Here is a 57,671-nt window from a genome sequence, read left to right on the forward strand (position 1 = left end):
AACGGGGGAGGGCGACGAAGAACACTACTCGCTCACCTCGCACGCACTCGAGGCGCTGCTCCTGGTCGAGAGTCTGTCCCGCGATCGGGCTTTGATCAGCGAATCCCGTCTCACCACGATCGTCGACACGGTGCGTCACCGCGCCACGCAGGCCAACCCTGATCGGGAGGAGCGCATCCGTCGCCTCGACCGGGCGATCGCCGAGAACGCCGCCGAGCGCGACCGCCTCGCAGCCGGCGGCGAGATCGCGCCCGTCTCGAACGAGCAGATGCGTGAGGGCTACGCCGACCTGGTCGACCTGATCGGCCAGCTGCCCAGCGATTTCAAACGCGTCGAGGAATCCGTCGCCGCCATGCACCGGCAGATCGTCAACGATTTCCGCGGTGAGGAACGCCCGATCAGCGAGGTACTCGACGAGTACCTCGCCAAAACGGATGCCCTGATGACCTCGACCCCGGAAGGTCGCGCCTTCGAGGGGGCCTTCACCCTGCTGCGCAACGACGACCTGCTGCGGGAGCTGGGGGACGACCTGGAGACGATCCTGCTGCATCCGTTCGCCCTCGAACTCAGCGCCACCGACCGCCGCAGCTTCATGGGCACCGTGCGCCTGATCCGCAAGGGCATCGACGACGTGCTCACCCAGCGCAACGGGCTGACGACCACCCTGCGCGAGCACATCGTCAACCACGACGTGGTCAAGGACCGCGAACTCGAACGCCTGCTGCGCGAGATCAACAAGGAACTCGCGACCTGGATGCAGACCGCCGGGCCCCGCTCCACGGTCACCGCCGAACTCATGCCGGGAACCCTCGACGCCCCGCACCTCCGCGAACGCTTCTACGACCCGGGCGCCCACCGCGCGCCGCCCGAGCTGCAGGATGTCTCCGACGACGCCCCGCCGCCACCGAGTCTCGACGAGATGCGCACGCAGGGCGGCCCGCTGCTGGGGGAGCTGCGCGACGCGATCGTGACGGCCTTCAACCACGGCGACGCCGCATCCGTCGGTGACGCCTTCAACGATCTCGACGTCACCCTGCGCCGCCCGGTCGAGATTCTGGGGATGCTTCAGATCGCCACCCAGATCGATGCGGTCAGCCGGTCCCAGACGCTCGAACGATTCGAAACCGTGCGACCCGACGGCTCCACCCGCAGCTTCGAGGTGCCCCGAATCATGCTCAGCGACGACGAAACTGCGGCGCTGTCCGCCCTGAACTACGGATCCGACAATGACTGACGAGCCCACCGCCGAGCACCCCGACATCGATATGCCCAGCTTTTCCCTTTTCGAGGGCGACGAGGGCGGACTCACCGTGGAGCAGCGTCGCACCCTGGTGCTGCTGCTGAAGCACCGCTACATCTCCGCCGCGCTGCAGCCGGCCGAATGGCAGACGCTGCTGCGCTCCCAGAGCCTGCTCAAATCGCGCCTGAACGACATGTTCCTCGATCTGCACGTCGACCTGCACTACGAGGTGGCATTCAAACGGCAGGCGGTCGCCGAGGGCGGAGACCGGTTCCCGACCCTGCTGCACGACGTGTCCTACACGCGGGAGGAGACCATTCTGCTCGTGCTGCTGCGGCAGCGGTTCCGCAGCGAGCGTGCCAACGGCCACGACATCGTTATCGTGGACCGCGACAACCTGGTGGAGAACGTCGGCCATTTCCGGCCCGAACACGCCACCGACCGGTGGGGCGACGCCCGAAAGGCCACGGCCGCCGTCGACAGCCTCGCGAAGGCGCGGGTGCTGCTGAAGACCAGCGACCCCGACCGATTCCGCATCTCCGCCGTGATCGAGGTGCTGCTGCCGGTGGAACGGCTGAGCGAACTGCTGGAGTGGCTGGTCACCCAGAACGCTGATCCCGGCCCGGATGCCACCGATCTTGACGATCTGCCTCTCCTGTCCGAAGCCCTGCCGGAGGCCCTGTCATGAACGATTCCCCGCTCTTCTATGTCGACGGCCTCACCGAAGGCACCACGCAGTGGCGCGCCGAGTCGTTCCAGATGGTGAACTGGGGCGGCTTTCAGGGCCACCACGAGGTTGCGTTCGCGCCCAGCGCCACCCTGGTGTCCGGCGCGTCCGGAACCGGCAAGAGCAGCCTGCTCGACGCCTACCTCGCCCTGATGATGCCGTCGGACACCCCCTTCAACGGCGCCTCCAACGACGCCGGCTCCGGGCGGGCGCGCAGCGCCGACCAGCGCAGCCTGATGACCTACCTCAAGGGCAAGACTGACGCCAACCGGGAGGCCGGCACGGGGGAGCTGCAGGACCAGGTGCTCCGCGGTGCCCACGAGTCCACCTGGGGTGCCGTGTCGATGACCTTCATCGACGACAACCAGCGCCGTTTCACAGTGTTACGGGCCTACTTCGTGCCCCGTGGCGCCACCCGGTTCGCCGACATCACCATGAAGATGGCCACGATCGACGGATACCTCGACCTGCGCGACCTGGCCGACGTGACCGAGTCCCGGTTCGACAAGCGCGCCCTCAAATCCCGGTTCCCCGAACTGGATGTCTTCGACACCTATGCGGCGTTCGCCCAGACCCTGTACACCCGCCTGGGCATCGGCGCCAACGGCGAGGGCGGCAAGGCGCTCAGGCTGCTCGCACGCATCCAGGCCGGCCAGCAGGTCAAGACGGTCGACGGGCTCTACAAGTCGATGGTGCTTGAGGAACCGTCCACCTACGGGGCCGCCGACAAGGCCGTTGCCCACTTCGAAGACCTCGAACGGTCCTACGGCGCCATGGTCGCCGAGGCGCAGAAGGCCAAGGTGCTGGAACGCCTGCCCGTCCTGCACCGCGTCTACGAGACGGCGACCGATAAGGCCGACCTGATCGACACCTTCGGCGTGCACCGCTCCGGCGACACGCCGTTCGTGCTGTGGCAGCTCCGCACGGAGCAGAGCCTGCTCGAGGAAGCCGCCGACGTCAACCGGGTGCAGCGGCGCGACACCCAGCTTCGCTCCACGACGGCCCGGGATGCCGAGACCGCGTTGAAAGCGCGTGTCGCCGACCTGCAGCGCCAGCAGCGTGACAACGGCGGCGACGTGCTCGTCAGCCTGCAGAACGAGCTTGGCCAGCTCACCGACAAACGCGACGACGTGGCCGCCGAGCGCTCCAAGTTCGACGAGCGCATCCGGCCTCTCGGCCTCTCCATCGACTCCGGCGACGACTTCGATCGGGCCCGCGCCGCGGCCGACGGGTTCCTGTCCGGCTTTCCCACTGCCGAAATCGACCTCGAGAACAAGAGAAGCGCGCTGCAACGCACGGCCTATCCGGTCGAGGAGAACCTCCGCACCCTGGGGCAGGAGCACCAGTTCCTGTCCGGGCGGGCGAGTCTGGTTCCCCAGCACCTGCACAGCGCACGCCTGCTGATCGCCGAGGCGTCGGGCATCCCCGCCGAGGAACTGCCCTTTGTCGCCGAACTGATCGATCTGGCCCCCGGCGAGGACGCCTGGCGCCAGGCGGCCGAGGTCACCTTGGCCTCCGTCGTGCGCGTCCTGCTCGTCGACGAGACTCGTCTGCGCGCGCTCAGCCTGGCCATCGACCCGCTCCGCATCCCCGTGCGCATCCACTTCGACGGGGTGCCGCTGCGCTCGCACGAGCAGATCGACGGTGACCCGCGCTTCGTGTCGGGAAAGCTCGTCTTCAAGGACTCGCCCTTCAGTGGCTGGGTGCGGGACCGGGTACAGGCCGCGAACCTCGACGCGGAGTGCGTCGCCACGGCCGCCGACCTCGTCGGGGACGGCCCGAGGGTCACCCCGAGTGGGCAGACCCGCAACGGTTCCCGCGGCGCCCATGGCTGGAACAGCGACCAGAAGTCGATCATCGGCTTCTCCAGCCGCACCCGCCTGCACGACATCGACGAGGAGCTGGCCCGCCTGCGGCTGGAGGCCGACAGCCTGGCGCGTGAAGCCTTTGCGCACGGGGCGAGCCTCGCCGACCTCCGGGCCCGCAGGGCCGCACACCAGTTCATCGTCGACGCGGCCTGGCCGGCCATCGACGTGCAAGCCGCGGATGTCCGCATCACTGACAAGCGGGCCGAGCGCGAGCGCGTGCTCGCCGACAGTGACGTGCTGCGCGCCCTGAAAGACGAGGAAGAGCGTCTGGCCGCCGAACTGGAAACAGCCCAGAAGCTGAAGCACGCCACGGAGGTTGCCCTGCAGGCCCTCGTCGCCGAGCAGGGCCGCTTCGTGGACCGGCAGGATGCGGTGAGCAGCCGCCTCGACCGCATCGACGGTGATCCGGAAGCCGCGCTGTCCCTGTCGGAGGAACACGCCACCCACCTCGACGCCCAGTTCGCGGCTGTCGCCGACCAGCACGACCTCGACGCGTTCGACGGGGCCATCAGGCGGCTGCGCGAGCGCCTCACCGAGCAGTCCAGTCAGGACCGGGACAGCGCCGCGGGCGCCCGCAACACCCTGATCGGCATCTTCGAGACCTTTCAGAGCCGCTGGCCCGACCCGAACATCGGCGTCTCGCTCGATTCCTACCCGAGCTACCGGGACATCCTTGACGCCGTCTACACACTCGGCTTGCACGATCGGCGCCAGGAGTGGAAGCGCCGCCTCGCGCTCTGGAGCGGCCAGGACCTGGTTCCCCTGGTCGGGGCATTCACCTCCTCCATCGAGGAAATCGAAGATCGTCTCCGTCCCATCAACGAGATCCTCACCACACTGCCGTTCGGAGCCGGGCGCGACCGCCTCAAGATCGCGTTGCGTCGCCTCCACCGCGATGACGCCACCGCGTTTCGCACGGAACTCAAGGTGCTGTCCTCCGGATCCACGGATGCCTTCACCGACGAGCAGACCGAAAGCCGGTTCACCCGGTTGCAGGCGTTCATGAACCTGATCCGCAAGTCCGCCGACGGTCCGCGCCAGGAATCCCAGCGCGATCTGCTGCTCGACGTGCGCCGGCACGTGGAGATCACCGCCGTGCGCACCACCCCGGAGGGCGTGGAAGTCAGCACCTACTCGTCGCTCGGCGGCAAGAGCGGTGGCGAGTCCCAGGAACTGGTGGCGTTCGTCGTGGGAGCCGCCCTGCGGTTCCAGCTCGGCGACGAGAGTCGCACCCGCCCGCGTTTCGCGCCGGTCTTCCTCGATGAGGGCTTCGTGAAATCGGACTCCGAGTTCGCCGGCCGTGCCGTGTCGGCGTGGAAGGGGCTGGGCTTCCAGCTCATCATCGGTTCCCCGCTCGACAAGGTCACCGCGCTTGAGCCGCACATGGAGCTGGTGCTCTCGATGACCAAGAACAACAGCACCGGGTTCTCCTACATCACGCCGCTCTCGTCGCCGGTGCGCTCGCATTAAGCTCCGCGCAGGACCCTACCGCGACAGGGGGAGCCCTGATTTCGGCAGGCCTGCACAGTAAGATTTTGTAGCGTGGCCGCAATTAAGGTGATCGTCGACGAGGGGCTCAAGATCGCGCTTTCCGCCGTCCGAATGGCGGTGAAGAACGACATCATCGTGGGCGCTCTCGGTGATCACGCCGACTACGATCCGGAACGCTACGCGGCGACCGCCCGGCACGAGCTGCACCTGCTCACCCGGCAGAACGAGCAGTACGCCCGCCGGGTCAAGGACCTGCGCACAGAGCTGACCAGGTCACGGTGGACCTCCGATCTCACGGAAGACCAGCACCACGACATCATTCAGCTCAAACTGCGCCGACGCGTGCATGAGAAGCTCGCCGAGGCCCTCGAGGCCGTGGCCGCCGACGACGACAAGGTCGCGCGTCTCGTGCGGCGGGCCCAGCGGGCCGCCAGCGACGAGGTCAGTGACGCGGTGTCGTCACGCCTGATCAGGCTGAACATCGACTGGCATGACCCCGATTACGAGGCACGGCGGGAGGCCCGCACCGAGGTGTTTCTGCACATCGACCTCGCCCTTTTGAAGCTCAAGCACGACGCCGCGTCCGACCTGTCCGCCAGCGACTACTGACTCCGGACTCAGTTGCGGGTGAAGAGCCGCGCGAAGAAGCCGGGGGTCGGGGCGTCTTTCTCGTGTCCGCGGCACCGCTGTGCACCCGGAACGCCTCGCATCACCTGGTCGACGTGCTGGCCGCACCCGGCCCAGGTCGTTTTTCCACACTTCTTACACGTGACTTGACGGCACATCCGTTGAACCCTTTCGTTGAACTCGTCCGCCCAACATACCCCATGGGGTATCACTTATGCTGCACGGCGTGCCCGCCAGGCGCGCCACGCACCGGTCGACCACAGCGCCCACGCCACGAGCACCGGCTGGAAGAGCAGGCGGATGCCACGGGACAGGTCCGAATCCAGGCCGAACGAATCGGTGGCCGTGACGAACTGGGAGATGTTGCCGGGGAAGATTGCCAGGAAGAACAGGGCCACGACCCAACCCACCTGCACCTTGCGCCTGGCCAGCAGCAGCAGCGACAGGCCCAGAGCGATCTCGACCAGGCCCGACGCAACCACGACGAAATCTCCCTCGAGCGGCAACCAGGTGGGCACCTGGGCGAGGAACGCCTCACGGTTCCAGGCGAGGTGGCTGATCCCGGCGAAGAGCAGGAATGCCCCCAGAGCCAATCGGCCGATCAAGCGGGGGATCGAGGTGCGGGGGTACGGGTGCCGGTGGCAGCGTCAGCGGTCATGAATCGACTTTAGCCGCGATCTCGGCGTCCGTTCGGGCGTTGAAGATACCCCACATGATGTGCGTCGGGCCGCTGCCGTCCCTGCCGGGCGCCGCCGCGCGGCTGATCCAACGCTCGGCGGCCGCGGTGGCGCCGAGCGCGGTCAGAGACGGCGCGATCCGGGTCTTGCGAATCTTGCCGGCCATCACGCCGCCGTCCGGCGCAAGCCTCCAGCCGCGGCTGGAGGCGAGCACCTGCCCCACCTCTTCGTCGGTGAGCCACCGGGAAAAGCTACGGCTGGGCGGGTCAATGTCGGTGAGCTTCACGTTAGTGCCACCAGTTCGGCCTCCAGGCGTTCCACATCGACCCGGTGGCAGAGTTCCGTGGCCGGTGTCATCGCGGTGGCGCTGCCGGCGGCGACGGCGGCCCGGAACGCCCGGTCCACCGGGAACCCCTGCGCGATCCGCAGCACGAACGCACCGAGAAAGCTGTCGCCGGCCCCGACGGTGCTCTGCACCGTGACCTGCGGCACCCCCAGACGGATGATCCCGCTCGCCGAGGCGAGCACGGCTCCCGCTCCGCCGAGCGTCAGCGCGACGACTTCCGCGGACCCGCGGGCGACGAGCTCGGCGGCCGCGTCGATCTTGCTCTGTTCGGTGTCGAGGGTTGCGCCGACGAGCTCTCCCAGCTCACGCCCGCTCGGTTTGACCAGGTAGACCCCCTCGTCGAGCGCGGCCGCGAGAGCGGGACCGGACGTGTCCACGATGCAGCGGGCGTCGTGCCCGTGCGCCAGACGGGTGACCCGGGCGTAGAAATCATCCGGGACTCCCGGCGGCAGGCTGCCGCTGGCGACCACATAGCCGCCGACCGGAATCGACTCTCCGACGACCGCGAGACAGGCCCGCCACTCGGTTTCACTGAGCTCGGGGCCTTCCAGCACGAAACGGAACTGCTTGCCGGTGCCAGTCTCGTCGACGGTGAAGCTCTCGCGGGTGCTGCCATGGATCGGCACCGCGATGGTCGGGATGCGTTCGGCTTCGATCAGCCGGCGGAAGGCCTCCCCGGTAGGGCCGCCCGCGGTGTACACGGCCAGGGCCTGCCCGCCGAGACGTTGCACTACCCGAGCCACGTTCACGCCGCCGCCGCCCGGGTCGAGGCGGGACCGGCCGCAGCGCATCTTGTGCTCGCTGACCACGTGCTCGGTTGACGTGCTCACGTCGAGAGCGGGGTTGATGGTGAGGGTGAGAATCGGCCGCAGCAGGGCGGCCCTGGGGGAGTCCATGGTTCCAGCGTAGGAGACTTCCCCGCACGCCTCGTGCTGGCGCGGGGTTGAGCCGATAATCGGAGCATTCGCCCCATGACAGAAAGAGGCTCCACCATGACGACCCAACTCAATCCCTACCTGGGGTTCCGGGATACGACCCGGGAAGCGATGGAGTTCTACCGGACGGTGTTCGGCGGCGAGCTGACGCTGAGCACGTTCGCCGAGTTCGAGGCGAGCGACGACAAGGCTGAGCAGGACAAGATTATGCACGCCATGCTGACCACCGACGACGGCCTGGTGCTGATGGCTTCCGACACTCCGAACCGGATGGAGTACCGTCCGGGCACCAACTATTCCGTGTCGCTCAGCGGCGACGACGAACCGGTGCTGCGCGGCTACTGGGACAAGCTCGCGGCCGGGGGCACCGTCGTCATGCCGCTCGAGCCGTCGCCGTGGGGCGACAGCTTCGGCATGTGCGTCGATAGATTCGGCGTGAGCTGGATGGTCAACATCGCCGGCGCACCCGCATAGGTCGGTGGTGGGGGGTTCGCATTCGACGCCGCGCAGATGCAGCAGCTCCTGGTGCAGGGGGAGACCAGGTCTTCGACGCGCTCACAGCCAGGTCGAAGCCGGAGCCGGGTCTACCGAGGCCCGCCACTACGATGATGCTGTGAAGCCCTTCCTGCTGCTCGCCACCCGTTCTGAGGACGAAGCCGCCGATGACGAGTACGCCGGCTTCCTCGCGGCCGGCGATCTGGAACCCGACCAGCTCCACCGGGTGCGGCTCGAGGCTGCGCCGATGCCGCCGATCGACCTGAACGGATACTCGGGCATCATCGTGGGCGGCAGCCCCTTCAACGCGAGCGATTCCGCCGAGATCAAGTCGTCCGTGCAACGCCGCGTCGAGGCCGAGTTGGCCGCCCTCCTCGACCAGGTGCTGGCCCGGGACTTCCCCTTCCTCGGTGCCTGCTACGGTGTCGGACTGCTCACCAGCCATCTGAGCGGCAGGCTGGACCGCACCTGGTCCGAGGAGGCCGGGCCGACCTGGATCTCCCTCACCGAGGCAGGCGCAGCCGACCAGCTGTTCGCCGCGCTCGTGCCCACCTTCCAGGCTTTCGTCGGGCACAAGGAGGCCTGTTCAGAGCTGCCGCCCGGCGCCGTCCTGCTGGCGACCGGGCAGAACTGTCCCGTGCAGGCGTTCCGGGTCGGCAACAACGTCTACGCGACGCAATTCCATCCGGAACTGACCAATGCCGGCATCCTGACCCGCATCCGCATCTACCGCGAGTCCGGCTACTTCGATCCCGACGCCCTGGACGACGTCATCGCGGCGATCGACGCATCCATCGTCACCGAGCCGGCCAAGCTGATGAAGGCCTTCGTCTCGCGCTTCGGCAGGTAGAGCCGGCGGGGTCCGGCGCGGGTCCGGAACCGGTCCCGGATCTAGAGTGGTCCCATGGAACTCGAACCAACCGACCGTTCTGCGGCGGCGCTGCTGGAACTGGCACGATCACTCGGGGTTGACACCTCTTTCACCGGCTGGGACGGTGCTTCACGGGCGGTCGACTTCGGCACCCTGCGTAAGGTCCTGGGTGCCCTCGGCGTTCCCGCCGGCACGCCTGCCGAGGTTGATGCGGCCCTGACCGAGCAGAGCCTCGCGCCCTGGCGCCGGCTCCTGCCTCCCGTCGTGGTGCTCCGCGCGGGCGGCGAGGCCGAGGTGCCCGTGCACGCCGGCGCAGGTTCGACGGCCCTCGTCTGGATCGTCGCCGAGGACGGCACCCGGCACGAGGTGTTGCAGACCGGGCTCTGGGAGAAACCCCGCACCGTCGACGGTCGGCCGACGAGCCGGGCGATGTTCCAAATTCCGGCCGGCCTGCCTCTGGGCTGGCATACCCTGCACGCAGAGAGCGGAGACCACACGGCGCGCTGCGGCCTCGTCGTGACCCCGCCCCGGCTCGAGACCACCCGCAACCTGGCCGGGCATCGCGACTGGGGTTTGATGGCCCAGCTCTACTCGGCGCGCTCCTCCCGGAGCTGGGGGATCGGCGACTTCGCCGACCTTGCCGACCTGGCCGCCATCTCCGGCTCCCAGTACGGAGCCGACTTCGTCCTGGTCAATCCGCTGCACGCGTCCGAGCCCGCCCCGCCGGTCGAGCCCTCCCCCTACCTGCCGTCGAGCCGGCGCTTTTTCCACCCGCTGTACATTCGGGTCGAGGACGTGCCCGAATACGCCTACCTCGCCCCGGCGGCACGAGCCGTTGTCGAGTCCCTCGCTGACCGGCAGCACTCGGCCAACCTGGAGGCGGACCACCTCGACCGCGACTGCGCCTATGCCGCCAAACTGACCGCGCTGGAAGCCGTGCACGAGGTGCGGCCGAGCCCCTCCCGTGCCCACCGGTTCGAGGAATTCTGCGCCGAGCAGGGTCAGGGTCTGGTCGACTTCGCGCTCTGGTGCGCCCTGGCCGAGTTGTTCCCGGCGGATGCGCCGGAATGGTCGATCGAGCCGCGCGGCCCCCGCGGTCCCTTCGCCGCCGAGCACCGGAAGCAGCTCGCGGACCGCATAGAATTCCACAGCTGGCTCCAGTGGCTCTGCGACCAGCAGTTGGAGACCGCTCAACGCGCGGCGACGGATGCCGGGATGGCCATCGGCATCGTGCACGACCTCGCGGTCGGGGTGCAGTTCACCGGGTCCGACGCCTGGACCCTGCAGGGCGTTCTCGCCCCGGGCATGACCGTGGGCGCCCCGCCGGACATGTTCAACCAGCAGGGCCAGAACTGGTCGCAGCCGCCGTGGCACCCCGGCCGGCTGGCCGAGTCGGGCTACGTCGCCTACCGGGACATGCTCCGCAGTATCCTGCACCACGCCGGCGGCATCCGGGTGGACCACATTCTGGGTCTGTTCCGCCTGTGGTGGATCCCGGTCGGCGCCGGACCGGGAGAGGGCACCTACGTGCACTACGACCACGAGGCACTCATCGGCATCCTGGCCCTCGAGGCCCAGCGCGCCGGCGCCGTGGTGATCGGCGAAGACCTCGGCGTCTTCGAGCCCTGGGTGCGCGACTACCTCGCCGAACGCGGCATCTTCGGAACCTCGATCCTCTGGTTCGAACGAGACAACGGCGTGCCGCTGGCCCCCGAACGGTACCGCCAGGCCTGCCTGACCAGTGTGAACACCCACGATCTGCCTCCGACGGCCGGCTATCTCGCCGGCGACCACGTGGCCCTGCGCGAATCGCTCGGTCTGCTCGGGCGATCGGTCGAGGAAGAGCGCACCGCGGACCTTGCCGAGCAGTCCGCCATGCTGGCCGCGCTTCGTGAACGCGGCCTGCTGCCGCCGCTCGGCACCGAGCCAGCCCCGACCGTGCAGGAGACGGTTGAGGCGCTCTACGCGTACACCGCACTGACGCCCTCGTCGCTCCTTGGCGTGGCTCTGGTGGATGCGGTCGGCGAGCGCCGGACCCAGAACCAGCCCGGGACCTCGAACGAGTACCCGAACTGGCGCATCCCGCTGGCCGGCCCCGACGGAAAGTCCGTGCTCATCGACGACCTGCCCGGCAACGCCCGCTTCGCCGCCCTGGTGGACGCGATCCGCGCCACTCCCTGAAGCGCTTTATCACGCCGAGGAAGATCTTCGCGCTGTCGGCCCGAACGGCGCCGAGCTGCGGAACCTGCGGGACCTGCCGGCCCCGCGGCCGGGTGTCGTATTCCGTTTTGGGCATTTGAACCGAGGAAGATGGGACGGATGACCACCCCCCAGAGCACTACCGCCCTTCGAGGCGCGCGCGACCACCTTCTGCAGCTGCGAGACGATCATGCGCGCGCCCAGGCCGAGTTCGAGTGGCCGGATGTGGGGGCGAACTTCAACTGGGCCGTCGACTGGTTCGACGTCATCGCCGCTGGCAACGACAAGACCGCCCTGTGGATCGTGGAGGAAGATGGTCGCGAACTGACGGTGACCTTCAGTGAGATGTCGGCGCGCTCCGACCAGGTGGCCACCTGGCTGATCTCCCGGGGCGTCGGGCACGGCGACCACGTCATGCTGATGCTGGGCAACCAGGTCGAGCTCTGGGAGCTGATGCTCGCCATCATGAAAGTGGGCGCGGTCATCCTGCCCACGTCCACGGTGCTTGCGACCGGCGACCTGGCCGACCGGGTTCTGCGCGGCGGTGTGCAGCACGTCATCGCCAACGCCGGCGACGCCGCCAAGTTCGACGCGGTGCCCGGCGACTTCTCGCGCGTCTGCGTTGGTGCGGCCACCCCCGGCTGGGCCGACTACGCGGATGCCGCGCTCGTCGCGGCCGAGAAGCCCGCCGTGGTCGTGTCCTCCGACGACGCGTCCCTGATCTACTTCACCTCGGGCACCACCAGCAAGCCGAAGATGGTGGTGCACACCCAGACGTCCTATCCCGTGGGGCACCTGACCACCATGTACTGGATCGGACTCCGCCCGGACGACGTGCACCTGGCCATCAGCTCGCCCGGCTGGGGCAAGCACGCCTGGAGCAGCTTCTTCGCCCCGTGGATCGCCGAGGCCACCGTCTTCGTCTACAACTACGCCCGGTTCGACCCGTTCGCCCTCGCCGACCAGCTGCACCGCGCGAAAGTGACCACCTTCTGCGCCCCGCCGACCGTGTGGCGCATGCTGATCCAATCCGACGTCGGCGCCAAACCGGTAGGCCTGCGCGAGATCATCTCGGCCGGCGAGCCGCTCAACCCGGAGGTCATCCACCAGATCCAGCGTTCCTGGGGACTCACCATCCGGGATGGCTACGGCCAGACCGAGACCACGGCGATCGTGGGCAACGCCCCGGGTTCCGCACTTCTGGCCGGTTCGATGGGGATGCCCCTGCCGGGCGTCGCGATCACGCTGCTCGATCCCATCACCGGTGAGGAGAGCGACGAGGGCGAGATCTGCCTCGACCTGTCCCGCACCGCGGTCAACCTGATGGCCGGCTACCACGGGGATCCCGAACGCACGCGGGAGGCCGTGCGGGACGGTTACTTCCACACCGGTGATGTCGCCAGCCGCGACGCCGAAGGCTACATCACGTTCATCGGCCGCACCGACGACATCTTCAAGTCCTCCGACTACAAGGTCTCCCCGTTCGAGGTCGAGAGCGTGCTGCTGGAGCACCCGGCCGTGGCCGAGGCGGCCGTCGTGCCCGCGCCCGACGACACCCGGCTGAACATCGCCAAGGCCTACATCGCCCTGGCGGCGGGCTGGGAGTCCAACGGCGAAACGGCGCTCTCGGTGCTGCGCCACGCCCGCACCGGTCTGCCCCCGTACATGCGGGTGCGGCGGGTCGAGTTCTACGAGCTGCCCAAGACCAGTTCCGGCAAGATCCGCCGGGTCGAACTGCGCATGCGCGAGGATGCCGCGGCCGCCGAGAACACCCGGCTCCCCGGTGAGTGGCGCGACGACCAATTCCCCGAGCTCAAGCGCTGACCGGCCGTTCCGGCCGCTCACGGCAATCCGGCGGAGACCTCCAGGACGAGGCCGCGGATGGCCGCGAGCGGGATCGGCAGCCAGGAGGGTCGGTTGCGGGTCTCGTAGACGGCCTCGTAGAGGGCCTTGTCCAGCTCGAACGCGTCGAGCAGGGGCTCCTGACCGGCCAGGCTCTGGCCGGATCGCAGCGTGTAGCCGTCGAGGAACGCGTGCTGGCACGCCGCGGCCCACGCTTCGGCCGACGCCGTCTGGTCGCCGGGCGAGGACCGCTCCACCGTGCCGGCCACATAGGAGAAGGACCGCAGCATCCCGGCGATGTCCTTCAACGGCACATCCGGCTGGGTGCGATCGTCGAGGGGGCGCAGCGGTTCGCCCTCGAAATCCACCAGCACCCAGCCGCGGCCGGGGACCTCGAGGGCCTGGCCGAGGTGGAAATCGCCGTGGATGCGCTGCAGCCGGGGCCAGCAAGCCCTCTCCGCCCGCTCGAAGATCGCCTCGACGGCCGTATCGTAGCCGGTCAGGGCGGGCACCTCGGCGGCGGCGCTGCGATAGCGCTCGCGCATCCGGCCGAGTTCGGCGGCGATGACCGCGGGGGTGGCGTCGTGAGTGGGCATCACGGCGGCCAGGTCGGCGTGCACGGCTGCCGTCGCCACGCCCAGCGCCCGCGCCTGTTCGCTAAAGTCCTCCCCGGCCCCGGCCGAGGCCAGGGCGGCCCGCCAGGCATCCGGGGCGCCCGGCAGGAACTCCTGGGCGAAGACGAGATGGCCCGTGAGGGTGACCCGCGGTTGCTCCGGCTCGGTCCACTCGCCGACCACGCAGCCCACCGGTTCCGGCACGAAGTGTGAGCCGGCCCGGGCCAGGGCCGATTGCACGGACACGTCTGGATTCTCGCCGGGATGCAGCATCCGGAACACCTTGCAGATGACGGGACGAGCCGGGCGCCCGGCGGCGTCGACGCAGTCCAGGATGATCGAGGTGTTCGACTGTTCTCCGCGCAGCAGACGGCCGGCGACAACCCGGGCCGGCCGTTCGGCGGGATCTGCGCTCGAGTGGAGTTCGCCGCGAGCCCGCGCGCCGAGGTTTTCGGGCTCAGGTGAGGAGGCCTGGCGCAGGATGAAACCCAGCAGAGCGCGCCCGTAGGCCGGGTCGGCGGTGCCGTCGTAGACCGCGCTGCCGTCGGCGAGGGTGACGATGAGGCCCTGCCCGCCTGCGGGGAGGGGAGTGGTCCGCTGGGTCAGGGGCAACTGGTAGAGGGTGCGGGTCGGGGCTGCGGCATCGAAGACGAGCTCAGTGCGGATGTCCACCTCGGCTTCCTCGCTCGGAAGCACCCAGCGCCCGATGCTGACCAGTCTCGGCACACGGCCCTTGTCGGCGAACCATCGCTGCGTCGCCACCCAGTGGTTGAGGTAATCCGGAAGTGGGATTGCGCGACCGTCGACAGTCATGGCCTCAGCGTACGCCCGCGCCGACGGGAGCCGACAGCAGGGACACCACGACGGTGCCACCCTTCGTCGACTGCTCGCCGATCGGCTCGAAGCCGAGCCGGGAGTGGAACGCCAGCGACCGAGGGTTCGGAGGTGCGATGTTCACTTCGCAGAAGACCTGGCCGACCTCGGCCGCGCGGGCCGCCGCGAAAATCGCGGTGTAGAGCAGGGCGCCGAGACCCTGGTTGCGGGCCTGGTCCGACACCACGATGCGGTCCACGTAGAGGAAGGACTCCGACCGGGCGGAGAACCATCGGTAGTTCTCGCTCGCGTAGTCGGCGTCGACCCCGAACAGCACGGCGAAGCCGAGCACCTCTCCCGGCGCGTCGTCGTGCACGACCGCGAGGGCGTGGCTGCTGGCCGCGAGCAGGGCGAAGAGGCTCGCCTCGTCATGGGCGTTGACGGCAGGCACAGCGGCGTTGTTGAGTCCGAGCACCGGTGCGGCGTCGGCGGGAAGGAGATGGCGGAGCGAATAGGGCATGGGATGACGATAATCCAGGTGCCGCCTACTCGGTGACGCGCCGGCGCATCCCGTTCGCCACCAGGGCCAGGCAAAGCGCGCAGACCACGAACAGAATGCTCAGAAGCACCGGGTAACCGGCCACGGCATTGAGCCAGGCGAAGGCGACCGGCAGCAGGAAGCCGATGTAGGTGAGGCTGTAGTAGACCCCGGTGATACCCGCCAGGTCGGCCGCCGTGGAGATCTTCTGGATCTCCACGAGCCCGGCCACGATGCTCACACCGTAGGCGGCGCCGAGCACGACGGCCGTGAGGAACGCGAGCACCGGGGACAGCACGATCGCCGTGGCCACGCTGAGACCCACTCCCAGCAGCATCACGGACATCCCGACCATGAGTGCACGCCCATCGGTGACCCGGTTGATCCGAGCCACCTGCGGTTGCACGAGCGCGCCGGTGCCGAGGGTCACAACCGTGAGCAGGGTCGCGTAGGCGAGGTTGAGGCTGCCGAGTTGGTCCTGGACCAGAGTGGGCATGATCGCGTAGGCGATGCCGGCGGCGCCGAAGACCCAGGGAGCTGACGGAATGATCACGCGCACGAAGCGGCGGTGTCCGGCCAGCGGGACCGCCAGGTCCTGCCAGAAGGGCCGGTGTGCCCGGTAGCGCGGCACGGTCTCCGGGGCCCTCAGCAGGCGGGGGAGCACAAGCAGGCTGAGCACGATGTGCACGACATAAGGGGAGAGGGTCGGCATCGGCCCCCACTGCGCGAGCACTCCGGCCACCCCGGCCCCGAGCCCGAACCCGACCGTGAGGGTGAGTGAAGGCCGCCGTGCCCCTGCCGTGCGGCCGGCCTGGTTGTCGAACGGCGGGCTGGACAGTTCCTTGAGCCACGCGGTTCCCACCGCCATCGCCACGGCGACGCTCAGCCCCGCCAGCAGGCGCCCGGCGGAGAGCATGATCCCGCTTGAGAATCCCAGACCCAGCAGGATGCTGGCGAGAATTCCCAGGACGACGCCTGCCAGGGTCAAGGGTTTGCGCCCGTAGCGGTCCGAGAGTGCGCCGGCGAGCAGCAGCCCGGGGACCAGGCCCACCACGTAGAAGCCGAGGAAGAGGTCGGTCATGACGATGGAATAGTGGCCGAGCGATTCATACATGTGCAGGAGGGGCGTGAAGTGGTTCCCACCCCAAGCCATGACGAACAGGGCAGGAGCGGCGAGCTGCCAGGCGGGAACGGTACGGCGGAAAGTCATGGGTCTTTTCTGAAAAGCAGGTGCGGGAAGGTGGGGGACGGTCAGGGCGCCAGCTGCGCGTGATGACCGTCTTCGACGTGCTGGCGCAGAGCGACCTCGTAGGCGAGGGTGTCGCCGCCGCGCAGGTGGTGGGCAAGGATTCGGTGTTCGGCCACCAGACGGTCGAGGTTGCGCGGGTCGCGCAGGGCTGCCCGGTGCACGAGGCGCTCAAGCCTGGGGCCGAGCCGGGTGTAGATCCCGTCGATGACCCGGTTATGCGTCTCGTCGACGATGCGGGCATGGAACCGGTGGTCGGCCCGGGCGAACGTGAGCAGGTCGCCGGCCAGGGCGGCGTCGGACTGGACCCGAATAAGGTCCTGCAACTCGGCGTCGACGCCCGGGATGTCGTCCGGCCGCTCGCTGAGCAGGGTCACCGCCGTGTTCTCCAGCATGACGCGCACCTGTAGCAGCTCGGCCGTCTCCGTGTCGCCCAGGGCTGTGACGACCGCGCCCTTCTTGGGGAAGAGCGTCAGGAGCCCGTGAGCCTGGAGTTCGAGGAAGGCCTCCCGCACGGGGGTGCGGCTGGTGGAGAGGGCCTCGGCAATTTCGCCCTCGGTGATCAGCGAGCTTGCGGCCAAGGTGCCGGAGATGATGGCGTCGGCGACGGTCGTGTAGATCCTGTCGACGGCGGAGGGGGCCGCGGCGGGGGGCCTGGCGGCTCCGCGGGACATCGGGAGGAAGCTCATGGCTCAACCTTAGTCACACATGCACCTATCTATAAATGCATCAATGGATGCAATCTTATAAATTTCGCGTTCGGGTGGGTCTGACGGGAGTATTGTTGGAAAAGAGGGCAAGTCACACGGTGCATCGTTGCATTAGCCGGAGCCTCGTGGTCCTGCTCTCTCGGCCCGACTGCGGGAGAGACACTTTCGCGGAGGGTGTCTCGATCCCACGAGGAGAGCAATCTACATGACAATCACTGAAGGTGTTCGCAGCGGAACGGATGATGCCGGTCGGACTGACTTCGCCTCCGGCCCCTGGCAGGATTCGATCGATCTGCGCGACTTCATCCAGCGCAATTACACCCCCTACCTGGGCGACTCGAGCTTCCTTGTCGGAGCGACCGCACGCACCACGGGGATCTGGGCCAAGCTGTCCGAGATGTTCCCCGAGGAACGCCGTAAAGGCGTCTACGACGTCGACGCCACCACGCCGTCGTCCATTACGGCCCACGCTCCGGGCTACATCGACCAGGCAAACGAGGTAATCGTCGGACTGCAGACGGATGCTCCGCTCAAGCGTGCCATTATGCCTTTCGGCGGGTGGCGCATGGTTGCCACCTCGCTCGAGACCTACGGCTACCCCGTGTCTCCCGAACTTGAAAAAGTCTTCACCGATTACCGCAAGACCCACAACACCGCCGTCTTCGACGTCTACCCTCCCGGGGTCCGTCGTGCACGAAACAGCCACCTGATCACCGGACTGCCCGACGCCTACGGCCGCGGCCGTATCATCGGCGACTACCGCCGTGTCGCCCTCTACGGCGTCGATGCCCTCATCTCGGGCAAGAAGAACGACCGCGCCGAGCTCGACATGGAGCCCTCGACCGAGGACATCATTCGCGCCCGCGAGGAAAACTCGGAGCAGATCCGGGCCCTCAAGGAACTCATCCAGATGGCGGCCTCCTACGGCTCCGACATCTCCAAGCCGGCCACCACCGCGCGCGAAGCCGTGCAATGGCTCTACTTCGCCTACCTCGGCGCCGTCAAGGAACAAAACGGTGCTGCAATGTCGTTCGGCCGCAACGCGGCCTTCCTCGACACCTACATCGAGCGCGAACTCGTCGCCGGCACCCTGACCGAAGAGGGCGCCCAGGAGCTGATCGACGACCTCGTCATCAAGCTGCGCATCGTGCGCTTCCTGCGCACCCCCGAATACGACGAGATCTTCGCCGGCGACCCGACCTGGGTCACCGAGTCGCTCGCCGGCATCGGTGAAGACGGCCGCCCGCTCGTCACCAAGACCACGTTCCGTTTCCTGCAGACGCTCTACAACATCGGCGCAGCGCCCGAGCCGAACCTCACCGTTCTCTGGAGCGACGCTCTGCCCGAGGGCTTCAAGCGTTTCTGTGCGCAGGTGTCGATCGACACCTCGGCCATCCAGTTCGAGTCCGACGAGATCATCCGCGCCGAGATGGGTGACGACGCCGCGATCGCCTGCTGCGTCTCGCCCATGCGCGTCGGCAAGCAGATGCAGTTCTTCGGTGCACGCGTCAACGCCGTCAAGGCGCTGCTGTACTCGATCAACGGTGGAAAAGACGAGGTGTCCGGCAAGCAGGTTGCCCCGGCCACCACGCCGAACGCCGACGAGGTGCTTTCCTACGACACCGTCTTCCCGGCCTACCTGGAAACGCTCGAGTGGCTCGCCGAGACCTACGTCACGGCTTTGAACTGTATTCACTACATGCACGACAAGTACGCCTACGAGCGTCTCGAAATGGCGCTGCACGACAAGGAGATCATCCGCACGATGGCTTGCGGAATCGCCGGCCTGAGTGTGGTCGCCGACTCCCTGTCGGCCATCAAGTACGCCACGGTCCGCCCGGTGCGCGACGAGACCGGCCTGGTCGTCGACTACACGATCGAGGGCGAGTTCCCCCAGTTCGGCAACGATGACGACCGCGTCGACACCATCGCCGTCGACGTGATGGAGCGGTTCATGAAAATGATCCGCAAGCACCCGACCTACCGCGACGCCATCCACACCCAGTCGATCCTGACGATCACGTCCAACGTGGTCTACGGCAAGGCCACCGGCAACACGCCGGATGGTCGCCGCAAGGGCGAGTCGTTCGCTCCGGGTGCCAACCCGATGAACGGCCGCGACACCCACGGGATGCTCGCGTCGGCGCTCAGCGTCGCCAAGCTTCCCTACAGTGAAGCGCAGGACGGCATCTCGCTGACCAACACGGTGGTTCCCAGTGGTCTCGGCCACACCAAGGAAGAGCAGATCACCAGCCTGGTCGGCCTCATCGACGCGTTCACGTCGGCAACCGGTTACCACATCAACGTGAACGTGCTCAACCGCGACACTCTCGAAGACGCCATGGCGCACCCGGAGAACTACCCGCAGCTGACGATTCGCGTGTCCGGCTACGCGGTGAACTTCGTCCGCCTGACCCGCGAGCAGCAGATGGATGTCATCAGCCGCACGTTCCACTCGCACTGATCACTGATATCAACGCGGCGACGCTGAGTAGGACGAGACAATGCCAGCAGTAAACCTCGGTCTGCCCAGCGCCGGCGCGGCGATCGCCCTGGTGGACGGTTCATCCGTAAGCAGTGAACAAGCCGAACTGGCTGAACTCCACCACCTCGAAATGGAGGCGATTCACAACGGATCGGTCGCCAGTGTCCACTCGTGGGAACTGGTCACCGCCGTTGACGGTCCCGGCACGCGAATGACACTCTTCCTTTCCGGGTGTCTGCTGCGCTGCCAGTACTGCCACAACCCGGACACCTGGAAGATGAAGGATGGGTTGCTCACCACGCTGGACGACCTCGTCGCCAGGGTCAAGCGCTATAAGGGCGTCTTCGACTCGACCGGCGGAGGGCTGACCATCTCCGGTGGCGAACCGCTCATGCAGCCTGCCTTTGTGACTCGACTCTTCGAGGAGTGCCACAAGCTCGGCGTGCACACCACCCTGGACACCTCCGGGTTCCTGGGCAAGAGCGCGTCGGACACGCTGCTGGACAACCTCGACCTCGTGCTGCTCGACGTCAAGTCCGGCATCCCCGAGACGTACAAAGAGGTGACCGGCCGAGACCTCGCTCCGACGATCGCATTCGGTGACCGCCTGAGCGAGCGGAACATTCCCGTCTGGGCGCGTTTCGTTCTCGTCCCGGGTCTGACCGACGCCGTCGACAACGTCGACGCCGCCGCCGAGATCGTGTCGCGCTGGCCGAACGTGCAGCGCGTCGAGGTTCTGCCCTTCCACCAGATGGGGGAGGACAAATGGGACCGGCTGAACATTCCATACCCGCTGCACGGCTCTCATCCTCCGGATGAGGCACTGCTGGTGCGGGTGAGGGCCCAGTTCGAGGCGCGGGGCTTGACGGTCTTCTAGACGCGAATCAGACTCGAACCAGATGAGGCGTGGCATCTCTAGCGGTGCCACGCCTTTTCTGCGCAGTAAGCCAGAGGATGCCTCCTGCCAACCGCAGAAAAGCCGGAGTGGTTCGACTGATCGGCATTTGCGGGCTCGGTGGCGGACTCGCATTTCTGCTCATCGGAGGGCTGGGCCTCGTGGTTTCGATCACCGTGTTCGAGAGTCTGCCGGGCTACCCGGACATAGAACCGCTCTCCCAGAAGAGCAACACCTACGCCGCCCAGAACGACGGCACGTCCGTGCTGCTGGCCTCTTTCTACGATCAGAACCGCATCGAGGTCGACTGGGACGAGATCAGCCCCTACGCCCGGGATACCGTCATCGCCGCCACCCCCGCCCGCGAGATCAAGAAAATGCGCCTCGCAATCGGGGCGGAGAAGAAATTCCCCCAGAACGACATCCTGCACCAGTACCTCAACATCACCGGTTTCGGCGGCACCGTCTACGGCAACGAGGCCGCGGCGAACTACTACTTCGGCACGACGGCCGCAGAGCTCACCCTGCCGCAGGCCGCGAGCCTGGTGGAGATCGTGGACAACCCGGCCAAGTTCCGCCTCGACAATCCCGGCAGTGAGACCAACGGCTACCCAGTCAACAAGGCAAGCCGGGACTACATCCTGCGCGAGATGGTCGAGCAGGTGAAGATCACCGCAGCGGAATTCCAGGCTGCCGTGGCCACGCCGGTTCAACCGGCCATCCAGGGCACGTTCAACGACAGTTGTCGGGGGCCGCAGAACTATGATCTTCAGAACCGAAACCCGAGAAACGACGCCGGGGAGAGCGGCGGAAACTCCAGCGCGCTCGAGTCCACCCTCGGCTCGATCAATACGGGCTTCATCGGGATGGCGAAGAAACTGGACCTGTGCGGCATCCTTCAGACGGCCGCGGCTTTCGGAGTGCATCGCGCCGACGGCAGCCCGCTCGTGCAGACCGCGGCGGCCGTGATCGGAACGAATGAGGTGGCTCCGCTGACCATGGCCGGTGCCTTCGCGGGCATGGTCTACGCGGCGCGTCGGGTGATGACCGACAACACGGCAGCTCGACGGACAATTCCGACGACTAGGAGATTCCGGAACCGGAACCGGAACCGGAACCGGTGACGGTGACGGCGATGAGCGCTTCGTTGTGCCTGAGGAAGCCCGGCTTCCAGGGTGGGTCGAAGCGGGCGAAATAGGGTCGGCCTGCGAGCAGGAGACCCTCGCGGCTCACCGCGTCGACGAGGAGGGTGCCGTTCTGCGCGAACCTTTCCTCGCTCCAGCCGCCGTTGAAGCGGCGGGCGGCGACCGTGCGCTCGGGGACCTCCTTCGTGCTGACCTGCGCGTCGCGGGGCACGGGCACCTCCGCGGGCGGCATCCCGTCGGGGAGGACGAAGCTGACGGTGTGGCTCTGCGGGGTCGTGGTCTCCTGGATCACGGGCGCGGTCATCGCGAGGCGTGTCGAGGTCTGGTTGTTGCCGCTGATGTATTGGAAGAGCGGCCCGAAGCCGCGGTTGCCGGCCGCGGAGAAGTCCCCGGCCACCTCCACCTGCACCAGCACGGTGCGGGGATAGTGACGCAGTTCGAAGTCGGCGTACTGACGAAGCACGTCGTAGCGCTGTTTCTCGGTCATGGACACCAGTGTAAGCGCGGGTCAGGCGGTGCGTCGGGGCCATAGATGGTGCACATTCGTGGTCGCCATGGCCGCCAGGTCCTCGGCCAGTTCGTCGGCCAGGTCGTGGGCGCGGTCGGCGTTCCGGGCGGCCGCCTCGCCCGCGTGACGCAGCTTGACCCGGCGGGCGACATCCGTGAGATCCCACAGGTTCTCGCCCGTGACGGAGACGCCCTTCGCGCCGGACCGACGGGTGCGGCCGCGCACCAGCAGTTGGCCGGTGTGGAACACCGGGCCGCCGATGCGCTCCTGGGCGTCGTGGAAGAACACGACGTTCGAGACCGGTCCGGTGCCGTCGTCGAGGCTGACGAAGACCACCCGGCGCCCGTTTCGCATCGGCGGCGTGTTCGTGGCTCGGCGCACCCCGGCCAGGAGCACCTCGGTGCCGCCGGGCAGGTTGATCAGCTCGGAGGCCGGCGTAACGCCCAGCTCCGTGAACAGCGGGTAGAACCGGGCCATCTGGTGCCCGGACACCGCCAGGCCCAGATCCCTGAGTTCGAGGTCGGTCTGGCTGCGGCCGCGCAGCTCGAGCGAGGTCACCGCGTTGAACCGGGACCCCTCGTATTCGAGCACCGGCAGAGGCACGTCGAAGGCGAGCTGGTCGTCGTGGATGGTGACCGCTGTGCCGCGGAGAGACTGGATGTGGGCGAGCAGCTCGTGCCGACGGGTGCGGTCGTACCCGATGAAGCTGTCGAGCGCTCCCACCCGGGCGAGCGCCTCGAACGTGCTGCGCCGCGGGCGCACCCGGTCCCGGAAGTCCTGCAGCGAGGTGAACGGCTGGTGGCGCACGATGCGGGCGCGTTCGGCGGCCGTGCAGCCGGAGAGTTCCGGCAGGGCGAGACGGATGCCGCGCCGGCCGCCGTCGGACTGCTCGCCGTCGATCTGCTCCACCCGGTAGTCGAGGGCGCTGTGTTGCACGTCCAGGCCCAGTACCGGCACGCCGAGCAGCCGAGCCTCGGCCACGATCAGGTCTTTCGGCCACATACCGGGGGCGTGGGTGAGGAGTCCGGCCAGGAACACCGCGGGGTGGTGGGTCTTGAGCCAGGCGGACTGGTAGGTGGGCAGGGCGAACGCCGCCCCGTGCGCCTTGGCGAAACCGAAACTGCCGAACCCGGCGAGCACCGTCCAGGCGCGGTCGATCACGGCGGGGGTGAACCCGCGCTCGAGGGCACGCATCCGCACGTACTCCTCGATCCGGGCAAGCTGCTCCGGTTTGCCAAGGTGGCGGCGGAAGACATCCGCTCGGCCGAGCCCGCAGCCGGTGAGTTCGTCGAACAGTCGCATCACCTGCTCGTGGAAGATCACCACACCCTGGGTCTCCCGGAGGAACGGCTCGAACCGAGGGTGGATGTAGTCGGGCATCACCTCCCCATGCCGGGCCTGAAGGTATTTCAGGGGCATGTTGTTCTGCATCGGCCCGGGCCGGAACAGGGAGATCTCCACGGTGAGGTCGTTGAACACCTCGGGCTGCAGCTTGCCGACCAGCTCCATCTGGCCGGGAGATTCGATCTGGAAGATGCCGAGGGTGCGAGTGGAGCGGATCAGTTCGAAGGTGTCCGGGTCGTTCAGTGGGATTCGGTCGAGGTCAATGGTCTCGCCCGACAATCGGTGATGTTCCTCGACGGCGTGGGCCATGGCCGACTGCATGCGCACACCGAGGATGTCCAGCTTGATCAGGCCCATCGGGTCCATGTCGTGCTTGTCGAACTGGGACATGGGCAGCCCCATGCCGGACGCCTGCACCGGGGTGCGGTCGAGCAGGGAGGCGTCGGAGAGGATGACGCCGCAGGGGTGCACGGAGATGTGCCGGGGAAGCCGGTCGAGTTTGGCGGTCAGGTCGACCAGCAGGTCGAGCTGCGAGGAGGCGCGCACCTCGGCGGCCAACGGCTCGAGCTCGGGCTTCTCGGCCAGGGCGCGGCGGAAGTCGCGCGCGTTGAAGCGCCACATCTGCTTGGCCACCGCGGCCACCTGCTCGTGATTCATGCCGAGGGCCAGGCCGGCGTCGCGCACGGCCCCGCGGCCGCGGTAGGCGTTCGTCATGGACATCAGCGACACCCGATCGCTGCCGAAGGTGTCGAAGAGCGTGCGATAGACGTCGTGCCTTCTGGCGGACTCGACGTCGAGGTCGATGTCGGGCAGGGTCTGCCGCTCGGGGGAGAGGAACCGCTCCCAGAGCAGCCCGTTGGAGATGGGCTCGACGGAGGAGGTGTGCAGGGCGTAGTTGAGCACCGAGCCCACCCCGGACCCGCGTGCCTGGATGCGGATGCCCATCTCCCGGATGATGTCCGCCACCCGGGCGACGGTGAGGAAGTAGCCGGCGAAACCGAGGTGCTCCACCGTCTTCAGCTCGTGCACGAGACGTGCGTGCGCAGCATCCGCCAGCGACCGGCCCGCCGGCGACGTGACGGGGTAGCGGTCGTCGATGCCGGCCCGGGCCCGGGCGTGCAGCTCGGTCAGCGGGTCGCCGCTGACGCCGATGATGCGTGCCTCCGGCATGCGCGGGCGACCCAGGCCGATGTCGGAGTCCGGGTCGAGGCTGCACCGCTCGGCAAGCTGCTCGGTGTCGCGGAACAGTCGGTCGACGGCGCCGTCGTCGTGCAGCCCGGCGTCGACGACCATGCGCGCCACCTGCCTCATGGCGACTTCGGGTTTCAGCCAGGCCTGGCCGTTGGTCTGCAGCTGCTCCAGGTTCGCCAGCGCCGTCAGGGTGCGGGCCGCGTCGGCCAGGTCGGCGGTGACGGCCTCGTCGGGGGTTCCGTAGCGCACGGCGTTGGTGAGCACGGCGGGCAGCGCGGCGTGCTCGAAGAGGGCGAGCATGCGGGTGGCCGGCGTCACGCTGCCGGGAGTCCCCGGCGCCGCCAGATGGCAGACGATTTCACCCACCACCGACTGCGGCGGCAGGGCGCGCAGCCACGCGGTGAGGCAGGCCCCGGCCGCGTCGGTGTCGCGGCGCTCGACCGATTGGCCCACATCGGAGGTAGGGCCGAGCAGCACGGTGAGGCAGCGCAGTCCGGCCAGCTCGGCGAGGTGCGAGCGGGCGATGCTGGGGCGCCCCGACGCGCTGTGCGCGGCGCTGTTGTGGGCGGCGCTGACCGCGCGGCAGAGGGCCGCATAGCCACGACCGTTCATATCACCATGGGCGAGCACCACGATCCGGCCCAACGGATGCCCGTCGTCGTCGTGCACCGCGAGGTCGGCGCCCAGCCCCGGCCGGATACCCGCGGCCGCGCAGGCGCGCACGTGCTTGACCGCGCCGTAGAGACCGTCCCGGTCGGTGAGGGCCAGGAAGGAGCCGTTCTGCGCCTGCGTCTGCTCCACCAGCGCCTGGGGGAGTGTGACCCCGAAGTGCGTGGAGTAGGCGCTCGCGACGTGGAGGTGTGCGAACATGTGTGTACTCCTCTGGCGGGCAGGTCGACGGGTGATAGATAGAACAAATGTTCGATGTAGGGAGTGTACGTCACACGGCCGACACGCGCTACCGGCAGTCTGGCTAGGCTTGGTGGCTCAGCCGTCGTTCGCCTCGTTTGGAGATCCCCATGACCACGCCCACTTCGTCCTGGACGGACTATCTCGGCCGGGCCGCCATCCGCTCCGGTCAGGCCCTGCTGGTCCTCGCCCTGCTGGTGGTGGCCATCTACGGGATCACGCAGCTCAAGCTGGTCTTCACCCCGCTCCTGATCGCCCTGATCGTGGCGTCGGCGCTGCGCCCCTTCATGCGGTTCCTGCTGGCCCGCGGGGCGAACGAATCCCTTGCTGCGGCGATCACCCTGATCTTGAGCGTCGCGGTCTTCGGTGGCGTCGTCACCCTCGTGGTGTTCGGCATCCGCGGCGAGTGGGACACCCTCTTCACCTCGGCCAGCGAGGGGCTCGACAGCCTGCAGGAACTGCTCACCAGCGGCACGCTGCCGATCGATTCCGCTCAGATCGATTCGGTGCGCGAATCGGTCATCGACTTCGCCACCAGCAGCCAGTTCGGGTCCGGGGCCCTGGTCGGGGTCTCCGTGGCCGCCGAGATCGTGGCCGGCGTGGTGCTCGGCCTCGTCGTGCTCTTCTATTTCCTGAAGGACGGCCCCCGCATTTGGAGCTTCCTCATCCAGCCGCTCGCCGGCAAGCGGCACGAGCGGGCCGTACGCGTCGGCGTGAGCAGCGTCGAGGTATTCGGCAACTACGTGCGCGGCACGGCGATCGTCGCGTTCGTCGACGCCCTGTTCATCGGGATCGGACTGTGGATCCTGCAGGTTCCGCTGGCGCTGCCGCTCGCCGTCATCGTCTTCGTCGGCGCGTTCATCCCCATCGTCGGGGCGACGGCCGCCGGCATCCTGGCCGCACTGGTGGCCCTCGTCACGAACGACCTGACCACCGCCATCATCGTGGTCACGATCGTGGTCGCAGTCAACCAGCTCGAGGGCAACTTCCTGTCCCCGGTGGTGCTCGGCAAGTCACTGCGCCTGCACGGCCTCGTGATCCTGCTGGCACTGACGGCCGGCACGATCCTGGGCGGCATCGTCGGCGCGGTCATCTCGGTGCCGATCGCCGCCGTGGGCTGGGCCGTCATCAAGGCCTGGAACGCTCCCACGCCGCCAGTTCCGGTCGCGTCGGTTCCGGTGCCGCCGGTCGCGCCGGTTGAATCGGCCCCGCCTGCCCCGCCGCTCGGGGCGGCCGGCGCGACACCCTAGCCGATGCGCGCCAGGTTCGGTGTTGAACCAATTCGACGGAGATTCTCGTTCACAACTGCCTTTTCGGAGTTTTCAGGGCCGATTCGGGCAGAATCTCCGTCGAATTCGTTCGGGCGAGCGGTGATCAGCTGAAGGCGGAGATGCCGGTCACGGCCCGGCCGACCAACAGCGCGTTGATCTCGTAGCTGCCCTCGTAGGAGTAGATCGCCTCGGCGTCGGCGAAGATCTTGGCCATCTCGTACCGGGTGCTGATGCCGTTGCCGCCGAGCAGACCGCGGCCCAGGGCCACCGTTTCGCGCATCCGGGTCGTGCAGGTCGCCTTCGCGAGGGCCGCCTGGTCCATCGTGAGCCGCCCGCTCTCCTGCAGTCGCGCCATCTGCACCATCAGCGACAGCGACAAGGTGGCGTTGCCGATCATGCGGGAGAGCTGCTCCTGCACCAGCTGGAAGGATGCGATGGGCATGCCGAACTGGCGCCGCTCCAGCGCATAGGCGCGGGCCACGTCGAAGGCGGCGAGCTGCTGGCCGACCGCCTGCCACGACACCCAGATCCGCGAGTTCCGGAGCAGCACGTTCGTGTCCTGAAAGCTCCGGCTGCCCGGCAGCCAGTTCGTGTACGGGATCCGCACCTCCGTGAGGGTGATGTCGGCGTTCTGCACGATCCGCACCGCGATCTTGTTCTCGATCGGGGTGGCCGTGAACCCGGGCCGCTCCGTCTCGACGATGAATCCTTTGATCTGCCCGTCCGCGGTGTCCCGGGCCCAGACCAGCACGTAGTCGGCCATGGCGCCGTTGCCGATCCAGCGTTTGGTGCCGTTGAGCACCCACTCGTCGCCGCTGCGGGTGGCCGTGGTCTCCATCATGCGGGAGATGTCGGAGCCGTGTTCCGGTTCCGTCAGGGCGAAGGCCCCGATCTTATCCAGGGCCAGGAGGCCCGGCAGCAGACGTTCCCGCTGCTCGGGTGAGCCGAGCTCGTCGATGGCGGCGGCGAACAGCTCGTGGTGCACGCCGTAGAACGTGGAGATCGAGGTGTCGGCCCGGGTCAGCTCCATCTGCAGCAGACCGGTGAGCAGATGGCTGGTCGCGGCAGCACCGGTCGCGGCGAGGTTCTGCGCGGCGAGGCGGGGCAGCAGCTCGAACGGGAACGCGGCGCGGTTCCAGTAGTCCACGGCGAGAGGGCGCACCTCGGCCTGATAGAACGATCGCGCCGCGGCCAGCCGCGCGCGCTCACCCGGGGTGAGCAGATCGGTGACGAAGATCAGGTCGGCGTCGACGTAGGGCACCTCGCCCAGCCCGGGCCCCATTCCGAGCCCCAGCTCCTGCTCGCCGAGCGGCGCGAAGAACGCGGCGACGGATGCCTCCGTCACCTCGCCGAGGCCGGCCGGCGACCACCGGGGGCTGTGGTCCTTGTCGATCACCTGGGCCCGGATGCCCTCCTGCAGCTCGCTCCGCTGCAGGAAACGGAGCGTCACCCGGTACTCCTGATCGAGCGCCTCGTCGAGGCTCGGGAGCCGCCGGGCCCGGCGCAGCGAGGCCAGGGTGACCGCGAGTGCGGTCGGCGACCTCGTGAGGATGAGGGCGGCGGCGTCGCGGGCGGCTTCCACCGGGGAACGCCGCAGGGCGGCGACGATCTCGCCCACGTCATCGGACGCGTAGCACTCGTCGATCCAGTGCCGCTGGGCGAGGAGGACGGAGGGCGGGGGAGTCTCGGCCAGGGCGCGCACCGCCTCGGCCGCGTCGGTCTCGGCCAGGGTGCGGACCAGGGCAGGGAGCCGGTCGCTCGGCACGAAGTGGTCGGCCAGGCCCAGTGCGATGGCGTCGGACCCGGAGACCAGGGCGGCGGTCAGGGCGAGGTGGGTGCCGAGCTCACCGGGGGCATGGGACAACAGCCAGCTTCCGCCGACGTCGGGTACGAAGCCGATCGCGGTCTCCGGCATCCCCAGCCGCGTGCGCTCGGTCACGATCCGGGTGTTCGCATGGCCGGAGACGCCGACCCCGCCGCCGAGCACGACGCCGTCCATCACGGCCAGGTACGGTTTGGCGAACCGGTGGATCTGCGCGTTCAGATGGTACTCGTCGGCGAAGAACCGGGCGGCCTCGGCGTCAGCGTCCGCTCGATCGTCCGCGCCCGCGTCCGCGTCCGCACTGCGGTAGATCGCCACGATGTCGCCCCCGGCGCAGAGGCCCCGGTCGCCGCTACCGGTCAGCAGAACGGTCTCGACCTGACCGTCGACGGCCCAGTCGGTCAGCACCGCGGACATCCGTCGGATCATCGCGTGGGTCAGGGCGTTCAGGGCCGCCGGGCGGTTCAGGATGATCTGGGCGAGCCGCCCGTCGCGGCGCAGCAGAATGTCCGGCCGGTCATCCATGAGCTCGAGCATGGACCCCACGCTACCGGCACAGACTCAGATCGTTCGGAAGCGACTCCGCAGCGACTCAGAAGCGGGCGAGCTGCTCCGCCTTGTTGGCGTCGAATTCGGCGTCGGTGACGGTCCCCGTGGCGCGCCGGCCCGGGCGATGGCCATGGCGAGTTTGATCGTGAGCACGTTCGCGTTGACGTCGCGGGCGCGGCCTCGCTGGCGGCCCGGCTCGACGTGGACCTGGAACGGATGCGCAGCAACCTCGACCTCACCGACGGCCTGGTGTTCAGCGAACGGGTGACCACCCTGCTCGCGGAGGTCCTCGGCAAGGCCGCCGCGTTCGCCCTCGTGCAGCGCGCGTCGGAGGAGTGCTACCGCACCAACCGCCCGCTGCGGGTGGTGCTCTCCGCCCTGATCACCGCCGGGGGACATCCCGAGGAGCTCCGATCGCGGGCCTGGTCCGCGTTCGATGACGACCTCAGCCTCAGGCAGACGGACGCCGGAATCGACCGGGTGCTCGCCCGGTACCTCGAATCCACCGCGAGCAAGGGGACCTCACTATGACCCAGCCCATTATCCGCGGCACGGTCACGCCGGCACCGGCACCGGCCTCAGCCCCGCCGCCCGGCAACCGGTCACCGTCGCTGAGGTCGCCGACGTTGTGATCACCCTGGTCGACTTGGTCGGCGGGGGAGCCTTCCACTACGCCGGGGTGTCGTTCGGCGGCGCTGTCGGACTCGAACTGGCCCTGCACCACCCCGGAGACGGCGGATTTCCAGGACTTCATCACCCGCTATGTCTGGGGGGAGATCTGGACCAGGCCCGGCCGCGATCGGCGCACCCGCAGCTTCCTGACCCTGGCCTGCCTGGTGACCGGCGGCCACGAACATGAACTGGGCATGCACGTGCGCGCGGCCCTGACCCAGGGGCTGACCCGCGCGGAGATCAGCGAGGCCATCCTGCACACCGCGATCTACGCGGGGGTGCCGGCGGCGAATTCCGCTCTGGCGGTGGCACGCGATACCTTCAAGACGATCGACATCGGCACCACGAACTGAAGCTGAAGGACCACTCCATGGACAAGACGTACTCCTCCGCCGCGGCTGCCGTCGCCGACATCCCGGATGGGGCCTCCCTCGCCGTCGGCGGCTTCGGCCTGGTCGGCGTCCCGATCCTGCTGATCCGGGCGCTCCTGGCCCAGGGCAGCACCGACCTCCGGGTCGCATCCAACAACTGCGGCGTCGACGGCTGGGGGCTCGGCGAACTGCTGCGGGAAGGGCGGATCAGCCGGGTGATCGCCTCCTATATCGGCGAGAACAAGGACTTCGCCCGCCGCTATCTCGGCGGTGACATCGAGGTGGAACTGACCCCGCAGGGCACCCTGGCCGAGCGGCTCCGGGCCGGCGGCAGCGGAATCCCCGCCTTCTACACCGCCAGCGGCGTCGGCACCATGGTCGCCGAGGGCGGGCTGCCCTGGCGCTACGGGCCGGATGGGTCGGTGACGGTGTCGTCGCCGCCCAAGGAGACCCGCACCTTCGCGTCGCTCCGCGGCGGGGAGAAGGAGTACGTGCTCGAGGAGGCCATCGTCACCGACTTCGCCCTCGTTCGCGCGGCGAAGGGCGACCGGCACGGCAACCTCGTGTTCGAGAAGTCGGCCCGCAATTTCAACCCGGTCGCCGGCATGGCCGGCCGCATCACCATCGCCGAGGTCGACGAGCTGGTCGAGCCGGGGGAGCTCGATCCGGATGCCATCCACCTCGCCGGTATCTACGTGCACCGCATCGTGGCGCTCTCCGGCGCCGAGGCCGCCGACCTGCCGATCGAGAAGACCACCACCCGGCCGCGGCCCGTCGCATCCGTCGTATCCGTCGCATCCGTCGCAAAGGACAGCTGATCATGCCGTTGACCCGCAATGAAATGGCCGCGCGCGCCGCGCAGGAGCTCACCCCCGACAGCTATGTCAACCTCGGGATCGGGCTGCCCACGCTGATCCCCAACTTCCTGCCGGAGGGGGTGGACGTCATCCTGCATTCCGAGAACGGGGTGCTCGGGGTGGGACCGTACCCGTGGGAGGGCGAGGAGGACCCGAAGCTGATCAACGCCGGCAAGGAGACCATCACGGTCAACCCCGGTGCCAGCTACTTCGACTCCGCGCAGAGCTTCGGCATGATCCGCGGCGGAATGATCGATGTGGCCGTGCTTGGCGCGATGCAGGTCTCCGCCACCGGCGACATCGCCAACTGGGCCGTGCCCGGCAAGATGATCAAGGGTATGGGCGGTGCGATGGATCTCGTGCACGGCGCCGACACCGTGATCGTCGTGATGGAGCACACTGCGAAGAACGGCGACTTCAAGATTGTGAACGAGTGCGGCCTGCCGCTGACCGGCAAGCGCGTCGTGACCCGCATCATCACCGACCTGGCCGTGATCGACGTGACGCCGGAGGGTCTTCTGCTGCGCGAGATCGCGCCGGGACTCACCGTGGCCGAGGTGCAGGCCGCCACCGAGGTGCCGCTGCTCGTGCCGGGGACGCCGACCGTCATCCACACGCTCCTCTCCGCTCCGAACACGGTGGCCGCATCGTGAGAGACGTCGTCATCTACGAACCGCTACGCACCCCGATCGGCCGGTTCGGCGGCGTCTTCAGGGCGGTCGCGCCGGCCGACCTGACGCGGCCGTGATCACGGCGCTGATCGAACGCACCGGAATCGACGGGGCCGTGGTCGACGACGTGATCCTCGGCCAGGGCTATCCCACCGTGGAGGCCGCCTCCGTGGCGCGCGTCGCCGCACTGAACGCCGGCCTGCCCGTGACGGTCGGCGGCGTGCAGGTGGACCGGCGATGCGGCTCAGGGCTACAGGCCATCCTCGACGCGGCTATGCAGGTGCAGACCGGTGTCAGCGACGTCGTCGTCGCCGGCGGGGTCGAATCGATGAGCCAGGCTCCGTTCCACACCGTCGACTCCCGCTTCGGTGTGGGCGGCGGCGCCGGAATCCTGCTCACGGACGCGCTCAGCCGCGGCCGCGAGACCGCCGGCGGGCGCCGCTACCCGGTACCCGGCGGCATGCTCGAAACCGCCGAGAACCTGCGCCGCGAGTACGGCATGGGCCGCACCGAACAGGACGACCTGGCTCTCCGGTCGCAGGCGCGGGCATGCGTCGCCGTGGCCGAGGGCCGGTTCGACGACGAGATTGTGCCGGTCACGGTGCCGGGCCGCACGGGCCCCGTCGTGGCCTCCGCCGACGAAACTCCGCCGACGAAACTCCGCGGGCCGACAGTAGCCTGACGGCTCTGGCCGGCCTCCGCCCGATCCTGCTGGAGACGGACGCCGACGCCACCGTCACCGCCGGAAACGCCAGCGGCCAGGGGCTCGCCGCCATCTTCGAGCGGGTGTAGGGAGCCTGTCTCGCGCACGGGTTAGGCGCCCGGGCCCCGATAGGGCAAGCTGGTGGAGAGCATTGGGGGATGCCATCACCAAGCCCACCACCCGTCGTCGTGCGCTGCTCGCACTCGGCGTCGCCGCAGCCGTCGTGCTGAGCGGCTGCACCGCGGGCCGGAACAGCGTCGACCAGAACAGCACGCCGATCGCGGCGGACATCGCCGGGCAGCTGGACGCGGCCGTGGGCGAGGCGATGGCGCTATCGGGTTCCTCCGGCGCTCTGGTCGGGGTCTGGTCCGCCGCCGGCGAATGGACCGTCGCGCACGGCACGACGGAAATCGGCGGTTCCGCCCCGATGACCGGCGGGATGCACTTCCGCATCGGCACCAACACCACGGCCATGACCTGCACGGTGCTGCTCCGGTTGGTCGACGAGGGAACCGTGACGCTCGACGACCCGGTCTCCACCTACCTGCCCCGCCTCGTCGGTGTGGCGGGCGTGACGCTCGGCCAGCTCTGCCAGGGCACTTCGGGGCTTGGGTCCTACAGTCCCGTTCTGGCCGGGGAGTTCGTGCACAACCCCCTGCGCACCTGGCCGGCGATGGAACTCGTCTCCCAGGGGCTGGCCACGCCCCGAACCGGTGCTCCGGGCAGCGTGTGGGGTCCCTCAAACACCGGAATTGTGCTGCTCGGGATGGCGCTCGAGCGGGCCACGGGCCGGCAGTGGGCGGCGCTCTACGATGAGTACATCTTCCATCCGCTCGGTCTGCACGACACCTCATATCCTCACGCCGGCGATGTGGACCTCCCCGCACCACACTCGCACGGCTACGCCGCCGCGGTGGGCGCCGACGGTCCGGTGTGCACGGCCATCACCGACAACACCCTGCTCTCCAATTCGATGAGCGGCGTGGCGGGCGGTGTCGTTTCGACGCTGGCCGACATGAGGACCTGGGCAGGCGCTCTCGCCGCGGGTGGTCTCTTGTCCGAGTCGTCGGCGAGCGCCCAGTGGGACACCGTGAACGAAGACGTGACGACGCCGTCGTGGCAGCGCTACGGCCTCGGCGCGGAGCAGGTCGGGCCCCTCCGCGGGCGCACCGGATCGATCCCCGGATTCATCTCGGCGACCCTGGCGGATCCGGACCAGACCATGACCGTGGTGGTCATGCTGAACAACTCGAGCGCGGGTGACCAGTTCGCCCTGACACTGGCCCGTCAGCTGGCCGCCATCATCGCCGAGGCGCCGGCTGGACGCGGGAACGAACCGTCGGTTGCGCTGCCCTGGACGGTTGCGCAGACCCGAGCCGAACTGGCTGCCGAGGCGGCCTGCCCGACTGTGGCAGAGATCGTCGGTTAGCTGAGTGGGCCGTAACCGTTCGGTGGTGTCGCTCGCCGGGCCCGCCGCGCGCCGCGGAACGGGGATGACCCTCGGTCGAGGTCGCGGGAGCCCGTGTACAGGCAGGCCACGCAGCGTGTGCGGTGGATCAGCTCGAGACCCCTGGCAGCCACCACGAGAATACGACCCGCGAGAGGGGCCGAACGGGACTCCGGGGCTGCTCAGCGGGCCTCGGCCTCAGATTTTTTAGCCCTCGATGCTCCGGGAACAGTGGAGTACGTTTCTCGTTCCGCTTCCGCGCGTAATCTGAATGTGTGAATTCAGCAGGAACGACTGACCGAAGCGGCGTGAATGAGAACGACGCGAACCCTGGCGAGGGTGCCGTCAACCAGGTGGCCACGGCGCCGCTCGACCTGGCCGCGCACGTTGCTGCCGTGTCGACCGGATCCTGCGGGGCCGTCGTGACCTTCATCGGCCAGGTGCGCGACCACGACCCCGACGCCGCCGGGCAGGTGACCGGCCTCGATTACAGCGCGCATCCGGATGCCGGTCGCATCCTGTCCGAGATCGTCGCCCGGTACTCCCGCGAGTACCCGCAGGTGAACCTGTCGGTCAGCCACCGCATCGGCCACCTCGACGTCGGTGACCTGGCCCTGGTCGCGGCCGCGGCAAGCGCCCACCGCGCCGTCGCATTCGAAGCCTGCGAACGCCTGGTGGAGACCGTCAAGCTCGAGGTGCCGATCTGGAAGAAGCAGTACGAGGTCGACGGGTCCACCGCCTGGGTGGGCCTGACCTGACCGGACCCGACGTGACCTGACGTGATCCGACCTGGTCTGATTCTGGAATAATTAACCGGACGTGTATCCTGTTTATTAGCGGCCGGCTCGGTCGTTCCACCGAGGAGGATTCATCCTATGACCGCCGAACCCATCACCCTGAGCAGCGCACACACCTGCAACTGCAACCATGACGACGCCGAGACCATCGTGCTCGACGGTCGCACCATCCCGCACGCGGTTCGCCACGCGGCCATTTTCGGCGCCCTGGAGGCCATCCAGCTCGGCTTCTCGCTGGACCTGATCGCCCCGCACGACCCGCTGCCCCTGCTGGCGCAGCTCGAGCAGGCACGCCCGGGAGCGTTCACCGTGTCGTACGTGGAGCGTGGCCCGGACGCCTGGCGCATCCGCTTCACCCGCGCCGCCTAGTCTCCCGAGATTCGACACCACCGTGCACGGCAACGGGCGACTGGCGTTTCTGCTGCTCGGCGGCCTCTCTCTGCTGGCCGGGCTCGACGGTGCGCTGCTCCTGTTGGGTTTCCCGGCGCCGGTCGTGACCGCACGCCTGGCGGATGTGCACGGACCCCTGATGGTCTTCGGGTTCGTGGGCACCGTCGTCGTGCTCGAACGGGCCGTCGCCGTGCGCCGGAACTGGGCCTACCTGTCGCCGGGGCTGCTGGGCCTCGGCGGCCTGTCACTCGTGTCGCCGCTTCCCCTGGTGGTCGGCCAGCTTGCCCTCGTGGCCGGGTCGGCCGTGTTGCTGGCCATCTACCGGGCGATCTGGCTCCGGCAGCCGTCGACGTCCGCCGCGGTGCAGGCACTCGGTGCCCTGCTCGGTCTCACGGCAACCGTGCTGTGGCTCGGCGGCGTGCCCGTGCCTGTCCTGGTGCCCGCGATGACGCTCTACCTGGTGCTCACGATCGCCGGTGAGCGGCTCGAACTCGCGCGCATCTCGCCCTCCGTCGACCACCGGGCCGAAATGCGGATGCTGGCCGCCGGCCTGTTCCTGACCCTCGGCACGGTCGTCGCTCTCGTCTGGCCCGGGGTAGGCTATCCGGTTCTCGGGCTCGGGCTGCTCGGTCTCGTCGCCTGGCTGTTCCGGCACGACGTGGCGACCCGGCTCATCCGCAGCACCGGCCTGCCCCGGTACATGGCCGCGTGCCTGCTGGCCGGCTACGGCTGGCTGCTCGTGGTGGGCGCCAGCTGGATCATCGTCGGCCCGAGCTTCTCCGGTCCCGGCTATGACGCCGTGCTGCACGCCGTCTTCCTCGGGTTCGTGATGTCGATGATCATGGCGCACGCCCCGACCATCCTGCCGGCCGTGCTGCGCCGGCCGCTGCCGTACCGGCCAGTGCTCTACCTGCCGGTGCTGCTGCTGCACGTCTCCCTGCTGGTGCGCATCCTGCTCGGTGACGCGCGCGACCTGCCGGCACTGGTGCAGTGGGGCGGCGTGGCCAACATCGTGGCCGTGCTCCTGTTCGTGCTGCTGGCCGTGATCTCGGTGGTGCGCGGCGTGCCGCGGCGCCAGCCAAACACCAAACTGAAAGTCACACCATGAACCGTCGACTGTGGCACCTCATCACCGGGCTCCTGACTCCGGCGTGGCTCCTTCTCACTCTCATCGCCGTGCTCATCCACCGCTTCATCCCTGTCGCGCCGTGGCTCATGGTGCACCTCCTGTTCCTGGGCGCCGTGAGCACCGCGATCCTGGTCTGGAGCCAGCACTTCGCCGACACCCTGCTCCGGCATCCGGCCCCCGGCGGCCGCGTCTCGCTCGGGGCGAGGCTCGGCGCGCACACCCTCGGAGCGGTGCTCGTGATCACCGGCATCGTCGGCGGCTGGTGGCCGGTCGTGCTTGCCGGCGGCATCCTGGTCGGCACGAATGCCCTCGCCCACGCCCTGCTGCTGTTCCGGCAGTCGCGGGGAGCGCTGCCGGGACGGTTCGCACCGCTCGTGCGCTACTACATTGCGGCCGGAATCGCGTTGGCCATCGGTGTGACCCTGGGCGTGCTGATGGCCCGAACCGATATCGATGGTGAGTCCGCGGAGCGGATGTACATCGCCCATATCGGGTTCAACCTGCTCGGCTGGGTCGGCCTGACCGTGATTAGCACGGTGGCCCTGCTCTGGCCGACTGTGCTGCACGCCCGGGTGCAGACGACGCGCGCCTCGGCCCGCGGAACCCTGCCTCTGTTCCTGGCCGGCCTCGCGGTGCTCGGGATCGGCCTGCTGATCGACCAGCGCCTGGTCGCCGCCGCGGGTGTTCTGCTCTACCTGGTCAGCCTCGGCCTGGTGCTGGTTGAGGCCCTGCGCCTGGCCAGGCAGTCCCCGGCCGTCACCTTCGCCGGTTGGAGCATCGGTGCCGCCCTCACCTGGTTCTTCGCCTGCGTGCTCGGGTTCGGCCTGATCGTGACGTTCGCACCGAGCTGGGTAGCCGCGACCGACCGGCTCGGGCAGCTCGTGCCCGTGTTCGCGGTCGGTTTCGCCGCGCAGATCCTGCTCGGAGCCCTCAGCTACCTGGTGCCGGTCGTGCTCGGCGGCGGACCCTCGGTCTCGAAGGCCACGGCCGCCCTGCTCGATCGTGGTGCCCTGTTCCGGGTCGTCGTCGTCAACGTCGGCCTGGTCCTCTATCTGATGCCGGTGCCCAGCCTGGTGAAGGTCACGGTCTCGCTGCTCGTCGTCGGCACGCTCGCCTCCTTCCTGGTCCTGATGCCGCGGGCGCTGCGGCAGAACCGCCGGCTCCGCCAGGCGACGGATGCGACGGCCCCGCCCGCCCCGCAGATTGCCGCGGCCCCGCCGCGCCGCACAGGTGCGACCATCACGGCCGTCGGCGCCCTGCTTCTGGCCGTATCCCTGGGGATCGCCATGGACCCGGCCGCCGCCGGAATCGCGAGCGGCGGGGCATCCGCCGACAGGGTGTCGACCGGCCACACGACCACGGTCGACGTCGTCATGAAGAACACGCGCTTCAGCCCGGACACCGTCGAGGTGCCCGTCGGCGACACCCTGGTGATCAACCTGACCAACGACGACGAGATGGTGCACAACCTCGTGCTCGCCACCGGCGTGGTCTCCGGTTCCGTCGCTCCCGGCACCAGCCGGCAGGTCGACGCCGGCATCGTGGGCGCCGACGTCGAGGGCTGGTGCTCCATCGCCGGCCACAAGGTCCTGGGCATGGTGCTCACGGTCGTGGCCGTCGGAGCCGAGCCTCAGTCCGGCGACGACTCCCCAACGATGGACCACGGCTCTGCGCCCGCCGGCGGCGCGTCCAGCGCGGCAGACGATCTCGATTTGATGCGTGAGCCCGACGCCGATTTCGTCGCCCGCGACCCGGCGCTGGGGGCGGCGGAGGCGGAGACCGTGCACACGTTGACCATGCGGGTGGAAGACGTGGAGACCGAGGTGTCTCCCGGCGTCACCCAGACCCTGTGGACGTTCAACGGCACAGCCCCCGGCCCGACCCTGCACGGCAAGGTCGGCGACGTCTTCGACATCACCTTCGTCAACGACGGGTCGATCGAGCACTCCATCGACTTCCACGCGGGTGCCCTCGCACCCGATCGGCCCATGCGCAGCATCAATCCGGGGGAGAGCCTGACCTATCGTTTCACCGCGACCCGCTCGGGGATCTGGCTCTACCACTGCGGCACGATGCCCATGTCGGTGCACATGGCGAACGGCATGTTCGGCGCCGTGATCATTGATCCACCCGGGCTTTCAGCGGTCGATCGGGAATACGTCCTGGTGCAGTCCGAGCTCTACCTCGGTGCGCAGGGCGGGGAGGCCGACGCCGACAAGGTGGCGGCGCAGTTCCCCGACCTGGTGGTCTTCAACGGCATCGCCAACCAGTACGGTGCCCGCCCGCTGACGGCGAAGGCTGGCGAGAAGGTGCGCATCTGGGTGCTGGACGCGGGCCCCAACGTGGGCAGCTCCTTCCACGTCGTGGGCGGCCAGTTCGACACCGTTTTCAAGGAGGGCGACTACCTGCTGCGTGATGGCGGCAGCACCGGCACGGGCGGCTCCCAGGTGCTCGACCTGGCCGTGGCCCAGGGTGGCTTCGTCGAGTTGACCTTCCCGGAGGCCGGCAGCTACCCCTTCGTCAGCCACATCATGTCTGATGCCGAGAAAGGCGCCCGCGGCGTCGTCCTGGTCAGTCCGTGATCTTTGTCCGAGTTTCCCCAAAAATGATTGTGTGCGGCGTGTCGCCGGTCAGGTGGAAGAAATGGGCGGCCCGTCGCCTCAGTCTGCTGTGTGAGGGTATTACACCGTTGGACAGGGTTTTTATTGTGGAATATCGTCACTGCGAGTTTGGTGAAGTGATTAGAAATGTCACTCATACTTTTAATCCTGTGGTAGCTTTCAACCACCCCGCGTGACCTATCCGGGGGAGGAACCGTGACAGGTGGCAGCACCTGCTTCCGCGCCCTTGAATCACGCAACATGGAAAGGGGCCCACCGTGGTCCGATTGAGAGCCGGTGCAGGAAAACTGCGATCGGAGTTGATGGTTTCCAAAGGATGGTTGCAGGGCGTAGCCCTGGTAATGGTCTTCGGTTTCGCCGTGATGGGCTTCCTGGCCTTGAGGACCTATACGGACTCGATGCCCCAGCCCAAGCAGGTCGTCGACTCGCAGGGTGAGGTTGTCTTCACGACGGCCGACATCACCGCGGGCCAGCAGACCTTCGTGCGGCGCGGCCTGCAGCAGTATGGCTCGATCCTGGGTCACGGCGGCTACCTCGGACCGGACTATACGGCCGACTACCTGCGGCGCTCCTCGACCGAGGTGCTCGAGGCCCTGACCGCGTCCGGTGTGCAGGACCCACAGGGTGCCCTCGTCGAGATGATGCGGACCAACCGCTACGACAAGGCCACCGGCGACCTCGAATTCACCGATCTGCAGATCGAGGCCTTCGACACGCTCAAGCAGCACTACGCCGATTTCTTCGGTTCCCCGACCACCCAATACGGTCTGATCCCGAATGCCATCACGGACTCGGCGGACATCCACGACCTGACCGCCTTCTTCGCCTGGACGTCCTGGGCAGCCTCTGCTGAGCGGCCCGGTCACAACTACTCGTACACGAACAACTGGCCGGCCGAGCCGCTCGTGGATAACGTTCCGACCGCCGACATCATCGTGTGGAGCGGCCTCTCGCTCGTGGCCCTGATGGTCGCCCTCGGCGCCCTCTTCGGCCTCTACGGCCGGTGGAGCAAGAGGATGGGCTGGCAGCACGGGGAAGAAACCCCGGCACTGTCCTTCCGACAGCCGGGGGAGGTGGCGGTGACACCCGCCCAGACCGCCACGGCCTGGTTCTTCTTCGTGGTGGCTTTGATGTTCCTGGCCCAGGCCTTCCTGGGTGCCGCCATCGAGCACTACCGGGTCGACCTGTCGAGCTTCTTCGGGGTCGACCTGGCTCAGCTGCTGCCGTTCAACCTCGCCCGAACCTGGCATGTGCAGCTCTCGCTGTTGTGGACGGCCACTTCGTTCCTGGCCGCAGGCATCTTCCTCGCCCCGTATATCTCCGGGCGTGAACCCAAACGTCAGCACTGGTTGGCCTACGGCTTGCTCGGCGCCCTCGCCCTGGTCATCGTCGGATCGTTCGTGGGTGAAGCCTTGAGCATCTTCGGCGTCGAGGCCGCGAAGGGCTCGCCGTTCTGGGACATGCAGTGGGAGTACATCGACCTGCCCAAGGTGTGGCAGGGCATGCTCGTCGTCGGACTCTTCCTCTGGATCGCGATCATCTACCGCGGCATCCGGGCGCGTCTGAAGTCTGAGCACCGCTTCAACCTGCCGTGGCTCTTCTTCTACGCCGGTCTCGCGATCCCCGCGTTCTACGCCGTCGGAATGCTCGCCGGCACCGAGGTTCACCTGAGCGTCGCCGAGTTCTGGCGCTTCTGGGTGGTGCACCTCTGGGTTGAGGACTTCCTGGAACTGTTCACGACCGTGATGGTGGCCTACATCTTCGTCATGCTCGGGGTTGTGCACCGCAAGATCGCGATGCAGATCATCCTGCTCGACGTCATCCTGTATTCCGCCGGTGGCATCCTCGGCACCATGCACCACCTGTACTTCTCCGGAACCCCCGTCGAGCACATGGCGCTGGGAGCCTTCTTCTCCGCCCTGGAAGTCATCCCGTTGACCTTCCTGACGATCGAGGCCTGGAGCTTCCTTCAACTCGGTGCCCGGCAGGAGTCGCGTAGTTCGGCTCCGTTCCCGCACCGCTGGGCCGTGATGTTCCTTGTCGCGGTCGGCTTCTGGAACTTCCTGGGTGCCGGCGTCTTCGGATTCCTGATCAACCTGCCGATCGTCTCGTACTACGAGATCGGTACCGCGCTGACGGCCAACCACGCCCACGCGGCGATGATGGGCGTGTACGGAATGATGGGCGTCGGTCTGTCGCTCTTCGCCCTGCGCTACCTGATCCCGGCCGAGCGCTGGCCGGACAAGCTCGCCAAGATCTCGTTCTGGTGCCTCAACATCGGCCTGGCCTGGATGACGTTCGCAACGCTGCTGCCGCTCGGCGTCATTCAGCTCTGGCACTCCATCAACGACGGTTACTTCGAAGCCCGCAGCCTCAACTTCATCAACGAGCCCGGCAACGCCGTTCTCGAATGGCTGCGGATGCCCGGTGACATCGTCTTCATCGTCGGAGGCGTGATGCCGTTCGTCTGGATCACCTGGCTTGGGGTTCGCTACCGCATCAAGGCAACCACCCACGACGTGCCGATGGAGGCTTTGTTCGTCGAGGCGGTCCCCACCGGCGCGACGGTCACCGGCGGCGCGGAGCCGACATCCGGATATTCCTCGGACTACCGCTCCACCGGCACCGGAGAGCTCGGTGGGGACCGCCCGGGCGGCGGCGTGTGATGGCGTCCATCAATCCGGAGGTCTGGTTCGCGCTTGTCTACGGCGGCTTCCTGCTGGCCGTAGCACACGTGCTGGACCTCCTGGCGAGACGCACCGGGGCGAAAACCACCGCCATGAGTTCGAGCGGGTTCGAGTACCACGAAAACCACGACGCCTGGAAGTGCCAGGAGGACCAGTGGCTCTGGCCGATCTCCTTCGATCCGGATAACCGGGTGACGCGATACCAGGCCAGCCCCACGGTCTGCAACCCCTGCCCGGTCAAGGACACCTGCACCACCTCGGATGCGGGCCGGCAGCTCGCGCGAAACATCGACCCCTGGCCCAGTTCGGAGGCAGAACGGTTCCATCGCGGGATCGCCTGCTCCGTCGTCGTGCTCGGGCTCATCTGGCCGCTGGCGTCCATGTTCCAGAACCGCACGGGCGTGGAATTGCTGATCCTGGGGTCAGCCTCGGCCGTCATCGCCGCCGGCAGTTGGCCGTTGTGGTCGCACCTGCGTCGCACGCCCGCTCGCTTTCCCGAGCATCTCAAGGTCGTAGGGCTCGACGAAAGCGTCGCGGCCCGCGCCGCCACGGCGGCGGTCGAGGCGCAGCGGCGCAGCGGCTACGGCAGCATCAGAAAAACGGGCCCGCGGCCGGTTCAAATCGAACCGTACGCGAGCGCCCGGGCGTCGGAGCAAACCGACGCCGATCCGGAAACGATGAAAGGAAACACAGTGAGCGCCTCATTCTCAGCCCGTTGGGCTGAACTGGAGACGGAGGCCGACCCGGGTCGTTCCGGCCCCGCCGTGGGCTGGAGCCGGAGGGGCAACTCGTGATGGCCTGGCAGATCGCGGCCCTGATCGTGGTGGCGCTGCTGCTCGTCTGGCTGGCAGCTTCCTTCAAGGTGCTGCAGGAATACGAGCGCGGCGTGGCGTTCCGATTCGGCCGGCTGGGCCCGGTGCGGGACCCGGGTGTGCAGATGGTGTTCCCCGGACTGGACAAGATGGTGCGGGTCGACCTCCGGATCGTGACCCTCACGATCCCGCCGCAGGACGTCATCACCAAGGACAACGTTCCGGCCCGGGTCAACGCCGTCGTCCTATTCCAGGTCACCGACCCGGTCCGTTCGGTGATGGCGGTCGAGAACCACGCCATCGCCACCTCCCAGATGTCGCAAACAACGCTGCGCTCGGTCGTGGGCCGCGCCGACCTCGACACCCTGCTCGCCCACCGGGCCGACCTGAACGAAGACCTCGCCCGCAACATCAATGCGCAAACCGAACCCTGGGGCGTGCAGGTGAAGGTCGTCGAAATCAAGGATGTCGAGATTCCGCAGGCGATGCAGCGTGCCATGGCCCGTGAAGCCGAAGCCGAGCGGGATCGCCGGGCGAAGATCATCAACGCCCACGGTGAACTGCAGGCGTCGGAGGAGCTGGGCCAGGCGGCGGAAATCCTGAGCCGCAATCCCGCGTCGCTTCAGCTGCGCTACCTGCAGACCCTGCTCGAGCTGGGCGCCGACCAGAAATCGACTGTGGTCTTCCCGCTTCCGATGGACATTCTCGGTCCGTTCCTCAACGGCAAGGTCACCCAGCAGGTGGCCCAGCCGAGCGCCGCACCCCCCGGTGCGGACACGGTTCCCCTGCCGGACCCGGCGGGGGCCGCCGCGGCCTTCGCCGCCGCCGTTGCGACCGCCGTTGCGGCTGCCGCAGCACAGACAACGGAGGTTTCTTCCTAATGGCCGACATCGTTTCACGCGACCGCGCCCTCAGCATCCGTCTGATGCTGATCGGAGCCTTCGCCGGCATCTTCGCACCCATCGCCGGGTTCCTCGGCGGCACGATCGTCGGAGTCGACCAGACGGTCGGCGGCCTGGAACCGCTCTTCGTCTGGCTCTTCGTGGGCATGATCGTCGGGATGTTCGGCGTGGCCATCGGTATTCTTGGCGCCCTGCGCTGGGTCAAGGGCGGGCACCACCTGGACTGACCTGCCGCGCACCACCCGCACGCAGAAGCGCCCGGCCGAGTAATCGGCCGGGCGCTTCTGCGTGCGGTGAGCTGCTGTAAACCGATCAGCGTTCCGGGCTGCTCAGTCGGTGCTGGGCTGGTAGCCGCAGCTGGGGTCCTCGGCGAGCGGGTCCCCGGTCACCGCGTAGGCGTGCGAGCGGGAGCCGCCGCAGACCGTGCGAAATTCGCAGTGACCACACCGGCCGCCGAAGAGATCCGGGGTGCGCAGCTCCTGGAGCAGCTGCGCCTCCCGGTAGATCTCGGAGAAGGGCTGCTTGTGCACCGACCCCACGGACACGGGCAGGAACCCGCTGGGGTAAACGAGACCGACATGGTCGACGAAGGCGAACCCGCGCCCGGAATTGACGTCGAGGGGGGCCCGCGGACGCCGTCGCCTCGGCTCGTCACCGGTGAGCAACCGCTCCGTGGCCTCCCGCAGCGAGGCTCTCAGTGGGCCGACTGGGAACGCGGTGTCGAGGTCAACCCCGTCGTCCACGCCGGCCCGCTGAAGCGCGATGCGTCGGTAGTGGGGTGCCTCGGTGGTCTTGATGGCGACCAGGTCGGAGACGTCGTGCAGCCAGTGCAGTACCTCCTCCTCCTCGGCCGCGGTCAGAGCGTTCAGGAGCTTGCCGCGGCCGGTGGGCACGAGGAAGAAGACACTCCACAGGGTGGTGCCGAGATCGAGGACGGTCTTCAGGATGCCGGGCAGCTCGTGCACGGTGTCGCGGGTGACGGTCGTGTTGATCTGCAGCCGGTAGCCGACCTCGCGCACCATTCGGGCGGCGATCATGGTGTCGTCGAAGACGCCGTCGACACCGCGGAAGGCGTCGTGGGTGGCCGCTGAGGCGCCGTCCAGCGAGAGCGAGACCGCCTTGGCCCCGGCGTCGTGGAGCTCGACCAGGACCTCACGGGTGAGGCGCGGGGTGACCGAGGGGGAGAGGGCCATGCTCAGGCCGAGGCTGGTGCCGTGGGCGACGAGCTCCGGCAGGTCGGGGCGCTCGAACGGGTCCCCGCCGGTGAGCACGACCAGCGGGCGCGGTGTGCCGAAGGCGGCGAGGTCGTCCAACAATTTGCGACCCTGGTCCGTGCTCAGCTCGAACGGATTGCGAGTGCGGATGGCGTCGGCCCGGCAGTGGGTGCAGACCAGTTGACAGGCGCGCGTCACCTCCCAGATGACGATGAAGGGCCGTTCGGCGGTGTCGTGGTGCAGCACCCGGATGGGGCGCACGTGCGTGTCGGTCATGGGGCAAGTCCTAGCTCAGCGCCGAATTTCGGCCCTCAGTTGTTTTTACCATAGATATAGGGAAAACTAGTCTGGTGCCTATCGAACCCCTTGACTCCCGCACCCACCGCGTGCTCTCCGGCATCAGTCGGGTCGCCATTCTCGAACTCCTGCGCGATGCCGACGCGGCGATGGATGTGCCGGCCATCGCCCAAGCGGTGGGGCTGCACGCGAACACGGTTCGGTCCCACCTCGACCGGCTGGTCGAGGTGGGCCTGGTTGCCGAGACCGTCGAGGCGCGCGTGCGTCCCGGGCGGCCCCGGCTTTTCTTTCGCGCCACGTCACCCGCCGCCGAGGTCCCCGCCGAGTCCTACCGGCTTCTTGCCGGTCTCCTGGCCGGCGGCCTGGGCAAGGACGTTTCCTCGGGGGCAGGCGCGGCCGCGGCCGCGGAGGCCGGGCGGCGCTGGGGCAGGGAAATGGCCGAGACGGATGCCGGACTCTCCGACGCGCAGTCGGGGGCGGCCCACGGAGCATCGGTCGGGCGTATCGTTCAGATCCTTGACGAGGTCGGCTTCGAGCCGCGCCTCGGGGATGCCGGTGATACCGGTGCTGCCGGTGCTGCCGATGACGTCGCTTTCGGCGGCGCCGCCGCTCCGGTCGACGTCGTGATCGAGCTGCACCGTTGCCCGTTCCTCGATGTGGCCAAGGAGCACAGCGACGTCGTGTGCGCGGTGCACCGCGGCCTGATGGAGGGCGCCCTCGAGCGCCTGCACACACCCGGAGTCGGCGTCACCCTCGAGCCGTTCGCCCGCCCGGGCGTCTGCCTCGCCCACCTCGAGATCCCGGCGACGAAGCCGTGAGCGTGGCCCGGCGCACACCGCTGCGCAGCACCTGTGCGCGGCCGCATCCGTGCTCCTCCGCCATGCGGAACAGCATTCTCGGCCAGATCCCGATCTTCCAGGACCTGTCGGCCGGCGAGCTCGCCGACCTGGCCGAACGGATGCTGTCGCTCGCCTGGGGTCCCGGAGACACGCTGTTCACCGCCGGCGAGCCGTCCGAGCACGTGTTCGTACTCGCGGCCGGCCAGGCGAAGGTGTTCCGATCGACCTCGACCGGGCAGTTCACGAGCCTCGACTTCCTCGGCCCGGGAGCGGTGCTGGGAAGCCTGACCGCGCTGGACGCGGGTCGGTACCCCGAGACGGCCGTTGCCCTCGTGACCACCTGCGCCCTGCGCCTCGAATCCGGCGCCTTCCGGCAGATGTTGCTCGCGCATCCGCCGGTGGCGCTGCGCGTGCTGGATGTCGTCGTCGACCGCCTTCATCGGGCGCGGTCGAGGGAGGCCGAGCAGGCCTCCGTTACCGTCACAACGCGGGTGGCAGCGACCCTGCTGCGCCTCGCCGACACCTTCGGCGTGCCGGGGGACGGCGCCGGTACCACCCTGATCCAGCTGCCTCTGACCCGCGCCGACCTGGCCGCCATGACCGGCACGAGCGCCGAGTCGGTGTCCCGCGCCATGAGCGGCCTGCGCCGGGACGGGTTGATCGATTCCGGACGGCGGTGGACCGCCGTGCTCGACCGTTCGGGCCTGGTTGCGGCAAAGTGACGGCCGTCATGGTTGCCGCCGCCTCGGGTTCGTAACGTCGCAGTCATGACCACAATCATCCCCACCACAACATCCACTCCGACATCCACTCCGACATCCACTCCGACATCCACCCCGGCCACCGTCCACACCATCCTGCGGGCCGACGGCTTTTCCTGCCCGTCCTGTGTCGCCAAGATCGAGAAGCAGATCGGCCGCCTCGCCGGAGTCAGCGCCGTGACCGTGTTCTTCGCCACCGCCCGGATCGAGATCGACCACGACCCGGCCGTCGTCAGCACGGATGCCCTCATCGCCGCCGTCGGCAAGGCCGGCTACACCGCCCGCCTGGCCGCGTTCTGACCGGCGGACAGGGGGAGTGACATGACCATCGTGCGCCGCCACCTGATTCCCCTCATTTCCGGCGCGTTGATCGGCGCCGCCTGGCTGCTCGGCCTCCTGCCGGTGCCGCCGCTTGTCTCCGACGCGGCGATGGTGGCGGCCGCGGTCGTGGCCGGGTTCCCGATCATGCGGACCGCCGGGCGCGCGCTGCTCGCCCGGGTCGTGGGCATCGACCTGCTTGTCACGGTCGCCTCCGTCGGCGCCATCGTGCTCGGCGAATACTGGGAGGCCGCCGCCGTGACCTTCCTCTTCGCGATCGGGCATGCCCTCGAAACGGCCACCCTCAACCGCACCCGCTCCGCCCTGACCGCGCTCGTGGCCCTGGCCCCGGACGTCGCCCTCGTGCTGCGGAACGGCGAGCAGCTCGAGGTCCTGGCCGGGTCCGTGCGGACCGGGGAGACCGTCCTGGTCAAGAACGGCGCGCGGGTGCCCGTCGACGGCACCGTGCAGCAGGGCACGGGCACGATCGACGAGGCCTCCATCACGGGCGAGTCCTCCCCGGCCGAGAAGCGTGCCGGCGACCGCGTCTTCGCCGGCACGGTCTCGACCGGCGGCTTCTTGCAGGTGCTGGCCACCGAGGTCGGCGCGGCTACCACCCTGGCCCACATCGTGCACCGGGTCGAGGAGGCGCAGGAGGCCACGGCCCCGACCCAGGTCTTCATGGACCGGTTCTCGGCCTGGTACACCCCCGGCATCCTGGTGCTCGCGATCATCGTCGGCGTGGTGACCGGCGACGTATTCCTGGCGCTGACCCTGCTCGTGATCGGGTGTCCCGGCGCCCTGGTCATCTCCATCCCGGTCGCGATCGTCGCCGGGATCGGCCGCGCCGCGCAGCTCGGAATCCTGATCAAGGGCGGCGAGTTCCTCGAGACCGCCGCGAAGATCACGGTCGTCGCGGTCGACAAGACGGGCACCCTCACCCGGGGCCGTCCGGTCCTGACGGATGTCGTGGTGCTGAACCCCGCCCTGACCCGTGCCGAGGTGCTCGACTGGGCTTCACGGGCGGAGGCCGGCTCCGAGCATCCGCTGGCCGGAGCGATCGTGCAGGCCGCCGCGCGGGAGGCCGCACGCGAAGCCGCGCAGGGCGCCCAGGTGACCGGCCTGCCGGAACACATCACGTCGGTGCCCGGGCAGGGCATCGTCGCCGCGGTGGCCGGCCGCACCGTGCTGATCGGCAATCCGGCCCTGCTCCGCGCCCACCGGATCGCGGGCACGGATGCCGCCACGACGCTGGCCGAGAAACTCGCCGCCCACGGGCGCACGCCGCTGATCGTCGTACTCGACGGCGTCGTCGCCGGTGTCCTCGCCGTGGCCGACGAGGTGCGTCCCGACGCCGCCGACATGGTGGACGCGCTGCACGCGGCGGGGATTGTTCGGGTCGTCATGCTCACCGGCGACGGGCCGCTCGTGGCGCAGGCCGTGGGTGCCCACGTCGGAATCGACGAGATCCGGTCGTCGCTGCTGCCGGAGGACAAGCTCGACGTCGTCACCGGGCTCCGGCGGGACGGCCACGTCGTGGCGATGGTGGGAGACGGCGTCAACGACGCCCCGGCCCTGGCCACGGCGGACATCGGCATCGCGATGGCGGCGGCCGGTTCGGCCGTCGCGGTCGAGACCGCCGACATCGCGCTGATGGGTGACAACCTGCTGATGCTCCCCGCCGCCATCGACCTGGCCCGCCGCACGGTGCGCGTCATGCACCAGAACGTGGCCCTCGCGCTGGTCACGGTGGCGCTGTTGCTGGCCGGTGTGCTGTTCGGCGGCGTGACGATGTTCGGCGGCATGCTCGTGCATGAGGCATCCGTACTGATCGTGATCGTGAATGCGATGCGCCTGCTGCGCCGGTCCGGGCAGCGCGCGGAACGCAGAGCACGACGTCGGATTTCGTCCGAATCGCATGTCCAGTCCCCGAAAAAGTCAGAGAAATCAGAAAATAAGGAGATGATTAGGAGGTGACGCCGTCCTCCCCCTCGTCGAGCTACCGCACGCTCGCGTCCTTCAGCAGGATTCAGCTTCTGTACTTCCTGCAGCAGCGCGGAACGATGACGGTGGGCGACCTGGCCGAGGCCACCGGTCTGCACCACAACACGGCCCGGGAGCACCTGCAGCGCCTGATCGGGGACGGTTTCGTCACCTGTCACCCGGAAAACAAAGACTCCAAGGGCCGGCCTCGGATGTTGTACAGCGCCGCCGCCGGCCCGAACCACGTCGACGGCTCCATCCGGGCCGCGAAGGCCGAAGCCGCCGATCGCCACGGTGACCAGGTGCGACGGATGCTGCGGGTCGAGGCCGTCATCCACTCGCCGCTGCAGCGGCAGCTGGACGCCCTCGACGACCACCTCGACGAGTCCGGCTTCGACGCGCGGCTCGAGATCGACGGTGCCGACGGCAACCGAGTGCACCTGCACGAATGCCCGTACAGCGAGATGGTCAAGGCGCACCCCGAGGTCTGCCGGGTGCACTTCGGGCTGCTGAAAACCCTGCTCGAAAGGACCGAGGGACCCCTGAGCGCCGACGCGCTGCACCCGCTGGTCGAACTGAACACCTGCACCCTCGACCTGCACCGGTCCGACGCCGACCCAGGTGTCGAAACAGGCGCCGCACCCACCGCCCCGGAACAGCTCAAGCCGGCAATCATTTATCACGGCGTTTCCGGCTTGTAGCGAATTTCGCCACCCCTGAGACTGGAGTCCGAGGGTGGTTGCCGACCATGGTGACCCCGGGCAGTGCAAGGGGTACGTTGTGAAAACACTCAAGAATTCGGCTTTCTCGAAGCCGGCTAAGACCCGGCCGGCCAAGCCCGGCATCGACGGCCCCATCGACGACACGATCCTGAAGCTCGGGCGGTTCCTGCGTCGAGGCAAGGCCTCACCCGACCTGCGTTCCGTGTTCCTTACGGGCGGCCGCGACGCCGACTCGTTCTACCGCGACCGCTGGACCCACGACAAAGAGGTGCGGTCCACCCACGGTGTGAACTGCACCGGCTCCTGCTCCTGGAAGGTGTACGTCAAGGACGGCATCATCACCTGGGAGACCCAGCAGACCGACTATCCCTCCGTCGGCCCCGACTCACCCGAATACGAGCCCCGCGGCTGCCCCCGCGGCGCCGCCTTCAGCTGGTACACCTACTCGCCGACCCGGGTCAAGTACCCCTACGTGCGCGGCGTGCTGCTCGACCTGTTCCGTGCGGCGAAGGCCCGCACCGGCGACCCGGTGCTCGCCTGGGCCGAGGTCACCGGCGACCCCGAGAGCGCCCGCGCCTACAAGAGCGCCCGCGGCAAGGGCGGCCTGGTGCGCACCAGCTGGGACGAGGCGTCCGAGATCGTCGCCGCCGCCCACGTGCACACCATCAAGAAGTACGGCCCCGACCGCATCGCCGGCTTCTCGCCGATCCCCGCCATGTCGATCGTCTCGCAGGGGGTGGGCAACCGGTTCATCTCCATGCTCGGTGGCACCATGCTCTCGTTCTACGACTGGTACGCCGACCTGCCCGTGGCGTCCCCGCAGGTGTTCGGCGACCAGACCGACGTGCCGGAATCGGCAGACTGGTGGAACTCCTCCTACCTGATCATGTGGGGCTCCAATGTGCCGGTCACCCGCACGCCCGACGCGCACTTCATGGTCGAGGCCCGCTACAAGGGCCAGAAGGTCATCACCGTCTCGCCCGACTACGCCGACAACTCCAAGTTCGCCGACGAGTGGCTGGCCGTGCACCCCGGCACCGACGGCGCGCTCGCGCTGGCCATGGGCCACGTCGTGCTCAAGGAATTCCTGGTCGACCGCCGCACGCCCCGCTTCGTCGACTACATGAAGCGTTACAGCGACTCCGCCTACCTGATCAGCCTCACCAGGCGCGGCGACGCGTACGTGCCCGGCAAGTTCGTGACCGCGGATGCCCTGCCCGGCCTGGCCCCGACGGTCGCCAGCGCCGCGTTCAAGCCGGTGCTTCTGGGCCACGACGGCGAGGTCGTCGTGCCCAACGGTTCGATCGGGCACCGTTTCTCCGAGACCGACGTCGGCAAGTGGAACCTCGACCTCGAGGGTGTCGACCCGCTCCTGTCCATCGCCGACGCGCCCGACTACGACCAGGCGTCCGTCGCCATCGACATGCCCCGGTTCGACGTTGCTCCGGAGACCGACGAGATCGGAGAGCAGCACGCGGGCGGTGCGGGCATCATCCGTCGCGGCGTACCCGTGCGGATGGTGGCCGGCCAGCTGGTCACCACCGTGTTCGACCTACTGCTCGCGCAGTACGGCGTCGGCCGGCCAGGCCTGCCCGGTGTCTGGCCGACCGGCTACGACGACGCCACCTCACCCGGTACCCCTGCCTGGCAGGAGGGCATCACCTCGGTGCCGATGCAGGCCGCCGAACGCATCGGTCGCGAGTTCGCGCAGAACGCCGAAGACTCCAATGGACGCTCGATGATCCTGATGGGTGCCGGAACCAACCACTGGTTCCATTCCGACACCATCTACCGGGCCTTCCTGGCACTGACCACCATGACCGGCTGCCAGGGCGTCAACGGTGGCGGCTGGGCTCACTACGTCGGCCAGGAGAAGGTGCGCCCGCTCACCGGCTACGGCCAGTACGCGTTCGGCCTGGACTGGGTGCGCCCGCCCCGCCAGATGATCGGCACGGGCTTCTTCTACCTCGCCACCGACCAGTGGCGCTACGACGGCCTCGCCGCCGACACCCTGTCCAGCCCGCTCGGCGCAGGCACCTTCGCCGGCCGCACCACCGCGGACTGCCTGGTCGAGTCGACCAAGCGCGGCTGGATGCCCGGCTACCCCACCTTCAACCGCAACTCGCTCGACCTCGTCGACGACGCGGTCCGGGCGGGCGTCGACCCGGCCCAGTACGTGGTCGAGTCCCTCGGCGACGGCACCCTCGAGTACGCCATCGAGGACCCGGATGCGCCGGAGAACTTCCCGCGCATCCTCGACGTCTGGCGGGCCAACGTGATCGGCTCGTCGGGCAAGGGCAACGAGTACTTCCTGAAGCACCTGCTGGGCACCAAGAACGCCGTTCGCGCCCCCGAATCGCCGCCCGAGAAGCGCCCGAAGACCATGAAGTGGCACGAGACCGCCCCCGAGGGCAAGCTTGACCTGATGGTCACCAGCGACTTCCGCATGACGAGCACCACCATCTTCAGCGACGTGGTGCTGCCGCCGGCCACCTGGTACGAGAAGAACGACCTGTCGACCACCGACATGCACCCCTTCATCCACTCGTTCAACCCGGCGATCGCCCCGCCGTGGCAGGCGAAGACCGACTTCGACATCTTCCACATCCTCGCGGAGAAGATCTCCGAGATGTCCGTGGAGCACCTCGGGGTGCGGAAGGACCTGGTCGCCGTTCCGCTGCTGCACGACACCCCGGATGCGATGAGCGCCCCGCACGGCATCGTCGAATACGACCAGGTGCTGGTGCCCGGCGTGACCATGCCCAAACTGGTCGTGGTCGAACGCGACTACCCGGCCTTCGCCGCGCGGCTCGGTGCCCTCGGCCCGCTGACCGAGAAGCTCGGCATGATGACCAAGGGCGTCAAGTTCAACCCCGACGTCGAGGTGGCCTACCTGGCGAAGAAGAACGGGCTCGTCGAGAGCGGCCCCGCCGCCGGGCGGCCGCAACTGAAGACCGCCATCCAGGCCTGCGAAATGGTGCTCGCGCTCTCCGGCACCACCAACGGACGGCTCGGCACGCAAGGCTTCCGCAGGATGGAGGAGCGCACCGGCCAGAAGTTGGCGCACCTGGCCAGCGACAACGAGGGCCGTCGCTTCTCCTACCCGGATGTGCAGGGTGCCCCGGTCCCGGTACTCACCTCCCCGGAATGGTCCGGCAGCGAGCACGGCGGCCGACGCTACAGCGCGTTCACGATCAACGTGGAGCACCTCAAGCCCTGGCACACCCTCACCGGGAGGCAACACTTCTACCTCGACCACGACTGGATGATCGAGCTGGGGGAAACCATGCCGATCTTCCGGCCGCCGCTGGACATGCACCGCCTGTTCGATGATTCCATCGTCGGGTCGACCTCGTCGACCGGCGCGACCGGCTCGAAGGGCCGGGCCGAGGTGGCCGTGCGCTACCTCACCCCGCACTCCAAGTGGTCGATCCACTCCGAGTACCAGGACAACCTGATGATGCTGTCGCTGTCCCGCGGCGGGCCCACCATCTGGATGTCACCGCAGGACGCCGACAAGATCGGCGTGCGCGACAACGAGTGGATCGAGTCCTACAACCGCAACGGCGTCGTCGTGGCCCGTGCGGTCGTCTCGCACCGGATGCCCGAGGGCACCGTGTACATGTACCACGCGAAGGACCGCACCATCAACGTGCCGATCGCCGAGACGAGCGGCATGCGCGGTGGCACGAACAACTCGCTCACCCGGATCCTGCTGAAACCGAGTCACCTGATCGGTGGCTACGCCCAGCTGTCCTTCGCTTTCAATTACCTCGGCCCGACCGGGAACCAACGCGATGAGGTCACCGTGATCCGTCGACGCAGCCAGGAGGTTGAGTACTAAATGCGCGTAATGGCTCAGATGTCGATGATCATGAATCTCGACAAGTGCATCGGGTGCCACACCTGTTCGGTCACCTGTAAGCAGGTGTGGACCAACCGCACCGGCGTCGAATACGTCTGGTTCAACAACGTGGAGACCAAGCCCGGCGTCGGCTACCCGCGCCGCTACGAAGACCAGGACAAGTGGAAGGGTGGCTGGCAGCGCAACAAGCGCGGACGCCTGAAACTGCGCTCCGGTGGCCGCATCAAGCGCCTCGCCACCATCTTCAACAACCCCGACCTCCCGGTGATCGACGACTACTACGAGCCGTGGACCTACGACTACGACATGCTGACCAAGGCTCCGCTGAGCACGGAAAGCCCCGTCGCCCGGCCCAAGTCGCTGCTCACCGGCCAGAACATGGACATCAAGTGGTCCGGCAACTGGGACGACGACCTCGGCGGCTCGCAGGAGACCGCGGCAGACGACCCCATCCTCGCCACCATGAGCGAGCACGTGAAGATGGAGTTCGAGAACACCTTCATGTTCTACCTGCCGCGCATCTGCGAGCACTGCCTGAACCCCGCCTGCGTCGCGGCCTGCCCCTCGGGCGCCATGTACAAGCGCGAGGAGGACGGTATCGTCCTCGTCGACGAAGACGGATGCCGCGGCTGGCGCATGTGCGTCTCCGCCTGCCCGTACAAGAAGGTCTACTTCAACCACAAGACGGGTAAGGCCGAGAAGTGCACGCTCTGCTACCCGTTGATCGAGCAGGGCAAGCCCACGATCTGCTCGGAGACCTGCGTCGGCCGGCTGCGCTACCTCGGCCTGATGCTCTACGACGCCGACGCGGTCCTCGCGCAGGCCTCGGTCGAGAACGAGCACGACCTGCTGGATGCCCAGCGCGCCTGCTTCCTCGACCCGTTCGACCCTGAGGTCATCGCCGCGGCGAAGGCCGAAGGCATGGAGGACGACTGGATCCTCGCGGCCCAGAACAGCCCGATCTACAAGCTCATCTCCGAGTACAAGGTGGCTCTGCCGCTGCATCCGGAGTACCGCACCATGCCGATGGTCTGGTACATCCCCCCGCTGTCCCCGGTGGTCGACGTCATCTCGACCACCAACAACGACGGTGAGGATGCCCGCACCCTGTTCGCCGCCATCGACAAGCTCCGCATCCCGGTGGAATACCTCGCCGGGCTGTTCTCGGCCGGAGACGTCGTTCCCGTCGAGTCCTCGCTGCGGAAGCTCGCCGCCATGAGGTCGTACATGCGCGACATCAACCTGGGCCGCGACCGCGACGAGTCGATCCCGGAAGCGGTCGGCATGACCGGTCCCGAGATCGAGGCCATGTACCGCCTGCTGGCCATCGCCAAATACGAGGATCGCTACGTCATCCCCAAGGCGCACGTCGAGACGGCGCGTGAGCTTGAGGAACTCGCCTGCTCGCTCGACACCGACGGCGGCCCCGGTATGGGTGGCCCCAGCGTCGCCACGGCGGCAGGCCCCTATGGCAAGACCCCCGGGATGCCGCTGAACGCGACCGTCGACAACTACAACGAGATGGTCGGCAAGGGCTCCGAACGCACGAAGCCCACCACGCCCGGCCGGGTCAACCTGCTCAACTGGACCGGCGGCGGCGTGCCGGAGGGCATGTTCCCGCCGAAGGCCTCCGGGAGTCCCGCATGAGGCTGCCGAAGCTCCCGACCCGCAAGGTCACGGCGCTGCCTCTGTCCGCGGAGGACGGCCGGATGGCGCACATGGCGGCATCAATTCTGCTGGATTACCCCAGCCAGGAGCGACGGGCCCGTTTCGGTGCTGTCGCCGCGTCGGTGGCGTTGCTGCCGGATCCGCTCCGCCACGCCTTCGAGGCGTTCCTGACGAAAGCGGATGCGATGACGCAGCAGGAGTTGGAAATCCACTTCACGGCCACTTTCGACCTCAAGCGCAAGTGCTGCCCGTACCTGAGCTACTTTGCGGCCGGGGACACCCGTCGCCGCGGCATGGCGCTCGTGCGCTTCGTCGAGGCCTACCGTGCCGCGGGCTGGGAGGTCGCCGCCGACGAACTGCCCGACTACCTGCCGATGGTGCTCGAATTCTCCGCGCGGAGCGACTCGCCGATCGCACAGGAACTGCTCGCCGCGCACCGCGACGGGATTGAGGTGCTCCGCATGGCACTCGAGGCCGTGCCGAGCCCCTACGCGCACATTGTGGAGGCGGTCTCCCTGTCTCTCCCGAAGATCGACGAGGAGACGCGTCAGCGTTACCTCAACCTGGTGAACGAGGGTCCGCCGACCGAGACGGTCGGCATGACCTTCCTGGGCAATCTCAAACCGTTCTCGCCGTCCGGCGCGAACAGCGAGGAAGTACGGGTATGAATCCGCTCGACATTCTGCTTTGGGTGGCGTTCCCCTACGCCGCCGCCGGGGTCTTCATCGTCGGCCACCTTCTGCGCTACCGGTTCGACCAGTTCGGCTGGACCTCACGGTCGAGCCAGACCTACGAGAACAAGTGGCTCCGCTGGGGCTCGCCCATGTTCCACTACGGCATCCTGATGGTCTTCGGCGGTCACATTGTCGGACTCTTCATCCCCAAACCGTGGCTCGAGTTCTTTGGCGTCACCGAGCACATCTACCACCTCGGGGCCACCTGGCTGGGCAGCGTCGCCGCGGTGCTGACCATCGCCGGCCTCGCCATCCTGCTGATCCGTCGCCGCCTGGTCGCCCGGGTCAAGCTGGTCACGACCGTGATGGACAAGGTCATGTACCTGTTCCTCGCCGGCACCATCGCCTTCGGCACGACGGCGACCGTGCTCTACCAGGTGCTCGGCGCCGGCTACGACTACCGTGGGTCGATCTCGCCGTGGATCCGCAGCCTGTACGCCTTTCAGCCGGACCCGGCGCTGATGAGCGACGTGCCGTTCTTCTTCCAACTGCACGTGCTCTCCGCCACGATGCTCTTCCTGCTGTGGCCCTTCACCCGACTGGTGCATGTATTCTCGGCGCCGCTCGGCTACTTCGTGCGTCCCTACATCGTCTACCGCTCGCGGGACGGCCACCGCGGTGCGGGCTCCCAGAAGGCCCGCCGTGGCTGGGAGAAGAGCGAACTACCGAGGGACACCCGCGAAAAGGTGGGCGGCCGCCGCTAGCCGAAGATCCCAGGGACGTCGACGCCGGTGCGCGACCCGCAGCCGCCATATGCAGCCGGGGGAGCGGGTCGCGCAGGCAACGGATGATGCAGGCCGCCGGCACCTGGGCTGCCCGAAGGGCTAGCCAGCGCGCACGCCAGGCCGCCTGCAGGCGATCGAGGGCGTCTTGATCCCGCCGCACTCGGGCTGGTAAGCGAAGCCTGCGCTGTATGGCGGGGTTCCGCTCCGGTGCCTAGCATTGCCGGTGTGGGTCCAATTTCGTGCCTGAGGATGCCCCAGAAGGAGACACATGTTCGATGCGCTGCTCGACACCATCTTCGGTTTGCCTGTGCACCCCCTCGTGGTGCACGCGACCGCGGTCGTCGTTCCCACGGCGCCCTCGTCGTCGTCGTCGCGGCCCTCTGGCCCCGGTTTCGCCGGTGGGCGGAGTTCCTGCCGCTGATCCTCGCATTGGCCGCACTCGTTCTCGTGCCGCTGGCGCGCGAATCCGGGGAGGCGCTGAGAGAGCGGGTCACCGAGACCGCGCTGGTCGAGACCCATTCCGAGCTGGCCGGCGGGCTGCTGCCCTGGGTTGCCGCCCTGGTCGTGGTCGCTGCCGTTCTGCTCTGGTGGAACTACCGGGAGGTCGGCGGCCGGACATCCGTCGCCCGCACCCCGAAGTGGGTGGCCATCGTGCTGGCCGTGGCCGCGCTGGTCGCCGCCACGGGAACCATCGTGCAGGCCGTGTGCATCGGTCACAGCGGGGCGGCGGCCGTCTGGTCCGAGGCCGGGGGAGCACCGGCGCCCGCCGGGGGCGAAGACGACGACTGAGCCGGCCTGAACTCAGTCGGTCACGGAGCTGTCGGCGCCCACGCCGGCGGCAACCTCGCGGGTCCACTCGGCGGAGATTCTGGCTCCCTTGACTCTTCCGCGGGTTAGGCCCGGTCGCGCGCGAGTGTGTGTGTGTGTGTGTGTGTGTGTGTGTGTGTGTGTGTGTGTGGCCAACTCAGGACATCCGTTGCCGGCATGCACCGGCCGCCACGGATCAGTGCGGAACCAGTGTGGATGTTCGGCCCGGCCGGACGGATCTCCTGAGTTGGCCACAGCCCCCGCCGGATGGGCAGCAGCGCTGGTGCGGATCGGGCATCGACCACCCGCTCCGCTCCGTTC

At 68.2% G+C, this 57,671-nt stretch carries 48 protein-coding genes (1 of these 48 running past the window's edge); 37 read left to right on the top strand and 11 right to left on the bottom strand.

What is annotated here, in order from left to right:
• The 4 genes from E3O54_RS09400 to E3O54_RS09415 all read left to right on the top strand — a co-directional run.
• Positions 1-1,234 carry the 3' portion of a DUF3375 domain-containing protein gene (locus E3O54_RS09400; protein WP_104101447.1) on the top strand. Its footprint begins 269 nt before the window's first position, so 1,234 of the gene's 1,503 nt are visible here — the last part of the coding sequence; its start codon lies beyond the left edge, outside the window; it ends in the stop codon at positions 1,232-1,234.
• A complete protein-coding gene (locus E3O54_RS09405) occupies positions 1,227-1,928 on the top strand; it encodes a DUF4194 domain-containing protein (RefSeq protein WP_104101444.1) in 702 nt (233 codons plus the stop codon). Before E3O54_RS09400 ends, E3O54_RS09405 begins: the two co-directional genes overlap by 8 nt.
• Positions 1,925-5,305 carry an ATP-binding protein gene (locus E3O54_RS09410; protein WP_134342371.1) on the top strand — a complete coding sequence of 1,127 codons (3,381 nt, stop codon included), beginning with the start codon at positions 1,925-1,927 and terminating at the stop codon, positions 5,303-5,305. Before E3O54_RS09405 ends, E3O54_RS09410 begins: the two co-directional genes overlap by 4 nt.
• A 72-nt stretch (positions 5,306-5,377) precedes the next feature.
• Complete coding sequence (locus E3O54_RS09415; protein WP_134342370.1) at positions 5,378-5,935, top strand: hypothetical protein; 558 nt, start codon at positions 5,378-5,380, stop codon at positions 5,933-5,935.
• Between the two features lie 230 nt (positions 5,936-6,165).
• Here E3O54_RS09415 and E3O54_RS09420 read toward each other — a convergent pair whose 3' ends face one another.
• The 3 genes from E3O54_RS09420 to E3O54_RS09430 are packed head-to-tail and all read right to left on the bottom strand — an operon-like array spanning position 6,166 to position 7,872.
• Entirely contained in the window at positions 6,166-6,558 is a 393-nt protein-coding gene (locus E3O54_RS09420) for a hypothetical protein (protein ID WP_370247672.1), read from the bottom strand.
• Between the two features lie 49 nt (positions 6,559-6,607).
• Positions 6,608-6,916: a hypothetical protein gene (locus tag E3O54_RS09425; RefSeq protein ID WP_104101432.1), complete on the bottom strand. Its 309-nt coding sequence runs from the start codon at positions 6,914-6,916 to the stop codon at positions 6,608-6,610.
• A complete protein-coding gene (locus tag E3O54_RS09430) occupies positions 6,913-7,872 on the bottom strand; it encodes a 1-phosphofructokinase family hexose kinase (protein ID WP_174720206.1) in 960 nt (319 codons plus the stop codon). The genes E3O54_RS09425 and E3O54_RS09430 overlap by 4 nt, the downstream gene beginning before the upstream one ends.
• A gap of 96 nt (positions 7,873-7,968) precedes the next feature.
• Between E3O54_RS09430 and E3O54_RS09435 the strand changes: the two genes are divergently transcribed.
• From E3O54_RS09435 to E3O54_RS09450, 4 genes are all read left to right on the top strand, one after another.
• A complete protein-coding gene (locus E3O54_RS09435) occupies positions 7,969-8,385 on the top strand; it encodes a VOC family protein (protein WP_104101430.1) in 417 nt (138 codons plus the stop codon).
• 139 nt (positions 8,386-8,524) lie between these two features.
• Positions 8,525-9,256 carry a glutamine amidotransferase gene (locus tag E3O54_RS09440; protein ID WP_104101427.1) on the top strand — a complete coding sequence of 244 codons (732 nt, stop codon included), beginning with the start codon at positions 8,525-8,527 and terminating at the stop codon, positions 9,254-9,256.
• 54 nt (positions 9,257-9,310) lie between these two features.
• Positions 9,311-11,458 (top strand): 4-alpha-glucanotransferase, encoded by a 2,148-nt coding sequence (gene malQ, locus E3O54_RS09445; protein WP_104101425.1) that lies wholly within the window; start codon positions 9,311-9,313, stop codon positions 11,456-11,458.
• A 138-nt stretch (positions 11,459-11,596) separates the two neighbouring features.
• Complete coding sequence (locus tag E3O54_RS09450; RefSeq protein ID WP_104101422.1) at positions 11,597-13,300, top strand: AMP-binding protein; 1,704 nt, start codon at positions 11,597-11,599, stop codon at positions 13,298-13,300.
• A gap of 17 nt (positions 13,301-13,317) precedes the next feature.
• Here the strand turns inward: E3O54_RS09450 and E3O54_RS09455 are convergent, their stop codons facing one another.
• From E3O54_RS09455 to E3O54_RS09470, 4 genes are read right to left on the bottom strand one after another with little or no spacing between them, the layout of a single operon-like run.
• Positions 13,318-14,745 carry a phosphotransferase gene (locus E3O54_RS09455; protein WP_104101420.1) on the bottom strand — a complete coding sequence of 476 codons (1,428 nt, stop codon included), beginning with the start codon at positions 14,743-14,745 and terminating at the stop codon, positions 13,318-13,320.
• Positions 14,746-14,749: 4 nt separating this feature from the next.
• On the bottom strand, positions 14,750-15,265 hold the full coding sequence (locus tag E3O54_RS09460) for a GNAT family N-acetyltransferase (protein ID WP_134401468.1): 516 nt from the start codon (positions 15,263-15,265) through the stop codon (positions 14,750-14,752).
• A gap of 25 nt (positions 15,266-15,290) precedes the next feature.
• Complete coding sequence (locus E3O54_RS09465; protein WP_134401469.1) at positions 15,291-16,493, bottom strand: MFS transporter; 1,203 nt, start codon at positions 16,491-16,493, stop codon at positions 15,291-15,293.
• Positions 16,494-16,534: 41 nt separating this feature from the next.
• Positions 16,535-17,218 carry a GntR family transcriptional regulator gene (locus tag E3O54_RS09470; RefSeq protein WP_104101413.1) on the bottom strand — a complete coding sequence of 228 codons (684 nt, stop codon included), beginning with the start codon at positions 17,216-17,218 and terminating at the stop codon, positions 16,535-16,537.
• Between the two features lie 226 nt (positions 17,219-17,444).
• Here E3O54_RS09470 and pflB point away from each other — a divergent pair, with 226 nt between their 5' ends.
• From pflB to E3O54_RS09485, 3 genes are all read left to right on the top strand, one after another.
• Positions 17,445-19,703 carry a formate C-acetyltransferase gene (gene pflB, locus E3O54_RS09475; protein ID WP_134342363.1) on the top strand — a complete coding sequence of 753 codons (2,259 nt, stop codon included), beginning with the start codon at positions 17,445-17,447 and terminating at the stop codon, positions 19,701-19,703.
• A 40-nt stretch (positions 19,704-19,743) separates the two neighbouring features.
• The gene (gene pflA, locus E3O54_RS09480) at positions 19,744-20,601 is read left to right on the top strand and encodes a pyruvate formate-lyase-activating protein (RefSeq protein WP_134401470.1); all 858 of its coding nucleotides are present in this window, start codon (positions 19,744-19,746) and stop codon (positions 20,599-20,601) included.
• A gap of 107 nt (positions 20,602-20,708) precedes the next feature.
• A complete protein-coding gene (locus E3O54_RS09485) occupies positions 20,709-21,743 on the top strand; it encodes a transglycosylase domain-containing protein (RefSeq protein WP_166805241.1) in 1,035 nt (344 codons plus the stop codon).
• On the opposite strand, the gene E3O54_RS09490 is transcribed toward E3O54_RS09485, so the two are convergent.
• Both E3O54_RS09490 and E3O54_RS09495 read right to left on the bottom strand, forming a co-directional pair.
• The gene (locus E3O54_RS09490; protein WP_134401472.1) at positions 21,703-22,251 is read right to left on the bottom strand and encodes a heme-binding protein; all 549 of its coding nucleotides are present in this window, start codon (positions 22,249-22,251) and stop codon (positions 21,703-21,705) included. The genes E3O54_RS09485 and E3O54_RS09490 overlap by 41 nt on opposite strands.
• Positions 22,252-22,272: 21 nt before the next feature.
• The gene (locus E3O54_RS09495) at positions 22,273-25,677 is read right to left on the bottom strand and encodes a DNA polymerase III subunit alpha (RefSeq protein ID WP_134401473.1); all 3,405 of its coding nucleotides are present in this window, start codon (positions 25,675-25,677) and stop codon (positions 22,273-22,275) included.
• Between the two features lie 149 nt (positions 25,678-25,826).
• On the opposite strand from E3O54_RS09495, the gene E3O54_RS09500 reads away from it, so the two are divergent.
• A complete protein-coding gene (locus E3O54_RS09500; protein WP_134401474.1) occupies positions 25,827-26,966 on the top strand; it encodes an AI-2E family transporter in 1,140 nt (379 codons plus the stop codon).
• A 124-nt stretch (positions 26,967-27,090) separates the two neighbouring features.
• On the opposite strand, the gene E3O54_RS16940 is transcribed toward E3O54_RS09500, so the two are convergent.
• Positions 27,091-29,346: a 3-hydroxyisobutyryl-CoA hydrolase gene (locus E3O54_RS16940; protein WP_241976841.1), complete on the bottom strand. Its 2,256-nt coding sequence runs from the start codon at positions 29,344-29,346 to the stop codon at positions 27,091-27,093.
• Between the two features lie 228 nt (positions 29,347-29,574).
• Here E3O54_RS16940 and E3O54_RS09515 point away from each other — a divergent pair, with 228 nt between their 5' ends.
• The 14 genes from E3O54_RS09515 to E3O54_RS09580 all read left to right on the top strand — a co-directional run bounded on the left by E3O54_RS09515 (position 29,575) and on the right by E3O54_RS09580 (position 43,644).
• Complete coding sequence (locus tag E3O54_RS09515; protein ID WP_134401475.1) at positions 29,575-29,889, top strand: hypothetical protein; 315 nt, start codon at positions 29,575-29,577, stop codon at positions 29,887-29,889.
• 164 nt (positions 29,890-30,053) lie between these two features.
• Positions 30,054-30,383, top strand: a complete 330-nt coding sequence (locus tag E3O54_RS09520) for a carboxymuconolactone decarboxylase family protein (RefSeq protein WP_134401476.1) — start codon at positions 30,054-30,056, stop codon at positions 30,381-30,383.
• Positions 30,384-30,400: 17 nt separating this feature from the next.
• Entirely contained in the window at positions 30,401-31,219 is an 819-nt protein-coding gene (locus E3O54_RS09525) for a CoA transferase subunit A (RefSeq protein WP_104101391.1), read from the top strand.
• 2 nt (positions 31,220-31,221) lie between these two features.
• Positions 31,222-31,911, top strand: a complete 690-nt coding sequence (locus E3O54_RS09530; protein WP_104101388.1) for a CoA transferase subunit B — start codon at positions 31,222-31,224, stop codon at positions 31,909-31,911.
• 91 nt (positions 31,912-32,002) lie between these two features.
• Positions 32,003-32,611: a hypothetical protein gene (locus E3O54_RS09535; RefSeq protein WP_241976842.1), complete on the top strand. Its 609-nt coding sequence runs from the start codon at positions 32,003-32,005 to the stop codon at positions 32,609-32,611.
• A gap of 172 nt (positions 32,612-32,783) precedes the next feature.
• Positions 32,784-34,061 (top strand): serine hydrolase, encoded by a 1,278-nt coding sequence (locus E3O54_RS09540; RefSeq protein ID WP_134401477.1) that lies wholly within the window; start codon positions 32,784-32,786, stop codon positions 34,059-34,061.
• Between the two features lie 326 nt (positions 34,062-34,387).
• Positions 34,388-34,837 (top strand): molybdenum cofactor biosynthesis protein MoaE, encoded by a 450-nt coding sequence (locus E3O54_RS09545; protein ID WP_104101383.1) that lies wholly within the window; start codon positions 34,388-34,390, stop codon positions 34,835-34,837.
• Between the two features lie 117 nt (positions 34,838-34,954).
• Positions 34,955-35,245 (top strand): DUF2249 domain-containing protein, encoded by a 291-nt coding sequence (locus E3O54_RS09550; protein ID WP_104101381.1) that lies wholly within the window; start codon positions 34,955-34,957, stop codon positions 35,243-35,245.
• A 22-nt stretch (positions 35,246-35,267) separates the two neighbouring features.
• Positions 35,268-36,374: a hypothetical protein gene (locus tag E3O54_RS09555; RefSeq protein ID WP_233191430.1), complete on the top strand. Its 1,107-nt coding sequence runs from the start codon at positions 35,268-35,270 to the stop codon at positions 36,372-36,374.
• The gene (locus E3O54_RS09560; protein WP_134401478.1) at positions 36,371-38,977 is read left to right on the top strand and encodes a multicopper oxidase domain-containing protein; all 2,607 of its coding nucleotides are present in this window, start codon (positions 36,371-36,373) and stop codon (positions 38,975-38,977) included. The genes E3O54_RS09555 and E3O54_RS09560 overlap by 4 nt, the downstream gene beginning before the upstream one ends.
• A gap of 341 nt (positions 38,978-39,318) precedes the next feature.
• Positions 39,319-41,682: a nitric-oxide reductase large subunit gene (locus tag E3O54_RS09565; RefSeq protein ID WP_104101377.1), complete on the top strand. Its 2,364-nt coding sequence runs from the start codon at positions 39,319-39,321 to the stop codon at positions 41,680-41,682.
• Positions 41,682-42,497, top strand: coding sequence for a hypothetical protein (locus E3O54_RS09570; protein ID WP_174720207.1), 816 nt, complete (start codon positions 41,682-41,684; stop codon positions 42,495-42,497). The genes E3O54_RS09565 and E3O54_RS09570 overlap by 1 nt, the downstream gene beginning before the upstream one ends.
• A complete protein-coding gene (locus tag E3O54_RS09575) occupies positions 42,497-43,396 on the top strand; it encodes a slipin family protein (RefSeq protein WP_104101375.1) in 900 nt (299 codons plus the stop codon). The genes E3O54_RS09570 and E3O54_RS09575 overlap by 1 nt, the downstream gene beginning before the upstream one ends.
• Positions 43,396-43,644 carry a hypothetical protein gene (locus tag E3O54_RS09580; RefSeq protein WP_104101372.1) on the top strand — a complete coding sequence of 83 codons (249 nt, stop codon included), beginning with the start codon at positions 43,396-43,398 and terminating at the stop codon, positions 43,642-43,644. Before E3O54_RS09575 ends, E3O54_RS09580 begins: the two co-directional genes overlap by 1 nt.
• Before the next feature lie 102 nt (positions 43,645-43,746).
• On the opposite strand, the gene E3O54_RS09585 is transcribed toward E3O54_RS09580, so the two are convergent.
• On the bottom strand, positions 43,747-44,907 hold the full coding sequence (locus tag E3O54_RS09585) for a TIGR04053 family radical SAM/SPASM domain-containing protein (RefSeq protein ID WP_104101370.1): 1,161 nt from the start codon (positions 44,905-44,907) through the stop codon (positions 43,747-43,749).
• 74 nt (positions 44,908-44,981) lie between these two features.
• Here E3O54_RS09585 and E3O54_RS09590 point away from each other — a divergent pair, with 74 nt between their 5' ends.
• From E3O54_RS09590 to E3O54_RS16365, 11 genes are all read left to right on the top strand, one after another.
• Positions 44,982-45,746: a metalloregulator ArsR/SmtB family transcription factor gene (locus E3O54_RS09590; RefSeq protein ID WP_134401479.1), complete on the top strand. Its 765-nt coding sequence runs from the start codon at positions 44,982-44,984 to the stop codon at positions 45,744-45,746.
• Between the two features lie 62 nt (positions 45,747-45,808).
• Positions 45,809-46,489, top strand: coding sequence for a Crp/Fnr family transcriptional regulator (locus E3O54_RS09595; protein ID WP_104101694.1), 681 nt, complete (start codon positions 45,809-45,811; stop codon positions 46,487-46,489).
• Between the two features lie 45 nt (positions 46,490-46,534).
• Complete coding sequence (locus E3O54_RS09600; RefSeq protein ID WP_134342352.1) at positions 46,535-46,828, top strand: heavy-metal-associated domain-containing protein; 294 nt, start codon at positions 46,535-46,537, stop codon at positions 46,826-46,828.
• 21 nt (positions 46,829-46,849) lie between these two features.
• On the top strand, positions 46,850-48,823 hold the full coding sequence (locus E3O54_RS09605) for a cation-translocating P-type ATPase (RefSeq protein ID WP_134401480.1): 1,974 nt from the start codon (positions 46,850-46,852) through the stop codon (positions 48,821-48,823).
• Positions 48,820-49,530, top strand: coding sequence for a metalloregulator ArsR/SmtB family transcription factor (locus E3O54_RS09610; RefSeq protein WP_134401481.1), 711 nt, complete (start codon positions 48,820-48,822; stop codon positions 49,528-49,530). The genes E3O54_RS09605 and E3O54_RS09610 overlap by 4 nt, the downstream gene beginning before the upstream one ends.
• A gap of 79 nt (positions 49,531-49,609) precedes the next feature.
• Positions 49,610-53,395 carry a nitrate reductase subunit alpha gene (locus tag E3O54_RS09615; protein WP_134342349.1) on the top strand — a complete coding sequence of 1,262 codons (3,786 nt, stop codon included), beginning with the start codon at positions 49,610-49,612 and terminating at the stop codon, positions 53,393-53,395.
• Entirely contained in the window at positions 53,396-55,063 is a 1,668-nt protein-coding gene (gene narH, locus E3O54_RS09620) for a nitrate reductase subunit beta (RefSeq protein ID WP_104101357.1), read from the top strand.
• Entirely contained in the window at positions 55,060-55,752 is a 693-nt protein-coding gene (gene narJ / locus E3O54_RS09625; RefSeq protein WP_104101355.1) for a nitrate reductase molybdenum cofactor assembly chaperone, read from the top strand. The genes narH and narJ overlap by 4 nt, the downstream gene beginning before the upstream one ends.
• Positions 55,749-56,522 carry a respiratory nitrate reductase subunit gamma gene (narI, locus tag E3O54_RS09630; protein WP_104194627.1) on the top strand — a complete coding sequence of 258 codons (774 nt, stop codon included), beginning with the start codon at positions 55,749-55,751 and terminating at the stop codon, positions 56,520-56,522. Before narJ ends, narI begins: the two co-directional genes overlap by 4 nt.
• A gap of 289 nt (positions 56,523-56,811) precedes the next feature.
• Entirely contained in the window at positions 56,812-56,964 is a 153-nt protein-coding gene (locus E3O54_RS16360; RefSeq protein WP_158250273.1) for a hypothetical protein, read from the top strand.
• 8 nt (positions 56,965-56,972) lie between these two features.
• Positions 56,973-57,332 (top strand): hypothetical protein, encoded by a 360-nt coding sequence (locus E3O54_RS16365; protein ID WP_166805242.1) that lies wholly within the window; start codon positions 56,973-56,975, stop codon positions 57,330-57,332.
• The last annotated feature ends 339 nt before the right edge of the window (positions 57,333-57,671 follow it).

This window comes from Cryobacterium sp. TMT2-4 (assembly GCF_004402575.1).
GTDB classification, from domain to species: Bacteria; Actinomycetota; Actinomycetes; order Actinomycetales; family Microbacteriaceae; genus Cryobacterium; species Cryobacterium sandaracinum.

Bases quoted from the DNA above. Each gene is read 5' to 3' on its own strand.
- E3O54_RS09500 (WP_134401474.1), top strand. From the start codon at position 25,827: ATGACCACGCCCACTTCGTCCTGGACGGACTATCTCGGCCGGGCCGCC.
- E3O54_RS09515 (WP_134401475.1), top strand. From the start codon at position 29,575: ATGCGCAGCAACCTCGACCTCACCGACGGCCTGGTGTTCAGCGAACGG.
- E3O54_RS09580 (WP_104101372.1), top strand. From the start codon at position 43,396: ATGGCCGACATCGTTTCACGCGACCGCGCCCTCAGCATCCGTCTGATG.
- pflA (WP_134401470.1), top strand. From the start codon at position 19,744: ATGCCAGCAGTAAACCTCGGTCTGCCCAGCGCCGGCGCGGCGATCGCC.
- E3O54_RS09405 (WP_104101444.1), top strand. From the start codon at position 1,227: ATGACTGACGAGCCCACCGCCGAGCACCCCGACATCGATATGCCCAGC.
- E3O54_RS09490 (WP_134401472.1), bottom strand. From the start codon at position 22,251: ATGACCGAGAAACAGCGCTACGACGTGCTTCGTCAGTACGCCGACTTC.
- E3O54_RS09585 (WP_104101370.1), bottom strand. From the start codon at position 44,907: ATGACCGACACGCACGTGCGCCCCATCCGGGTGCTGCACCACGACACC.
- E3O54_RS09460 (WP_134401468.1), bottom strand. From the start codon at position 15,265: ATGCCCTATTCGCTCCGCCATCTCCTTCCCGCCGACGCCGCACCGGTG.
- E3O54_RS09525 (WP_104101391.1), top strand. From the start codon at position 30,401: ATGGACAAGACGTACTCCTCCGCCGCGGCTGCCGTCGCCGACATCCCG.
- narH (WP_104101357.1), top strand. From the start codon at position 53,396: ATGCGCGTAATGGCTCAGATGTCGATGATCATGAATCTCGACAAGTGC.
- E3O54_RS09605 (WP_134401480.1), top strand. From the start codon at position 46,850: ATGACCATCGTGCGCCGCCACCTGATTCCCCTCATTTCCGGCGCGTTG.
- E3O54_RS16360 (WP_158250273.1), top strand. From the start codon at position 56,812: ATGTTCGATGCGCTGCTCGACACCATCTTCGGTTTGCCTGTGCACCCC.
- pflB (WP_134342363.1), top strand. From the start codon at position 17,445: ATGACAATCACTGAAGGTGTTCGCAGCGGAACGGATGATGCCGGTCGG.
- E3O54_RS16940 (WP_241976841.1), bottom strand. From the start codon at position 29,346: ATGCTCGAGCTCATGGATGACCGGCCGGACATTCTGCTGCGCCGCGAC.
- E3O54_RS09465 (WP_134401469.1), bottom strand. From the start codon at position 16,493: ATGACTTTCCGCCGTACCGTTCCCGCCTGGCAGCTCGCCGCTCCTGCC.
- E3O54_RS09550 (WP_104101381.1), top strand. From the start codon at position 34,955: ATGACCGCCGAACCCATCACCCTGAGCAGCGCACACACCTGCAACTGC.
- malQ (WP_104101425.1), top strand. From the start codon at position 9,311: ATGGAACTCGAACCAACCGACCGTTCTGCGGCGGCGCTGCTGGAACTG.
- E3O54_RS09595 (WP_104101694.1), top strand. From the start codon at position 45,809: ATGCGGAACAGCATTCTCGGCCAGATCCCGATCTTCCAGGACCTGTCG.
- E3O54_RS09470 (WP_104101413.1), bottom strand. From the start codon at position 17,218: ATGAGCTTCCTCCCGATGTCCCGCGGAGCCGCCAGGCCCCCCGCCGCG.
- narI (WP_104194627.1), top strand. From the start codon at position 55,749: ATGAATCCGCTCGACATTCTGCTTTGGGTGGCGTTCCCCTACGCCGCC.
- E3O54_RS09575 (WP_104101375.1), top strand. From the start codon at position 42,497: ATGGCCTGGCAGATCGCGGCCCTGATCGTGGTGGCGCTGCTGCTCGTC.
- E3O54_RS09530 (WP_104101388.1), top strand. From the start codon at position 31,222: ATGCCGTTGACCCGCAATGAAATGGCCGCGCGCGCCGCGCAGGAGCTC.
- E3O54_RS09410 (WP_134342371.1), top strand. From the start codon at position 1,925: ATGAACGATTCCCCGCTCTTCTATGTCGACGGCCTCACCGAAGGCACC.
- E3O54_RS09600 (WP_134342352.1), top strand. From the start codon at position 46,535: ATGACCACAATCATCCCCACCACAACATCCACTCCGACATCCACTCCG.
- E3O54_RS09570 (WP_174720207.1), top strand. From the start codon at position 41,682: ATGGCGTCCATCAATCCGGAGGTCTGGTTCGCGCTTGTCTACGGCGGC.
- narJ (WP_104101355.1), top strand. From the start codon at position 55,060: ATGAGGCTGCCGAAGCTCCCGACCCGCAAGGTCACGGCGCTGCCTCTG.
- E3O54_RS09455 (WP_104101420.1), bottom strand. From the start codon at position 14,745: ATGACTGTCGACGGTCGCGCAATCCCACTTCCGGATTACCTCAACCAC.
- E3O54_RS09565 (WP_104101377.1), top strand. From the start codon at position 39,319: ATGGTTTCCAAAGGATGGTTGCAGGGCGTAGCCCTGGTAATGGTCTTC.
- E3O54_RS09495 (WP_134401473.1), bottom strand. From the start codon at position 25,677: ATGTTCGCACACCTCCACGTCGCGAGCGCCTACTCCACGCACTTCGGG.
- E3O54_RS09430 (WP_174720206.1), bottom strand. From the start codon at position 7,872: ATGGACTCCCCCAGGGCCGCCCTGCTGCGGCCGATTCTCACCCTCACC.
- E3O54_RS09435 (WP_104101430.1), top strand. From the start codon at position 7,969: ATGACGACCCAACTCAATCCCTACCTGGGGTTCCGGGATACGACCCGG.
- E3O54_RS09450 (WP_104101422.1), top strand. From the start codon at position 11,597: ATGACCACCCCCCAGAGCACTACCGCCCTTCGAGGCGCGCGCGACCAC.
- E3O54_RS09560 (WP_134401478.1), top strand. From the start codon at position 36,371: ATGAACCGTCGACTGTGGCACCTCATCACCGGGCTCCTGACTCCGGCG.